The organism is Micromonospora sp. NPDC005257 (assembly GCF_042872445.1).
Lineage (GTDB): Bacteria > Actinomycetota > Actinomycetes > Mycobacteriales > Micromonosporaceae > Micromonospora.
This window is the reverse complement of sequence record NZ_JBIAKL010000014.1, coordinates 113,152-167,837: the sequence shown is the minus strand read 5'-3', so window position 1 is coordinate 167,837 and position 54,686 is coordinate 113,152. Positions and strand designations below refer to the sequence as shown.

Genomic DNA, 54,686 nt, shown 5'->3' with positions numbered 1-54,686 from the left:
CCGCTGCTGCCCCCGCCGTGCCACCCCGATCGTGCAGGCCATCCTCGTCCTCCAAGCCGCCGAGGAGGCCCGCTACCCACGATGAAAATGGCTCACTGGAACAGGGGGCGGGACGGCAAGCTTCGCTACTCCGCGTACAAAATCATGATTGTCTACATGTCGAACTGGCGCCTGCCGGTGTACGAGTGCGTGCTCGACATCGCCACCGGGGCCACGATCCGCGACTCCACGAAGGAGTACGCGCTCGGCAACGTGGACGGGATGGAGACGTCCGCGGACCGGGTGAGCGTGTTCAACGAGCAGTGGAAACCCGGCTCCGACGGCAACAGCGGTGGGGTCTTCACAGGAGCCATCGGCAACGGGCCGAACATGGGTGCACAGTTCGGGCACTACACGCAGCGCCAGATCATCAAACTGCTCGTCTCCGGCCGGGTGGCTGTCGACCTCTGGCTGGGGATCGCGCCCAACGAGGCGATGGTCATCCAGGGTGTGACCGAGCCGTCGTCGGTGGACGCCATGATCTCCCAGCTTCGCGAGCACTTGCGGGAGCACAGCGGCGCCGCCTATCCCGACGGGAACGCGGCGTTGAGTGGACCCGCTGTCCCGTCGGGTGCGGACCCGACCGCTCTCCTGATGCCACCGCCGTCCGAAGGTCACACGACCGAGCCGATCCGGCAGCGTCCCCCGGGCGAGGAGAACGAACAACGCCGCCACTCGTGAGTTGAGCGCTCCGTCCGTCCTGTGATGCCAGGCAGCGGACGGAGCCGGCGATCAGCCCGTGCGGTTCGCGGCCATCCAGGCGGTCGCGAAATCGACCAGCGCGCGTTGGGACATCAGGCGGGCGGTCGCGCTTCCGATGCGGCCGACCGTCGCGCCGCCGGTGGCCTCGAAGTCGGCGCCCAGCCGGTCGAAGTCGTCCTCGTCGGTGACGACGTCGGTCCACGTGGTCCACCGGCTCGATCCGTCCGGCAGCCGTACCGCCGAGCCCGTCACCGCCCGCGGCGGCGACGCCTGCCGCCATTCCGCCAGGTGCAGCGACGTGTTGGAGCTGTGTTCGCAGCCGAGCAGCAGCACCTTGCCGTCGAGCCGGTAGACCGCGCCCAGCGGTGAGTGCTCGCCCAGCGCGTCGTCGAGGCGGTGTCCGTCCACGACGTCGGCGGCGTGCGCGCCGAGCGCGGCGAAGGACACCTGCGGATGATTGCTGCGGCGGGCGCCCGGCCAGGTGCGTACCGTCTCGGCGACGGCGCCCATCCACCGGCTCGGCGTGCGCGCCGGGTCGAAGCCGGGCGTCTGCTCGCGGATGACGGGCCACCACGCCTCCGGTACGGGCGGATGCCGCCACCCGGCCGGATCCGTGTTGTCCGGCGTGTGCGTCGGCACGACGAGCGTGCCCTCCGGACCGAGCGCCTCCAGCAGCGCCAGCACCACCGCCTCGGTGCCTCCGGCGACGAACCCGAGACTCCGGTACGACGAGTGCAGCAGCAGGACGTCACCGGAGGTGACGCCGAGCGCGCGCAGGTCGTACGCGAGCGAGCTGACGGTGTGCGGTGCGGCCTGGTCCACGCGACGCAGTGTAGGCGGAACCCTCGAGCAGGATGCTCGCCAATTTCGGGATAGCGGCGGCGTCTCCGCGCGTCTGTCACTGGTGAACGAGGAGACGAGGGTGGTGCGGTGGAAGAGGACGAGCGGGCAGTGCTGGCCGAGTTCGTGGCGAGCCGGGCGCCGGCGCTGATACGGGTCGCCTACCTGCTCACCGGTGACCGCAGCAGCGCCGAGGACCTGTTCCAGTCGGCGCTGTCGAAGATCATTCCGAAGTGGCGGACCATCCGGCACGCCGACCCGGAGGGCTACCTCCGCGCCGTCATGTACCGGGAGCAGGTGAGCTGGTGGCGACGGTTGCGCCGCCGCCGGGAGTCGCCGGTCGGCGGGCACGAGCCGGTGGTGGCCGACCCCGCCGGAGGTACGGACCTCCGGCTGGCGCTGCGAGCGGCGCTGTGGCAACTGCCACCGGCGCAGCGCACCGTCGTGGTCCTGCGCTACTACGAGGATCTGCCGGAGGCCCAGGTCGCCGAACTGCTGGGCTGTTCGGTCGGGACGGTGCGCAGCCGGACCCACCGCGCGGTCACCCGACTGCGTCAGATCCTGCCGGACAGCGAGCTTCTGGAGATGCAGCGATGAGTGATCCGTTCGAAGGTCTGCTCCGCTCCACCCTCACCGACATCGCCGAGGAGGCACCGACTGTGCGGGACTCATTGACCAGGGCGGAACGACGCGCGCGTGGCCGTCGACGCAACACGGTGGCGGCAGGCGCGGCGGGCGTCCTCGCGGTGCTCGTGATCAGCGCGCCGTTCGCGTACGCCGGCCGGGGTGACGACGCCGTGATCTCGCCGCAGCCGGGAACGAGCGTCCCGCAGCCGAGCCGGAGCGAGCCCGTCGATCCGCCGCCGGGCGTGCCGTCGCCGGTCCCGGTCGGCCCGGAGGACCCGAGCAATCCGGCCGCGCCGTCGCCCGTCCCGGTCAGCCCGGAGGACCCGACCAGGCCGGACAGCGCGCTTCCGGCTCCGCCGGGCGTGCCGTCGCCGGTTCCGATCGGTCCGCGGGACCCGCGCAATCCGGGGGTACGGCCCGACGACGCCGTCCTCCCGTCGCCGAGCCCGACCCGGCGCTGATCGACGCGCACCGGCGTCCCTCCCAGCCGGTGCGAGGCTGGGCCCGCCCCGACGACGGCGGGCCCAGCCCGTCCGCGCGCGCCGCGGGCAGCCGGCCACATCCGGTACGCGATGGCCGCGCCGGCCGGCCCGGGGCCGACCGGATCCCGGACGATGTCACGCCCACGGCGGGGGATGCCGGTTGACGTAGTCGCGGGCGCGGGGGAGTGGGTCACCGAAGTACTGGTGCGGCGTGCGGTGATGCTGGGCCTGGCAGAACGTGGCGAGGTCGACCGTGATCGCGTTCCGGTCCAGTGGGCGCCGCTCGAACTCCCGGTTGGCGGCGAGCAGGTCCGCCTCCGGATTCCATCCGGCGTGGTCGAACGCCCAGTCCGCCCAGGTCGCGTACACGTGGAAGACCTGGCGCTCGCCCGCGAACCGCAACCCCGCGAGGCCGATCGGGCGGTCCGGATAGGTGTCCCGGCACACCCAGGCCAGGATGTGGCAGGCCCCGGCGGCGAAGAACGGCTGGTCCGCGCGATTCCAGGCGAGTCGCTGGTCGGCCCGTTCCCCTGGCGTACGCCGGAAGGCGCCCGCTGCCGTCACTGCCACCGGCGCACCCTAGCCGGGCGGCTGGCCCCTCGCGACACCCGCTACGGAGGGCTGCTGACGATCTGAACCGGATTGACACGCGGGGTGGTCCGCGGGGGAGAGTCGGGCATGCGCTTTCCGGTGTCCACACCGCCCGCCGTTCCCGCCGGTACGTTGGCCACCGGCCCGCAGCCGACGTTGCCCGCCGAGGGCGGCCTGATCCTGCGCCCCTGGGAGGACGGGGACGCGCCCGCGGTCCTGGCCGCGTACCAGGATCCGGAGATCCGCCGCTGGCAGACCCGCCGGCCCACGTCGCCGGAGCAGGTCCTGCAGTGGTTCGCCCACCTCCGTCGTTCCTGGCGGGAGGAGACGGGCGCGAGCTGGGCGGTGACGCGCGACGGCGCGGTGGTGGGCCGCATGGCGTTGGGCGGCATCAGCCTCGACGACGGCGAGGCCGGGTGCGCGTACTGGGTGGTTCCGGCCGCCCGTGGCGCGGGCGTGGCCTCCGGCGCGTTGCGGGCGGTGAGCGCGTGGGCGCTCGGCGACGGCCGGCTGCACCGGCTCTGGCTGGACCACTCGACCGGCAACGTCGCGTCGTGCCGGGTGGCGGTCAAGGCCGGGTTCCGGCTGGAGGGCACCAAGCGCAGCGCGGCGGTGCACGACGACGGGCGGCACGACATGCACCTGCACGCCCGCGTCCGCGGGGACGCCTGACCGCCCTCAGCGTGTGCCGGGACGAGGAGAGCGCGCCGAGCAGCACCGCCGCGCTCCTCCCGCTGCCCGGTCACCGCCGGCGGCTACCCGCAAAAGCCGCCGCCAATCCCGGCGTCCGCCGAGGTCAGCCGCCCGGTTCGAGGTACGCGGCCAGGTGCGCCAGCGAGGACGCGATGCCCTCCTGGTGTGCCGCCTGGTCGATGCCCGGCGGTACGCCGGTGGCGGTGACTGTCACCTCGGTGCCGTCGCCGGCCGCGGTGAGGTGCCAGGTCATGGTCATGGTGCCCGCGTACGCCGGGTCGTCGGCCTGGAACACGGCCGTCTGCGTCACCCGGCGCGCCGGTACGAGTTCGGCGAACCCGACGTCCACCACGTCGGTGGCGTCCGACGTCTTGCCCGGGCTGCCCGCCGGGTCGAGGTAGGTGAGCACCATCCGGAACCCGCCACCGGGCCGGGGATCCCACCGCTCGATCCGCCCGCGCATCCCGTCCGGCGGCAGCCACGCCTCCAGGGCCGCCCGGTCCACGAGTGCGCCGTAGACGGCCGCCGGTGTGGCGCCGATCGTCCTGCTGCCCCGATCGATCCTGCTCACCCCCCAACCCTAGGCCCCGCACCCCTCGCCGGTCCTCGTCGATCTTGGAGTTGTGGCGGTTCACAAATGTCACCGAGGAGGGCGATTCAGGCGCCACAACTCCAAGATCGGCGGGAAGCGGGCCCGGGGCGCGCCCGGTACGCTGCCGCGAATGCCGGTACGACCGCACCCCGATGCCCCTGACGACTCGCTGCTGTTCGGTGCCGACGACGCGCCGCTGGCCCGGATGCGGCTTCGGGACGACGGCGGCACGCGGGTCGCGGCCGACGTCCGGCCGCTACCCGAGGCGCCGCTCACCCGGCTCGTCGCGCAGGTACGGCATGACCTCGCCGGGCATCGGCTGGAGACGCCGGACGAGGCGCTGGCGGCGGCGCTGGTGGCCGACGGGCTGGAGCTGAGACGGGCCGCCACTGACATGCGGCACGACCTGACCGACGTGCCCGAGCCGGTGGCGCTGCCGGACGGCTGGTCGCTCGGCGCCCCCGGCTGGGACGACGACCTCGCCGCAGGGCTGGACGCGGCGTACGGCCCGGACCACCCGGACGGCCGTTGGCAGCCCAGCGACACCGAACAGGTGCGGGCGATGTTCGACACCGGTGAGCCGGTGCCGCCCCTGGTGCCCGCCTCGGCCCGGCTGATCGACCCGGACGGCCGCAGCGCCGGGCACGTGCTGTGCGCCGGACCGGTGCCGTGGACCGACGACGACTGCGTCTGGATCCTCAACCTCGGCGTCGCGCCCCGCGCGCAGCGTCGCGGGTTCGGCCGGGCGCTGCTCGTCCAGGCGTTGCGTGGCGCGCGGGAGGCGGGACTGCCGTCCGTCGGCCTGTCGGTTGTCGACGGCAACCCGGCCCGCCGCATGTACGACGCCGCCGGCTTCCGGACTCTCACCCGGGTGCTCACGGTCCGGATTCCCGACGCGTAGCCCGCCGACCGGGCGGTAAACGTTCAGGCGCCGGTGAGCAGAGGGTGGTGCTCGGACCAGAGCCAGCGTAGATAGTCGCGTAGCCGTTCCGGGGTGGCGATCCAACCCTGGCCGGGATAGCGGAGCAGCCGGCTGACCTCGCCGGCCACCAGGTCGTACCCGGCCGCGCCGGTCTCCGGCACCGGGGCGTCCGGCGCGACGGCCACGGGCAGCGGAACCATCGGGATCCGCAGGCCGGCGTCGTCGCAGGCCCGCAGCACTGTGAGATAGACCCGGACCAGGTGGTACGGCGAGACGACGAGCGCGACGCTGCCGATGCCCAGCGTCCGCACCTGCTCCACGATCCACGCGGCCTGCCGGCCGGTGCCGGTGACCGGCTCGGCCTGGAGCACGACCCCGTCGACCCGGCGCAGGCCGAGCCCGCGCAGCCGGTCCAGTGTGAGCGGGCGGTAGGTCCGCTCGGCCGAGTCGGTGTTCGCCACCAGCAGGTGCCGCAGGGCGGGGCCGGTCTCCCAGGAGCGGATCGCGTCGGTGAGACGCCAGTCCTCGCCCTGGCCGGTGGCCACCACCAGCGCGTCCACCCGCTCGGCGGCGCGGTGGGGGAGCGTGAGGACCATCGTGACCGCCTCCAGCACCGCCAGGAGGCGGTCGGCCGGGACGTCCGCGAACGCCTCGGCCGGCACGAGCCGCGGCAGCGGGCGGGACACACTCGTCACGCCCGCGATCTTGCCACCATCGGTTCGACGGCGGATGAGACAGTGGCATGGTGCGGGTGGGGATCCTCGGGCCGCTTGAGGTCCGCGACGGCGATCGGCCGGTCGACGTCGCCGGGGCGCGGCTGCGGGCGCTGCTGATCCGCCTCGCTCTGGACCCGGGCCGGCCGGTGAGCGTGCCCGCGCTGGCCGAGGCGCTCTGGGGTGACGAGCCGCCGACCGACACCGCGAACGCGGTGCAGACGCTCGTGTCCCGGCTGCGCCGGGCTGCGCCCGGCCTCGGCGTTCGCAGCAGCCCGGCCGGCTACCGGCTCGACCTGGCGCCGGACGACGTGGACGCCGGGCGGTTCGAGCGGCTGACCCGGCAGGGGAGGGCGGCGCTTCGCGACGGGGACGCGGCGACGGCGCGGACGACGTTGCGCGACGCGCTCGCGCTGTGGCGCGGGCCGGCGCTGGCCGAGGTCACCGACGCGCCGTACGCGGGGGCAGCGGTGGCGCGGCTGGCGGAGCTGCGGCTCACCGCGCAGGAGGACCGGATCGAGGCGGAGCTGCGCACCGGGCGACCGGAGCTGATCGTCGCCGAGCTGGAGGAGCTGACCGCCGCGCATCCGCTGCGGGAGCGGCTGGCCGAACTGCATCTGCGCACGCTCGCCGCCGCCGGGCGGCCCGCCGAGGCGCTCGCGGCGTACGAGCGGATCCGGCAGCGGCTCGCCGACGAGCTGGGCGTCGACCCGTCGCCGCAGTTGCGGGCCGCGCATCTGGAACTGCTGCGCGGCGAGACGGCACCGCAGCAGCCTGCGGCGCGGCGGGGCAACCTGCGGACCGCGCTCACCACGTTCGTCGGGCGCGACGAGGACCTGCGCCGGCTCAGCGGGCTGCTCGCCGGCAACCGGCTCGTCACCCTGCTCGGGCCGGGCGGAGCGGGCAAGACCCGGCTGGCGAGCGTGGCGGCGGGCCGGCTCGCCGACGGCGTACCCGGCGGGGCCTGGCTGGTCGAGCTGGCGCCGATCACCGATCCGGCGGACGTGCCCCGGGCCGTGCTCGACACGCTCGGCCGGCGGGACCTGACGCTGGAACCGGCACGCCCGCCGGCCCGCGACACGCTCGGCCGCCTGGTCGAGACGATCGCCGCCGACGAGACGCTGATCGTGCTGGACAACTGCGAACACGTCGTCGAGGCCGCCGCCCGGCTCGCCGAGGAACTGCTCGGGCACTGCCCGGGACTGCGCGTGCTGGCCACCTCGCGGGAGCCGCTGGGCATCGTCGGTGAGGCGCTGGAGCCCGTACCCCCGTTGCGGCTGCCACCGGCGGACGCGGCGCCGGGCGACGCGCTCGCGTACCCGTCGGTGCAGTTGCTGCGCGACCGGGCCGCGGCCGTGCGGGCCGGGTTCGCGGTGACCGGCGACAACGTGGCGGACGTGGTGGAGATCTGCCGCCGGCTCGACGGCCTGCCGCTGGCCATCGAACTCGCCGCGGCGCGGCTGCGGACGCTGTCGCCGCGGCAGGTCGCGGCCGGCCTGGACGACCGGTTCCGGCTGCTGACCGGCGGCAGCCGCACCGCGCTGCCCCGGCACCGCACGCTCCGGGCGGTGGTGGACTGGAGCTGGGGGCTGCTCACCGACGACGAGCGCCGGCTCGCCGAACGGCTCGCGGTCTTCCCGGCGTCGGTCACCGCCGAATCGGCGGCCGGCGTCGACGGCCCGGCCGCCGCCGCGCTGCTGGACGCGCTCGTCGACAAGTCGCTGCTCCAGGTGGTCGGCGACGGGCGGTTCCGGATGCTGGAGACCATCCGGGAGTACGGGCTGGAACGGCTCGCCGCCGCCGGGGCGACGGCCGGGGCGCGGGCCGCCCACGCGGCGTACTTCCGGGACCTGGTCCGGACCGCGGAGCCGCACCTGCGGACCGCCGGTCAACTGCCATGGCTGCGCCTGCTGGAGGCGGAACGGGAGAACATCGTCGGCGCGCTGCACCACGCCTGCGATGCCGGTGACGCCGACACCGCGCTGCGGATCGGCGCGGGGCTCGCGTTGCCGCTGGTGATCTGGGGCGACACCGGCGGCATCGGCGGTGACGTGCTGGCCCGTGCGCTGGCGCTGCCCGGCCCCGCTCCGGCGGAGGAGCGCGCGGTGGTGCTCGCCATCCGCATCGGCGCGGGCCTGGCACGCGGCGAGCACGGGCCGGCACCGGAGCAGATGGCCGAGCTGACCGCGGCCCTGCGGGCGGCGGAGGGGACCAAACACCCGCTCGTGGGGCTGCTGGCGCCGATGCTGTCGATCTTCGACCAGGACACTGCGGCCGGGATCGCGGCGATCGGCCGGGCGCGCGGTCACCCCGATCCGTGGACCGACGGCACGCTGCTGGCGATACGCGGCAAGTTCAAGGAGAACGACGGCGACGCCGAGGGCATGCTGCGCGACCTGACCGACGCCGCCGCGGAGCTGCGCGCGGTCGGCGAGCGGATGAGCCTGTCGCACGTGCTCAGCGAGTATGCCGACGCGCTCACCAAACGCGGCGACTTCGACGCGGCGACCGCGGCTCTGGAGGAGTCGGTGCGGCTGGCCCGGGAACTCAACCCGGCCTCGGAGCCGGGCTTCCAGTTGATCTGGCTCGCGGCCATCCGGGCCCGCTCCGGCGACGTGGCCGGCGCCAAGGCCGAACTGCGCCGGTTCGTGACCGACCGGGACGGCCGGGACGGGACGTTCGGGCTGATGATGCTCGGCAGCATCGCCCGCTCCGACGGCTCGTTCGACGAAGCCGAGGAGTGCCTGGCCGAGGCGATGCGCCGCCAGGCCGAGACGCCGCTGGTCGCCCTGCAGTTCCGCGGCCTGATGCTGGCCGAGATGGGCCACCTGGCCCTGGCCCGCGGCGACCTGCCGGGTGCGCGCCGGTACCTCGACGAGGCGACCACGCGCAGCCTCACCGCCCGGGACATGCCGGTGGTCGCGATCATCACGGTCGGCTGGGTGGCGCTGGCCGTGGCCGAGGGCCGGTACGAGCAGGCCGCCGAACTGCTCGGCGTCTCCGACTCGCTGCGCGGCCGGCCGGACCGGTCCAACCCCGATGCGCGGCTGCTCGCCGAGCGGCTGCGCGCCGAGCTGGGCGAGGACGGCTACGCCGCCGCGTACGCCCGGGGTCACGGCCTGAGCCGGGCCGACGCCCTCGCGTTCGTGGGCGGCGACCCGGCTCGGTGATCGTCGCGCCGCCCGTCCGGGGCGGCGCGGCCGGCTCAGGCGCGGCGGCGGTAGGCGCGCACGGCGAGCGGCGCGAACACCGCGATGATCGCCACGGTCCAGAGCAGCGTCCGGGTCACCGGCCCGGCCACCGGGCCGCCGATCATCAGGCCCCGGGCCGCCTCCATCACGTCGGCCACCGGGTTGACCCCGACCCACCACTGCAGCCAGCCGGGCAGCGTGTCCGTCGGCACCATCATGTTGGTGCCGAAGGTCAGCGGGAACAGCAGCAGGAACGCGGTGCCCTGCACGGCGCCCGGGCTGCGCATCACCACGCCGAGCAGCACACCGATCCAACTGACCGCGAACGCGAACCCGATGGTCAGCAGGCAGGCGGCGAGCGCGGACAGCGGATCGGTGCCGACCCGGAAGCCGAGCGCGTACCCGAAGCCCAGCAGCACCACGATGGAGACCACGAACCGGACCAGGTCGCCGACCACGGAGCCGACGAGCGGCGCGGACCGGGCGATGGGCAGGCTGCGGAACCTGTCGAACACGCCCTTCTCGACGTCGGTGTTGAGGCTGACGCCGGTGGCGATGGATGCGAACAGCACGGTCTGCACCATGATCGCGGGAAGCAGGAACTGGAGGTAGTCGTGCGGCGAGCCGGCGACCGCGCCGCCGAGCAGGTAGACGAAGATCAGCACGAAGATGATCGGCTGGAGCGTGACGTCGAGCAGTTGCTCCGGGGTGCGGACCGTCTTGACCAGGCTGCGGCCGGCCAGCGCGAGGCTGTGCCGGAACAGCCCGAACGGGCGGCCGGCGACGTGGGACGGGCCGGTCCGGGACGGCGTCGCCGCCGCGCGGGTCGTCGTGGTCATGCCGCCACCTCCGTGGACTCCTCGGCGCCGTGGCCGGTCAACGTGAAGAACACCTCGTCGAGGCTGGGCAGCCGCAGCGCCAGCTCCGCCACCCCGATGCCGGACTCGTCGAGCCGGCGGACCACAGTGGGGAACGTGGCGTCGCTGTCCACCGGCACGGTGAGCAGGCCCGGCCGGGGCAGCTCGGGATCGGCGCCGGTGCTGACGCGCAGGATCTCGGCGACAGCGCCGATCCGGCCCGGATCGGTCGGCCGGACCACGATCGTCTGACTGCCGGCGATCCGCTTCAGCTCGGCCGGCGTACCGTGCGCGATCACCCGGCCGTGGTCGATCACCGAGATCTCGTCGGCGAGCGCGTCGGCCTCGTCCAGGTACTGCGTGGTGAGCAGCACCGTCGACCCGTCGTCGACCAGCGAGCGGACCACGCCCCACATCTCCTCCCGCTTGGCCGGGTCCAGGCCGGTCGTCGGCTCGTCCAGGTAGATCACCTCCGGCCGGCCGACCAGGCTCGCGGCCAGGTCCAGGCGGCGGCGCATGCCACCGGAGTACGTCTTGGCCGGGCGCCCGGCCGCGTCGGTCAGGCCGAACCAGGCGAGCAGTTCCGCCGCCCGCGCCCGCGCCTCGCGGCGGTCCAGGTCGAGCAGCCGGCCGATCAGCACCAGGTTCTGGGTGCCGGTCAGGTCCTCGTCGACCGAGGCGTACTGGCCGGTCAGCCCGATCAGCCGGCGTACCCGGGCGGCGTCGGTGACCACGTCGTGGCCGCCGACGGTGGCGCGTCCCCCGTCCGGGCGCAACAGTGTGGCGAGGATCCGTACCGCTGTGGTCTTGCCGGCGCCGTTGGGCCCCAGCACCCCCAGCACGGTCCCCCGGCGTGCGGCGAGGTCGATCCCGGCCAGTGCGGTCGTCGTACCGAACCGCTTGACCAGGCCCTCCGCTTCGAATGCGTAACTCATGACGCCGACGATGACCGGGGCCGCTGGCACCTGGCGCACACGCCGCGCACACCGTCGTGTGCGGGACCGGAATCGAGTACGCGTGCTCATTCGCCCGGGTCGCCGACCGGGCAGGATCGGAGGCGTGACAAGGAGACGTACGCTGCTCGGCGGTCTGTTCCTGGCGCTGGCCACGGCCGGTGCCTGGGCGGCCTGGCTGAGCTGGGAATCAGGCTGGACCGTGGACCCGCAGACCGGCGACATGAGTGGGCCGTACGCGGTCTGGCAGGTCGCCGCCGCGGTGCTGACGCTGGGCGCGCTGGCCGCGGTCGGCGGCTGGTGGCTGAACATCTGGCTGGTGGCGACAGTGATGACAGTGGCGTTCACCGTCCCGTGGGCGGTGCACGCCGCCTCGACCGACGACACCGGCCTGTGGGCGGTCGGTGCGGCGCTGGTGGCCATCGGCACCGCCATCGGGACGATGCTGGTCGGCGGCGCCGCCGGTTGGTTGCGCCGCCGGACCGGGTGACGGCCCGCGTCAGCCGCGGTTCAGGCGCTCGGCGTACGCGTCGCGCAGTTCCGCCCAGCCGAAGTCCTTCGCCTCCGCGCCCCGGATCGGGCCGACCGGGTCGCCGTCGAGCAGATGGGCGGCGACGTCGAGGCAGAGGTGCCAGCCGGCGGCCGTCATCGGGGCGAGGTCGGGCCGGCCGACCCGGTGGCGCAGCGTGAGCGTGGTGCCGTCGCCGGTCGCGGCCAGCTCCCAGCGGAGCCTGTCGTCGCCCCAGGTGTACTCCAGCAGGTGCGGCCGGTCCGCGCGCAGCACCCGGGCCGGCGCCGGGTAACTCTGGTCGCCGTCGACGGTGCTGAGCACGGCGTCGCCGGGACGGCCCAGGTCGCGGTCGGTCAGGAACGGCGCCCATCCGGCGAGCTGATCCGGGTCGGTGAGCGCGGCCCACACCTTCTCCGGCGGGTGCCGCAGCTCGCGGACGAAGACCAGTTCGTTTTCGGGTGCCAGCTCCACTCGGGCGAGCGGGCCGGGACGGAACGTGTCGCGGTCCATCTGTCATTCCTGACTGTCGAGATGGCGTTCCAGGGCGTCGAGGTGCGCGTTCCACATCGACCGGTACGGCCCGAGCCAGTCGTCCACTGCTCGTAGCGGCGCCACGTCGACGCGGTAGATCCGCCGCTGCGCCGCCGTGCGGCAGGTGACCAGGCCGGCGTCGCGGAGCACGCGCAGGTGCTTGGAGACCGCCGGCTGGCTCATGCCCAGCGCGTCCACCAGCTCGCCCACGCTGCTCTCCGCCCGGCGCAGCCGGTCGAGGATGCGGCGCCGGGAGGGCTCGGCCAGCACGGTGAAGGCGTCGACGGTCACCCCCGCAATATGCCTCACCAGTTATATGCCTGGCAAGGAATGACAGGTCGCGCTGCCGGGGCCCGGCGGGCTCCATATGCTCGGGGGATGGAATTGCGGATCTTCACTGAACCCCAGCAGGGGGCCACCTACGACCAGCTTCTCGCGGTGGCCCGCCGCGCGGAGGAGACCGGCTTCGCCGCGTTCTTCCGCTCCGACCACTACCTGAAGATGGGTTCGGTGAGCGGTGATCCCGGCCCGACCGACGCCTGGACCACGCTCGCCGGGCTGGCCCGCGACACCACCCGGATCCGGCTCGGCACGCTGATGACCGCCGCCACGTTCCGGCTGCCAGGTCCGCTGGCGATCACCGTGGCGCAGGTCGACCAGATGAGCGGCGGCCGGGTCGAGCTGGGCATCGGCACCGCCTGGTACGCCGAGGAGCACGCCGCGTACGGCATCCCGTTCCCGCCGCTGGGGGAGCGGTTCGACCGGCTGGAGGAACAGCTCGCCGTCATCACCGGGCTCTGGTCCACCCCGGCGGGCTCCACGTTCGACTTCCCCGGCACGTACTACCCGGTCAGCGACTCGCCCGCCCTGCCCAAGCCGGTGCAGCGCCCCCGCCCGCCGATCCTGCTCGGCGGCATGGGACCGAAGCGCACGCCCCGCCTGGCCGCCCGGTACGCCGACGAGTTCAACCTGCCGTTCGCCTCGGTCGAGGACACCGTGGCGCAGTTCCAGCGGGTACGCGACGCCTGCGCCGAGATCGACCGCGACCCGTCCACGATGGCCTGGTCCAACGCGCTCGTGCTCTGCTGTGGCCGCGACGAGGCCGAGGTGAGGCGCCGCGCCGAGGCGATCGGCCGTGACCCCGACGAGCTGCGCGCCAACGGCGCCGCCGGCACGCCCGCCGAGGTGGTCGACGCGATCGGCCGGTACGCCGAGGCGGGCAGCTCGCGCGTCTACCTCCAGGTGCTCGACCTGACCGACCTGGACCACCTGGAGTTGGTGGCCGCCGAGGTGATGCCGCAGCTCTGACCCTTCCGCCCCGCAGCCAGGGTGGGTCAGCGTGGGGTTGCGCGGCGGACGGTGTCGAGGCGGCCGTCGCGGTCGCTGTCCAGGTACGTCACGTCGGGCACGCCGTCGCCGTCCAGGTCGACCTGCACCACGTCCGCCACACCGTCGCCGTCGAGGTCCGTCACCACCTCGACGGAACCGTCCAGGTGCCGGGTCACGATCGACCGGCCCGACGCCTGGCGCGGCGGCGGCCCCGGGTGGGGCACCGGGGCGGGCTCGGGCTCGGGCGTGGGCCCCGGCACCGGCGCGGTCGCGGCGGGCGTCATCCTCACAGCGGCAGGCGGCATCTCCGCAGCGTCGGGGTCCACGCCGGTCGGGTCGATCTCCTCCTCCGACGGGTACACGTCGCCACGGAGGCTCGGGTCGCGGTAGCTGCTCATCCCGCCAGGATTCCCGCCGAGTGGCCGGGGCAACCCTGCCGGCGCATGATGGCGCATGATGCAGCGCATGACGGACACCAACTGGGCCGGAAACGTCAGCTGGTCGGCGCGTACCCGATCGCGGCCGACCTCGACCGACGAGCTGCGCCGGCTGGTCGCGGAGGCCGACCTGGTCCGGGCCGTCGGCAGCGGCCACTCGTTCAACCGGCTCGGCGACACCACCGGCACGCAGGTCGCGCTGGACGGCCTGCCACCCACCGTCGCGCTGGACCCCGACCGCAACACCGTCACCGTCGCCGCCGGACTGCGCTACGGCGATCTCGCCACCGCGCTCCAGGCCCAGGGGTACGCGCTGGCGAACCTCGCGTCGCTGCCGCACATCTCGGTGGCCGGCTCGGTGGCCACCGCCACCCACGGCTCCGGCGCGCGGAACCGCAACCTGGCCGCCGCCGTCGCCGCGCTGGAACTGGTCACCGCCGACGGCGACCTGATCACCGTCGACCGGACCGATCCGCGGTTCGCCGGGCTGGTGGTCAACCTGGGCGCGCTGGGCGTGGTCACCCGGCTCACGCTCGACGTGGTGCCCACGTACGCGGTGCGCCAGCACGTGCGCCTCGGCCTGCCCCGCGCCGCGCTGGACGAGGCGCTCGACGCCGCGTACAGCGTCAGCGTCTTCACCTCGTGGCGCTCGGAGCGCCTCGACCAGGTCTGGATCAAGCAGCACGCCGACCAGGCGCCGCCGCCCGCCGACTGGCTGGACACGGTGGCCGCCGACTCGCCCCGGCACCCGGTGCCCGGCATGTCGCCGGAGCACTGCACCGCGCAGCTCGGCGAGCCGGGGCCGTGGCACGAGCGGCTGCCGCACTTCCGGCTCGGCTTCACGCCCAGCAGCGGCGACGAGTTGCAGTCCGAGTGGCACGTGGCCCGCGGTGACGCGACGGCGGCGCTCGCCGCGCTCGACCCGGTCGCCGACCGCATCGCCGCCGCGCTCCAGATCTGCGAGCTGCGGACGATCGCCGCCGACGAGCTGTGGCTGAGCCCGAACTTCCGGCGCGACTCGCTGGCGCTGCACTTCACCTGGATCGGTGACCCGGTGGCGGTGGCGCCGGTGCTGGCCGAGGTGGAGGAGCGGCTCGCCCCGTTCGCGCCGCGCCCGCACTGGGGCAAGCTGTTCGACCGCGATCCGGCCGCCGCGTACCCCCGGCACGCCGACTTCGCCGCGCTGCTGCGCGAGTTCGACCCGAAGGGCAAGTTCCGCACCGCCGAGATGGACCGTTACTTCCCCCGGGACTGATTTACCGCCCGGCGGGCGTCTGCTGGCGCAGGCTGCCGCGCTGGACCGCCCGGCTGATGTCGCTGGGCGAGACGATGCCGACAAGTTGGTCGTCGACCACCACGAGCGCCCGGCCGTCGGTGCACTCGTTGAGCCGGGGGAGCAGGTCGGTGAGCTGCTCCTCCGGGCGGGCGAGCACCAGTTCGTCGGCCCGGCAGGACACCTCGGCCAGGGTGGTCGACGCGCGGCGGTCCGCCGGGATGCCGCGTACCCGAGCGAGGGTGACCAGACCGACCGGCCTGCCGTTGACGGTCAGTGGCAGCGCCGAGTGCCGGTACGCGAACAGGTAGTGGTCGACGAAGTCGGCCACCGTGAGGTCGCCGGACGCGGTCTGCGGCTGCGGCGTCATCACGTCGCCCACCCGGATGCCGCGCAGCGCGTCGCCCATCCGGGCGGCGCGTTCCTCCTGGCCTGCGGCGCCGAGCAGGAACCAGCCGATCAGCGCCAGCCAGAGCCCGCCGAACCCGGCGCCGGTGAAGAACCGCCACAACCCGAGCCCGATCAGCACGACGCCGAGCACCCAGCCCGCCCGGGCCGCCACCACCGACGCCTTGGTCCGGTCGCCGGTGAACTTCCAGACCGCCGCGCGCAGCAGCCGTCCGCCGTCCAGCGGGGCGGCGGGCAGCACGTTGAAGATCGCCAGCAGCACGTTGATGCCCGCCAGCCAGGACAGCGCGCCGAGCAGCAGCCCGTGCCCGCCCGCTGCGGCGACGGCCAGCGCGATCGCCGCGAAGAACACGCCGAGGAGCAGGCTGACCAGCGGCCCGACCCCGGCGATCCGCAGCTCGGCGCCCGGGTCCTTCGCCTCGCCCTTCAGCTCGGCGACACCGCCGAACAGCCACAGGGTGATCCCCTCGACCTCGATGCCGTTGCGCTTGGCGACCACGGCGTGCGCGACCTCGTGGGCGAGCAGGCCGACGAAGAAGACCACGGCGGCGGCCAGGCCGGCCGCGAAGTAGGCGACGGGGGAGTGACCGGGGTACGAGGCGGGGAACAGGCTCGCCGACAGCGCCCACGCGATCAGCACGAAGATGACCAGGACACTCCAGTTGACGCCGACCGGTACGCCAGCGATCCGACCCAGACGGAAACTCGCCCTCATGTTTCCGTCATACCCGGCACAGGCACCCCCACACCAGCACCCCGGGCGCACACCTGCCCTGGAAGGTGCGAGAGCTGGGACGTTCCCAAGATCAAGGTAGCTTGGTCGGATGACCCGACGAGCTTTTACCGCTGCGGCGGGCCTCTATGCGGTGGCGGTGGTGTGCTGCGCGTTGTTCTGGCCCGAGCGGGTTCCGCTGCATTTCGGCTTCGGGCTGGGCGCTGACTCGTACGGGTCGAAGTGGGCCGGCGTAGCTCTGGCCACGGCGATCGGGTGCTCCATGGTCGCGCTGTTCGCCGGATGCGCCTGGATCGCCGGGCGGATCAACCTGGACCTCGTCAACATACGGCACGCGGAGTTCTGGAAGGCGCCCGAGAACGAGCAGCGGCTACGGCGCATGCTGGCCGACGACATGTACCACGTGGGCGCGGCAACACTCGTGCTGCTCGCCGGGGTTTTCGGGCTCGTCACCGAGGCCGCCGTCACTGGGCGAGACGAGTTGTCCTGGTGGGCCGTCGTACTGTTGGCCGGCTATCTGGCCTACATCGCGGGCTGGACCGGTTGGCTGCTCACCGGCCGTTACCGCATTGACCGTCCTTAGCGCTTCCGGACGAGGCGGGGTCTGGCTCCAATGCCCGTCGCGGCAATCTCTCAGCGGCTCAGCGTCTCGTTCTTGACGGCCCGGATGAAGGCGGCCCAACTGCTCGGCGGGAAGGCGAGGGCCGGGCCGGCGGGGTCCTTGCTGTCGCGTAGCCCGACCACGCCGGGCAGGCCGTCGGCGACCTCGACGCAGTTTCCGGAGCCGTTGCTGCGGGTGCTCTTGCGCCAGGTCACCGTCGCCTGGTTGGCCTCGTCCACCCGCGCCGTCCTCTCATAGCTCGTCGATCGCCCCCAGGATGAGGTCGCGCGACTCCCGGGCGCCGGCCGCCGTGGCGACCAGGTGCTCGAAGACGCGGCTGTACTCCCTGACCTGTTGGCCTTCGAGATAGAGGCTACCCGCGCGGGTCTCGACGTAGACGACCCCCGGATCGGCCGGCTCGGGGAAGGCCAGCACGCTGAAGGCGCTGCCCATCGACCCGTACTCGCCGGCGCCGAAGGTCAGGATCTGGATGATGCGGCCGGGCCGGTCCGCCTCCTCGGCCAGCCGCCGCAACTGTGCCGCGAACAGCTCCGCGCCGCCGACCGGTCGCCGTAGAGCTGCCTCGTCCAGCACCACCCAGAGCTTCGGCGGAGTCTCGGTGCCCTGGCGGCGCATGCGCAACTCCACCCGCCGGTCCACCTCGTCGGTCGGGGCGTCCGGGTGCTCGGCGCGGATGACCGCGCGGGCGTAGTCGGCCGTCTGGAGTAGACCCGGAATCAGTTGCGGCTCGAACGCGCGGATTTCGGACGCCTGGGTGTTCTGCGACCGGTTGCTGCCCGGTGGACAGCGGTGTCTGCTCCGGCCCGGGCACGACGGTGAGTGCTCCCGGCGGTTCCGGCCGCGATGAGCACGCGCCGGAGCAGGGTGGGACGCCCGCGTGCCGGACCGGAAGCGGAGCATGCACGAGCCGGGGCCGAGAACGTCGGTTACGCGGTGACCGACGAGGACGTCGAGCGGGCCCGCCGGAGGCTGGCACAACAGCCGCCGATCATCGACGAGCAGCACGACCGGAACATGGCGTGGCTGCGCCAGTTCGGGCGACGGGGCGGCCGGCGCGTGAACGGGCTCGTCCTGGACACCTCGGCGCTGCTCGCGGCGGCCCCGCCGGTTCTGGAGGGCCGGAGCCGGTCAGTCGGCTTTTCCGGCCGGGACGACCCACGTCGTCGGCTGGCCGGTGATCGCGGTGATCAGGTCGAAGTCACCGTCGTAGTGCAGAACGGTCACGCCATGCCGTTCGGCCGTCGCGGCGATCAGCAGATCGGCCATCGAGAGCGCTCGGTGGTTGCCCTTGTGCAGCGCCTGCACCTGGACGTCGATCGCACGATCCCAGATGTCGTCGGGCATGGCGAGCCAGTCGAAACCGCGGAGCAGCCATCGAGCGCGCTTCGCGTCCTTGGCCGAGCGGGCGCTGTGTACGACCTCGATCTCGATGGCGCCGCAGACCGCCAGCAGACCGCGATCGGACAACTCGTCCAGGACCGGTGCCACGGCGGGCTTCGGCCATCGGGCCAGCGCCGACTTGTCGAGGAGGTAGGGCTCCCGCGTCATGCCGCTTCGGGCTTCGACGCCTGCCCCGGGTCGGTGAGGTCCGGCAGGCCGCCGCTCTTGAGCCAGTCGGCGAACTCCCGGCGCTTCTCCCGGTTGACCACTTCCTGCAGCGCGGCGTTGACAGTGGCCTTCTTGGTGCCCGTGCCGAGGATCTCGGCGGCCTCGGCCAGGAGGTCGTCGTCGACGTCGAGAATGGTGCGGGACATGGCATGCCTCCTCGTCCAGCAGGCGAACGAGGCGATGATATCAATTTCTCGGCTTCTTGATATACGCGCGGCGGTGTTCGGCGGGTCAGCGTCGTCGCGGGGCCTCGGCGACCACTGTCGGGGAGAACTCGTTCGCCGCCTCGACCGCCCACTCCAGCGCGAAGTCCGCCTCCTCCTCCCAGCCCGGTTCGCCGCCGACGAAGTGCGACCGGCCGGGGAACTTCCGGTAGCCGGTGAGCGCCGTCGAACTCCGGTAGAGGTTGGCGATGCTGGTGGCCAGCGACGCGGGCACCACGTGGTCCTCGCCGCCCGCGGTGATCAGCAGTGGCGCGCGGTCACTGCGCTTCTTGTCGATCTCGGTGGCCGAGTTCGGGTCCAGGTTGGCGAACGCCGCCTCGAACAGCACGTGCCCGGCGCCCGGTACGGCGTACCGCTCCCAGGCGGCGTCGGACTCCTGCTGGCTGATGGTGTTGCCGAAGGCGTACCGGAAGTCCTCCGGGGTGAACGGCACGGCGCGGTGCCGGTTGGCCGGGTTGTGCAGGATCGAATACCCGGAGCGCAGCGTGCTGGGCGGCAGCTTCAGCACGCCCCGTACCGGCGCGGGGTGCACGGCGACCACGGCGGCGCCGAGGCGCCGGTCCGCCAGCAACTGGGCGATCAGGCCGCCGAACGAGTGGCCCATGATGATCGGCGGGCGCGGCAGGCCCCGGACGATCGCGGTGTAGTGGTCGGCGATGTCGGCGATCCGCTGGGCGGCGATCGGCGCCGGGTCGGCGCGCAGCTCCTCGACCTCGCGGTCCATCCCGGGCCAGGCGGGCGTGAGCACCTGGAAGCCGCGTGCGGCGTACCGCTGCGCCCAGTGCTCCCAGCTCCGCGAGGTCATCCAGAGCCCGTGGATGAGCACGATCGTGTCGACCCGTCCCGTCGGTGCGCTCATGCCGCGGCATACCCGGCGCGGCGCGGTCCTCACTCCGCCCTGACAAATGTCACGGCCGGAAGGTGACTGCCGCTCCGGGGAACCGGACAACCAGCACCGGAACATCGTGGACATGACCGAACCCGCACCGGCCGTCGACCTGGCCGGACTCACCAAGACCTTCGGCCCGGTGACCGCCGTCGACGGGCTCGACCTGCGGATCGCGCCCGGTGAGGTGGTGGCGTTCCTCGGCCCCAACGGCGCCGGCAAGACCACCACCGTCGACATGCTGCTCGGGCTGGCCCGCCCGGACGCCGGCACGGTCCGCCTGTTCGGCGGCGAACCGGCCGACGCCGTCCGGCTCGGCCGGGTCGCCGCCGTGATGCAGACCGGCGGCCTGCTCAAGGACCTCACCGTCGCCGAGACGGTACGCATGACCGCGCACTTCTACGGCCACACCCGGCCGGTGGCGGAGGTGCTGGAGCGGGCCGGCATCGCCGGGATCGCCGACCGTGCCGTGGGTAAGTGCTCGGGCGGTCAGCAGCAGCGCCTGCGGTTCGCGCTCGCGTTGCTGCCCGACCCGGACCTGATGGTGCTGGACGAGCCGACCACCGGGATGGACGTCGAGGGCCGGCGCGACTTCTGGCAGGCGATCCGGGCCGACGCCAGCTCCGGCCGGACCGTCCTGTTCGCCACCCACTACCTGGATGAGGCCGACGCGTACGCGGACCGGATCGTGCTGATCCGCCAGGGACGCGTGGTCGCCGACGGCACCACCGCCGAGATCAAGAACCTGGCCGCCGGCCGGGTCGTGCGGGCCACGCTGCCCGGCGCCGACCAGGCCGCGCTCGCCGCGCTGCCGGGCGTCCGGTCGGTCGAGGTACGCGGCGACGTGGTGCTGGTGCACAGCGAGGACTCCGACGTGGTGGCCCGGCACCTGCTGACCCGCACCGGCGCCCGGGACCTGGAGATCACCTCACGCAACCTCGAGGACGCGTTCCTCACCCTGACCGCCGCCTGAACCGATTGCCGGGAGTCCTGCCATGACCGCCGCGACCTCGCCCACCGCCACCGACACCCGCCGGGCCGACCGCCGGCCACCCGCGCTCGGCGGCTTCTGCGCTCCGGTGCTCGCCATCGAGATCCGCCGGGTGCTGCGCAACCGCCGCACGCTGCTGTTCATCCTGGTCATGCCGGCGGTGTTCTTCCTCCTGTTCGGACTGCCCTCGCGGGGCGAGAAGCTGGACAACGGCCTGCCGGTCACCGGCTGGATCATGATCAGTCTGGCCGTGTACGCGGCGATGGTCGCCACCACCAGCGCCGGTGCGGCGGTGGCCACCGAACGCGCGCTGGGCTGGAGCCGGCAACTGCGGCTGACCCCGCTGCGCCCCGCCGCGTACGTGGCGACGAAGGTCGCCACCGCGATGGTGCTCGGCCTGGCCGGCGTGCTCGTGGAGTTCGCGGTCGGCGTCGTCTCCGGGGTCCGGCTGCCGGCGCACGTGTGGATCGTGTCCGGCCTGACCGCCTGGATCGGCTCGCTGGTCTTCGCCGCGTTCGGGCTGTTCGTCGGCTACCTGGCCCCGGCCGAGAACGTCATGCAGTTCATGGGCCCGGTGCTGGCCATCCTGGCCATGCTGGGTGGCCTGTTCCTCCCGCTGGAGCTGCTGCCCGACGTGATGCAGCAGATCGCCAAGTTCACCCCGGTGTACGGGGTCGGTCAGCTCGCCCGCGCGCCGCTGACCGGCACCGGGGTGGACTGGGCGGCGGTCGCCAACGTGGCCGCCTGGACCGCGTTCTTCGGCCTCGGTGCGGCCCGGCTGTTCCGCCGGGACACCACCCGGGTCTGAGCGGGGTCTAGCGTGGTCGGCGTGACGTCGCCGCCCGGTCCGGCCCGGCCGGTGAACCGCCACTGGCGGATCACCGGCTGGCTGCTGGCGGGGGTCTGGCTGTTCTTCCTCAACATCCCGCTCGGCACCGCACTGCACCAGCCGCACCTGTGGCGGCGGCTGGTCGGGATCGGCACGCTCGTCGCGTTCGGTGTGGCGTACGTGCTGATCTTCGAATGGGCCCGGGCCCGGCGGCAGCGCAACCTGTCGGTCCCGCCCGGCCGGGCCCGGCTGCTCGTCGCCGTGCTGCTCGCGCTCGGGCTGGCCGGCATCCCGGGCACCGGCGGCGACTGGTTGACCACGCTCGTGTTCGTGGCCGCCGCCGCGGTGTTCCTGCTGCCCTCGGTGGAGGCGCTGGTCGTGGTGGTGCCGGCCGCGGCGGCCGGGCCGGTGACCGCCCGCCTGGTGCCCGGCTGGGAGTCGGAGAGCACTGTGGTGTTCGCGGTGCTGCTCGCCTCGTTCGCGATGTTCGGGGTGAGCCGGCTGGCGCAGCGCAACGGCGAACTCCAGGCCGCCCAGCAGGAGATCCGCCGGTTGGCGGTGGCCGAGGAACGCGCCCGGGCCGCCCGGGACCTGCACGACATCCTCGGGCACTCGCTCACTGTGGTGGCGGTCAAGGCGGAGCTGGCCGGCCGGCTGCTGGAACTGGATCCGGCCCGCGCCGCCACCGAGATCGCCGACATCGAGCGGCTGGCCCGGGAGGCGCTGGCCGACGTGCGGGGCACCGTCGGGGCGTACCGCGGGGTGGATCTGGCCTCCGAACTGGCCGGCGCGCGGTCGGCGCTGACGGCCGCGGGCGTCGTCGCGGAGCTGCCGGAGTCGGTGCCGCCGCTGCCGGCGGACCGGGACGAGTTGTTCGGCTGGACGGTCCGCGAGGGGGTGACCAACGTGGTGCGGCACAGCGGTGCCCACCGGTGCGTCATCCGGGTGGAGCCGTCGGCGGTGGAGGTACGCGACGACGGCCGGGGCCCGGCGGATCAGCGGGGTACGGGCGGGCACGGGCTGGCCGGGCTGCGCGAGCGGGCCCGGCGGCTGGACGCGACGGTGACCGTGGCGCGGCCGGAGGACGGGCGTGGTCTTCTGCTCCGGGTGGCGGTGCCCGCAGCGGTTCCGGACGGAGGGGCGCACCGGTGACCGAGCCGATCAGACTGCTGCTCGCCGACGACCAGGCGCTGGTCCGGGGCGCGCTGGCCGCGCTGCTGTCGCTGGAGCCGGACCTGACCGTGGTGGCCGAGGTGAGCCGGGGCGACGAGGTGGTGCCGGAGGCGCTGCGCATCGGCCCGGACGTGGCGCTGCTCGACGTGGAGATGCCGGGCCTGGACGGAGTGGCCGCGACCGCCGCGCTGCGGGCCGCGCTGCCGTCCTGCCGGGTGCTGGTGGTGACCACGTTCGGCCGCCCCGGCTACCTGCGCCGGGCGATGGAGGCGGGCGCGAACGGCTTCGTGGTGAAGGACACCCCGGCCCGGCAGCTCGCCGACGCGGTCCGCCGGGTGCACGCCGGGCTGCGGGTGGTCGACCCGGCGCTCGCCGCCGAGACGCTCGCCACCGGGCCGAGCCCGCTCACCGGGCGGGAGACCGAGGTGTTGCGTACGGCGCGCGGCGGCGGCACGGTGGCCGAGCTGGCGGCCACGTTGCACCTGTCCGAGGGGACCGTTCGCAATCATCTCTCCGCCGCGATCGGCAAGACCGGCGCCCGTAACCGGGCCGACGCGGTGCGGGTGGCGGAGGCGAACGGCTGGCTGCTGGGCTGAGCCCGGTCAGGGAAGCCCCCGTACCCGGTACCACGGGTGCGAGGGCTTCCTGGCCCGGGTGGCTCAGCTCAGCTTCGCGCCGATGTGGATGGCGATCGCGTCGTGCGCGGGGACGTTCGCGGCGAACCAGCCGGCCGAGTCCACGGTGATCACCGGGCCGCTGCACGAGCCGTTGCTGAACGTGCCGTGGACGACGTCGCAGTAGCGGCCCGCCGGCAGCCCGGTCTGGTACGACCGGCCGTTCACCGCGGTGTCCTCGTCGTTGATCGTCAGGTAACCCTTGCCGGTACGGCTGAACGCGATGTGCTGGTAGCCGTTGTCGTACCAGTTGGAGACCCCGGCGCCCTCGGTGGCGTTGCGGAAGCCGACCATGTTCGCGACGACCGGCCAGCGGTGCTCGCACTCCCAGCCCGAATAGCAGGTGACGTTGGTGATCCGGTTGCTGCCGTCGGAGGGCGGGCCCTGGTCCCGGCCGCTGTAGGTGAAGCTCGACATCACCGCCGGGGTGCCGTACGGCCAGGCCAGCATGAACGCGTTCGCGAGCGCGTACGTGCCACGGTTGCGGTAGGTGAGCACGCCGCCTTCGCGCTGGGTGTCGTGGTTGTCGGTGAAGACCACCGCCTTCGCGCTCGACAGGTAGCCCCAGGACTCGCCGAAGTTCCTCAGGTACGCCAGCCGCTCGTTGTTGAACATCCGGGCCAGGTCCTTGCCGTACCGGAACTCGTGCACGTCGCCGTTGCCGGTGTACTCGGTCGGCTGGATCGGCTCACCCGCGCCGTAGATGACCTCCTGCACCAGATACGCGCTGCGGTTCAGCTTCGCCTTGATCGCGGCGATGTCGGCGGCCGGCATGTGCTTGCTGCCGTCGAGGCGGAAGCCGTCGACGCCGAGCGAGAGCAGGTCGTTGAGGTACGCGGCCAGCCGGCTACGGACGTACTCCGACTCGGTCTTGAGGTCGGCGAGGTTGACCAGCTCGCAGTTCTGCACCTCGTACCGGTCGTTGTAGTTGGCGATGTCGTTGTTGCCGTTGCGGCCGCAGTAGTGGAAGTCCTGCGCCGAGTAGACGCCCGGGTAGTTGTAGTGGCCGTACGACGAGGCGGCCCAGCCGGTGCCGCCGTTCTCCTGGCCGGACATGTGGTTGACCACGGCGTCGACGATCACCTTGACGCCCGCGGCATGGCAGGTGTTCACCATGGACTGGAACTGCGCGCGGGTGCCCTTGCGGGACTCGATCCGGTAGCTGACCGGCTGGTACGACACCCACCAGGGGCTGCTGTTGACGTGCTCCTGCGGTGGGGACACCTGCACGTAGCCGTAGCCCTTCGGGCCCAGCGTGCTGGTGCACTCGGCGGCCACCGAGGTCCAGTTCCACTCGAAGAGCTGGACGATGACCTTCTTGGTGCCCGGGGTTGCGGCGGCGGCCGGGGGCGCCGCCGCGGTGAGGGGAACGAGCAGGCTCGCGGCCAGGCCCAGGGCGAGCGCCGCGGCGCGGCATCGGCGTCGATGCATCAGGACTCCTGCGGGGTGCGGGGATGCGGGGGAGTGGAGCCTGTATCAGTGCCGGATTCTTGCAGCCGGCCTGAAATTTTGCGGCAAGGTTACGAGAATGTTGCAAGGACTGTCAACGTATGGGCATCCGTCGTTGCGCTGGGCGCTACACGCGCGTCCGGTGCGGACGGTTCGAGAATCCGGCCGAGAAATTCGCCACCGGAGGTGATCCGTGCGCGCCGTCCCTCCGTACCTGAGGTGGGAGCAGGGTCGGCCGGTGGGGCGCCGCCGCGAGACGATCGAGGAGCAGATGGTCCGGGCACAGCAGAACGAGAAGGCGACGACCGTCCGGACCACCACCACCAGCCGTGGTGCCCGGACGATGTCGAAGTCCGCGATGGTGGCGCTGACCGCCTCCGCCCTCGGCCTCGCATGGGCCGGTGTGGAGCTGGCCGGCGCCGGCGGCGTCATGTACTCGTACGGATTCTTCTTCACCGAGTTCTTCGCCGGGGTGGTCGCCCTGGTCTCGCTCAGCATCACAGTGATGCTGGGCCTGCTCGCCACCGACCGCTTGGTGCTGCTCATCCGGCACCGCGTGCTGCTCCAGTCGGCGCACCGCGCCACCGGCGTGCTCGGCGTGGCCGGGCTGGTCTTCCACGTCATCACCAAGGTCGCGATCGGCCGGGCCGGGCCGACCGACGCGGTGGTGCCGTTCCTCAGCGGCAGCGGCCTCTACATCGGGCTCGGCACCGTCGCCGCGCTGCTGATGGTGGGCGTGCTCTGGACCGGCCTGATCCGGGCCCGGTTCGCCGGGGTCGGTCCGAAGTGGTTCTGGCGCGCGCTGCACTCGATGGCGTACGTGTCCTGGCCGTTCGCGCTGGTGCACGGGCTCAACGCCGGCCGGCCGGCCGCCGCCTGGGTGGTGGTGAGCTACCTCGGCTGCGTGTTGCTGGTGGTGATGGCGCTCCTGGTGCGCGTCTCGGTCCACCTCGGCAAGCGCAGCCGCGAGCAGCACCAGGCCGTCGCGTTGAACAAGGCGATGGCCGGCAGGGCCGAGGAGCGTACCGGCGTGTTCGCCGCGCTCACCCGCAAGAAGGCAGCCGACAAGGGGGACAGCGGCGCCGGCCGGGGCCGCTGGGCCGAGGCGACCGCCACCTGGACCGCGCCGGCCGGCACCGCCCGGCGGCGCGATCCGGAGCGGTTCGCCGTACCCGTGGTGCCGGAACCCGGATCACTGCGCGAGCCGGTCCGCGCGGCCGCCGCCTGGCGGCGCGAGGCCGAACCGGACGCGCCCACCCGGCGCGCCCGCACCCAGGAGGCGCCCGCTCGCCGCCGGGACGACGGGGAACGCGTGACCCGCCGCTCTCGGACCGAGGAGCGGGTGAGTCGCCGGTCCCGGGACGACGAGGACCTGGTCGCCCGGTACTCGGCGCCACCGGAGAGCGGCGGCCGGCACTCGGCGCCGCCAGACACCGGTGGCCGCCACTCCGCGCCCCCGGACAGCGGCCGGTTCGCCACGGCGTCCGAGGTGGCCCGCTACTCCGCGCCGCCGCGCGCCACCGGGGAGCCGGAGGAGCCGTGGGACAGCCCGCTCCGCTGGGAGAGCCGCCCGGTGTCCGGTGAGCCGATCTCGGCCGGCCCGATCTCCGGCACCCCGCTCTCGGCCGAGCCGCTCAGCGGATCCGGCCGGCGCTACCGGGACGAGGAGGACGTGCCGGAGGAGCCGGACTACTGGCGTCCACCAGCCCGCTACGCCGCCGACGAGGCGTTCGTCGACGACACCCCGACGCTCGTCGACCTGGCCTCCCGCCGCGCCATGCGCGCGGGCAAGGAGAGCCGGTCCGGCCGCCGGAAGCGGGCCGACGCGGACGCGGTCGACGGCGCGTACTGGGCCGGACTGCGGGGTGAGGCCCGGTGAAGCGCGCGACCATCCCGCCGGTCGCCTGTGTCGGCGAGCCCCGCCTGACCGCCGGGTTCGCCGAGTTCGGCCGGCTCGACCTGCTGGCCCACGAAGAGGTGCACGGCCCGATCGGCCCGATGGAACCGGCGGCGCTGCTGCGGCTCGCCGAGGCGATCGACCTCAAGGGCAAGGGCGGCGCGGGCTTCCCGTTCGCCCGCAAACTGCGCGCCGTGCTGGAGTCCTGCGAGCGGCAGGACCTCGGTGCCGTGGTGGTGGTGAACGCCACCGAGGGGGAGCCGGCGAGCTGGAAGGACAAGGTGCTGCTCACCCGCGCCCCGCACCTCATCCTCGACGGCGCCGCGCTCGCCGCGTTCGCGCTCGGCGCCGAGGAGATCGTGATCGGGGTGGCCGACGACGACGTGGGCCGCCCGTCGCTGGCCGAGGCGTTGCAGGAACGGCGCATGCCGGTGCCGACCACGATCGTCACGGTGCCGCACCGGTTCATCTCCGGTGAGGGCGGCGCGCTCGTCAACGGCATCAACGGGCTGCCGCACATCCCGCCCGGCACGAAGAAGCGCTCCAGCGACTCCGGCGTCGGCGGGCTGCCCACGCTGCTGTCGAACGCCGAGACGTACTCCCAGCTCGCCGTCGCCGCCCGGATCGGCCCGTACGAGTACGCCGCGCTCGGCACCGACGACGAGCCGGGCACCGTGCTGCTCACCGTCACCGGGTCCGCGAAGCGCCCCGCCGTGGTGGAGTGCGCCGCGGGCACCCCGCTGCGCGAGATCCTCGACCTGTGCGAGGTGCCGCCCGGGCCGGGCATCCTGATGGGCGGCTACCACGGCAAGTGGATCACCGCGGCGGCGGCGGACCGGGCCGAGGTGTCCCGCAAGGGGCTCACCGCCGTGGGCGGCACGCTCGGCGCCGGCATCATCGTGCCGCTGGGCGCGGACACCTGCCCGCTGGGCGAGGCGGCGCAGGTGGTGCGGTACCTCGCGGGCGAGTCCGCCGGGCAGTGCGGCCCGTGCAAGATGGGCCTGCCCGACCTGGCCCGCTCGGTCGACCTCGCGGTCTCCGGCAGCGCCCCGGTCGAGCTGGTCCGGGCCGCGGCCGGCGACGTCAAGGGACGCGGCGCGTGCAGCCACCCGGACGGCACCGCCCGGTTCGCGCTGTCCGCCATGGAGGTGTTCGCCGACGACCTGCGGCTGCACGCCACCGGCGAGGGCTGCGGCAAGCGGGTCAAGGGCATGATGGGGCTGCCCGGCGCACCGGACGCCAACCCGCAGAAGCTCACCCTGGACTGGTCGCGCTGCGACGGGCACGGGCTGTGCGCGCACGTGGTGCCGGACTTCATCCGGCTCGACGGCAACGGTTACCCCGCGTTCCCGCCCACCCCGGTGCCGACGTGGCTGCGCGAGGGCGCGCTCAAGGCGGTAAAGGTCTGTCCCGAACTCGCGCTCCGGCTCGTCCGGGCCGAATAGCCAGGAGCCGCCGATGCGCACCGCCGCTCGTCTGACCGCCGCCGCCGTACTGGCCGCCGTGTTCGCCGCCGCGACCGGCTGCGCCGCCGGACCCGGGCCCGAGGCCAGGGCAGGAGCGGTCGCCCCGGCACCCTCGACCGCGTCCCCGGCCACCGCGACGCCGTCCGGGCCGTCCGCGTCACCGGCCCCGGTGCCGGCCGCGCTGTCGTTCACCGGCAAGACCCTCGACGGTACGGCGTTCGACGCCGCCGCCCTGGCCGGGCGGCCGGTGGTGCTCTGGTTCTGGGCGCCCTGGTGCGCCACCTGCGCCAGCCAGGCGTGGACGGTGGCCGAGATCGCCCCTTCCTACCGGGACACGGTCCCCATCGTCGGCGTCGCCGGGCTCGGCGAGCAGAAGGCCATGAAGTCGTTCGTCACCGAGTTCGACCTGGGCGGCACGACGCAGATCGACGACCGGGCGGGCGCGCTGTGGCGCCGGTTCAAGGTGGCCGAGCAGAGCACCTTCGTCGTCCTGGACCGCACCGGCCGGGTCGTCCACAAGGGATTCCTCGACGGCGAGGCGCTGACCCGGCAGGTCGAGACGCTGGCCCGGGGATGACCGGCGCGCTGCTGCTCGCGCTCACCGCCGGCATGCTCGGCGCGGTCAACCCGTGCGGCTTCGCGATGCTGCCCGCGTACCTGTCGCTGCTCGTCGCCGGCCCCGACGGCGGGCGCGGCGCGGTCGGCCGCGCGCTCACCGCGACGGCCGGGCTGACCCTCGGGTACGTGCTGGTGTTCGGCGCGTTCGGGCTGGCCCTGGCGCCGGCCGCGGACTGGCTGCGGCCCCGGCTGCCGTGGCTCACGGTGATGCTCGGCGTGCTGCTGGCGCTGGCCGGGTGCTGGCTGCTCGCCGGCCGGCGGCTGCCCGCGCCGCGCCCGCCGCGCGTCGCGCCCCGGCTCACCCGCACCTGGCCGTCCATGGCGCTGTTCGGCGCGGCGTACGCGCTCACGTCGCTGACCTGCGCCATCGCGCCGTTCCTGGCGATCGTGGTGACCAGCCTGCCGGCCGGATCGCCGCTGCGCGGGCTGGCGTTGTTCGGGGCGTACGCGCTGGGGATGGCGCTCGTGGTCGGGGTGGCCGCACTCGCCGTGGCGCTGCTGCGCGGCCGGGTGGTGGCGCGGCTGCGCGGCGCGGGCGCGTGGGCGCCGCGGCTGAGCGGCCTGGTGCTGTCAGCGCCCTCACCGCCGCAGGTCCCGCCATCCTGGCCATGCTGCTGCTCCTCCTCGCCGCCCTGGCCCTCACCCGCCCTCGCCCCCGCGATCTTGCACTTGGGGCCCGGGCGGAAGGGGTGAAACGGACTTCTCGCGGGCCGGAAGTGCAAGATCGCGGGGGCGAGGCGGGGACGTCGGCGGCGGGGGAGCGGGTCAGCGCGGGGTGAGGCGGTCGGTGCCGAGCTTGTCGCGGAGGACCTCCGGGACCACCACCGAGCCGTCGGGCTGCTGGCACTGCTCCAGGATGGCCGGGAACAGGCGGCTGGTGGCCAGCGCCGAACCGTTGAGCGTGTGCACGAAGCGGGTCTGCTTCGCGCCCGGCTCGCGGTAGCGGATCGCCGCCCGCCGCGCCTGGTAGTCGCCCGCCCAGGAGACCGACGACACCTCCTTGTACTTGCCGGTGCTCGGCATCCACACCTCGACGTCGAGCGTCTTCTTCATCGACGCGCTCGCGTCACCGGCGGCGAGCAGGCTGGTCTGGAAGTGCAGGCCGAGCTTGCCGACCAGGCCCTCGACGTGCCCGACCATCGCCTCCAGCGCCGCGCCCGCCTGCTCCGGCAGCGTGAACTGGAAGATCTCCACCTTGTTGAACTGGTGGCCGCGTACGGTGCCGCGCTCGTCGGAGTGCGAGCCGGCCGCCTCACGCCGGTAGCACGGTGTGTACGCGAACGCCTTCACCGGCAGCTTCGGCGTCTCCAGGATCTCGTCCTGGTATGCGCCGAGGATCGCCGTCTCCGCCGTGGGCAGCAGGAACTGGCCGCGCGAGGACGACTGCTTGTCGATGTGGTAGACGTCGTCGTGGAACTTCGGGAACTGCCCGGCGGCGAAACCGGCGCTGTCCAGCAGCAGGTGCGGCGGGAGCAGGAACTCGTACCCGGCCTGGATGTTCTGCTCGATCAGCCAGTTCACCAGCGCCCACTCCAGCCGGGCGCCCAGACCGGTGTACATCCAGAAGCCCGAGCCGCCGAGCTTCACGCCCCGCTCGTGGTCGACCAGGCCGAGCGCGCGGCTCAGCTCCACGTGGTCGCGTACCTTCTCGATGGCCGGCGCCTCGCCGAACGTGCGCACCACCCGGTTGGCCTCCTTGCCGCCGGGGACCACGTCGTCGGCGGGCAGGTTCGGCAGCTCACTCATCGCCGAGCGGAGCCGGGACTGCACCTCGTCGAGCTGGGACTCCAGCTCCGCGAGCTGCTTGCGCTCGGCCTCCGGGGCGACCGGCTGCGGCGTGCCGCCGGACCGTTTCGCCTCCGCGTACGCGCGCGCCTCGGCCTTGCGGCGCTGCCGCTCGGCGTCGATCTCCGTGATCAGGGCGCGTCGTTCCTGGTCGAGCCGCTGGATGTCGTCCAGCGCCCGGGTGACCTCGGCGGGATCCAGACGCTTCGCCAGCGCGGTCGCCACCGCCTCGCGATCCTTCCGGATCAACTCCATGTCGAGCATGCTGCTCGTACGCCTCCGTCCAGGCAGTCAGGTGGGACCTCCAGATGCTACCGTCGCGCCCCCGCCGCCCCGGCCCGGCCCGCGCAGCCCGCCGCCGCGACGCCCTCTCCGGTGACGGCGTGTAGTGGTGGTGCGGTCGGTCGGTCGCGCTCACAGTCCGTGATGGTGCTCCGGTGCCCGTGCCGCACAGTTGCCGCTCGCCATGCCGTTGACCTGGTCAATCTCGCGGATCCGCCCTCCGGCCTACATGCCCCTCTGGCGACTTTGCTCTGCAGCCACCGAGGCAGCGTTCGACGGAGCGTCAAGGTTGCGCGGATGGCTGCAGAGCAAAGTCGGCAAGGTGTGAAGGGTTGGGGACGACGGCGGCATCACGCATGGTCACTGATTCCTGCCGTGGTGCGGTGCCGGGACCGGCGAGCGGCCTGAAGCCGGAGCGTCAGAGGCGTACCGGCATCAGGACCGAGAAGGCGTGCGCGTCGTCGGCCCGCCGCACGGCCAGCGGGGCGATCGGGCCGTCCAGTTCCAGCACGAGCTGGCCGTCGCCGGACCCCAGCGCGTCCAGCAGGTACTCCCGGTTCACCGCCACCCGAAGCGCATCCGGGCCGCCCGCGCCGCCCGCGCCCGCCACGCCGCCCGCGCCCGCCACGCCGCCCGCGCCGACCACAGCGTTCGGGTCGACCAGGCGCAGCTCACCCCGGCCGTCCAGGCCGAGCGCCACCACCTCGTGCTCCACGCCCTCGTGCGCGCGGTGGCAGACCGGCACGCCGTCGGCCGTGAGCGCCGCGCGCAGTGCCGCGGCGTCGAACGGGATCCGGTACGTGGGCACGTCACCGAGCTGCGCCCGCAGCAACCTCCGGTAGTCCGGGAAGTCGTACGGCAGCGGCACGGCGGTCACCGGCCGGCCCGCCACCGTGACCGTCACGCGGTCGGTGGCCACGACGACCTCGGTGACGTCGGCGCCGTCGAGGTCCAGCAGCGCGCGGAGTTCGTCCACCGATGCCACCGGCAGCAGCGCGCTCACCGGCGGGCCGTCGACAGTGCCGTCGACAGTGCCGCCTACCCGGGCCACGGCGAGCCGGTGCCGGTCGGTGGCGACCAGCCGGACCCCGTCCGGCTCGACCTCCACCAGCACGGCGGACAGGACCGGCAGGCCGGGGTCGGCGCCGACGGCGAAACGTACGGCGTCCACGGCGGCGGCGAGGTCGGTGCGGGACAGCACGAGGCGGGTGGTCACGATGATCTCCTCCGGGTCGATCAGGCTGCGGATCCGGGAGAGTTCGCGGCGCGCGTCGGCCAGGCCGTCCTCCAGGCGGCGCAGGTGCGCGTCCAGCAGCCGGTGCACCTCGGCCGGCCGGTGCCGGTGCCGGAGCGCCTCGGCGATGCCGGCCAGCGGCATGCCCACCCGGCGCAGCCCGGCCACCAGGCGGGCCGGTCCCACCTGCTCCTCGGTGTACCAGCGGTAGCCGGTCACCGGGTCCACCCGGGCCGGGGCCAGCACGCCGGAACGGTCGTAGAACCGCAGCGCGCTGACCGTCAACCCGCTGGCCCGGGCCAGTTCGCCGATGCTGCGAAGCTCGCTCTCCACGGCCGTCATCCTGTGACCTCAACCGGGTCGAGGGTCAACCTCACGCAGACAGCGTGCGGAACGTGATGCCGGCGCGTACCAGCCGATCGAGCAGCGCGTCGCCCATCGCCGCGACCGGCGTGACCTGCCCGGCGGTCTCCGGCAGGTCGTCGAAGGCCAGGCACAGCGCCGACTCGGCGAGCATCTTGGCCGTCTCGTCGTAACCCGGGTCGCCGCCGGCCACCTCGGTCACCACCCGCCGGCCGCCGCCGGCGCCCACGAACCGGACCTGGAACCACGACCTGGCCCGCTGCTCGGCGGTCGGCCCCTGCCCGGAGGCGAGCCGCCCGAGCAGCCAGCGCCGCGTCGGCGCCACCTTCACCAGCCCCACCACACCGGCCAGCCCGACACCCGCCGCGAGCACAGTGGGTAGCCGCTTCATCGCCGCGAAGTGCCGGTAGCGGAAGTCCGGGCCGTACTCCGGGCGGGCCGCCGCGGACCGGCGGACCACCTGCGGGTCGATGGTGGGCAGCGGCACCGCCCACTGACCGAACTCGCGTACCCGGCCGACCTTGCCCGGCACCGCGCGGACCCGGCGTCCGTCCGGGCCGGGCTCCATCGCCCGGCGGGCCCGCGCCGCCCGGCTCATCTCACCGGTACGGGAGAACGCGGTGAGCGCCGAGTGGTACGTCCCGGCGGAGAACCGGCCACCGGCCCGGACGTAGCCGTCCACGGCGACCGGCCCGTCGGCCGGCAGTTGCTTGACCGTGTACCAGACGCCCAGGTCGTGCGGGATCGAGTCGAAGCCGCACGCGTGCACCAGGCGTGCCCCGGTGCGCACCGCCTCGGCGTGGTGCCGCACGTACATCCGGTCCACGAACTCCGGCTCGCCGGTGATGTCGAGGTAGTCGGTGCCGGCCGCGGCGCAGGCGGCCACCAGCGGCTCGCCGTGGTGCACGTACGGGCCGACGGTGGTGGCCACCACCCGGGCGCACTCCGCCACCGCGCGCAGCGACGCCGTGTCGGTCACGTCGGCGGTCAGCAGCGGCAGCTCGGCCAGGGCCGGGTCGATCGCGGCCAGCCGGTCCCGCACCGCGGCGAGCTTGCCCGGATTGCGTCCGGCCAGCGCCCAGCGCAGCCGGTCCGGGGCGTGCCGGGCCAGGTACTCGGCGGTCAACCCGCCGGTGAAGCCGGTGGCGCCGAACAGGACGAGGTCGTACGGACGGTCTGCGCGCATCAGGCGAGTGTGCCCCCGATCATGGGGTGAAGACCACCCGGACGCAGCCGTCGGCCCGGTCCCGGAACAACGCGTACCCCTCGGCGCCGCGCTCCAGCGGCATCCGGTGCGTGGCCAGGTGCTCGGTGACCAGCTCGTCGCGGGCCATCCGCTCCAGCAGCGCCGGGATCGCGGCCCCGCCCCGGCGGCGGGCGGCGCGGACGGCGAGCCCCTTGTCCGCGAGCGCGCCGAGCGGGAACCGGTCCACGAATCCGGGTCGGGCGTCGAGCACCACCACCACGCCGCCCTTGCGGCAGGCGTGCACCGCCTCGCGCAGCGCCGCACCGCCGTCCGGCTCGGCCACCGGCCACCGGCCCGGCGCGGCCGGCACGCCGGAGGCGTCGACGCACACGTCCGGGCCCCGGCCGCCGCTGCGCTCGCGCAGTTCGGCGAGCACGTCCACGTACCTGTGGTTGAGCGCCTCCACGCCGTCGCGCCCGGCGACCATCCGCAGCCGGTCGTCCCGGTCGTCGACCACCACCACCCGGTCCGCGCCCCGGGCCACCGCCGCGTCGGCGGTGAGCTGGCCGACCGCGCCCGCGCCCCACACCGCCACCACGTCGCCGGAGGCGACCTCGCCCAGCTCGGCGCCGTACCAGCCGGCCGGCGCGGCATCGGCGGCGAACACCGCCCGGTCGTCGCTCACCGACTCCGGCACGGCGAAGGCGCCCATGTCGGCGTACGGCACCCGCACGTACTCGGCGTGGCCACCGGCGAAGCCACCGAGCCGGGCCGGCCGTCCGTAGCCGCCGGCGGACGGCTGCCCCCACTCCGGCTCGGCCGTCACGCCGCTCGTGCCGTTGTCGCAGCAGGCGAGCAGCCCCCGCCGGCAGAACCAGCACGCCCCGCACGCCACCGCCGCGCTCACCACCACCCGGTCGGCGACCCGGTGCCGGCGTACCTCCGGGCCGACCTCGACCACGTCACCGAGGAACTCGCGTCCGAGCACCTCACCGGCGGACGCCTCGGGCACCCGCCCGGCCAGAAGCGGCAGGTCCGCGCCGCAGGTGGTGCTCCGCCGGACCCGCACGATCATGTCCTGGGCGTTGCGCAGCTCCGGATCCGGGACGCGGCACACCTCCAGCAGGTCGGCTCCGGCCCAGCACAGCGCCCTCATGTCACGGTCCCCGGCCGGTCCGGCGGCGAAGGGTCCGCCCGCAGCACCTCGCCGGTCTCCAGGAGCTGCTTGGTCTGCCGCAGCACGTGGCGCAGGAACCGGCCCGGGTCGTCGCCGACCAGGTGCGCGGCGAACCCCGGGAGCGTGCACTCCCCGCCCAGCGGGCGTACCGCCAGCTCGGTGCCGCGCCCGCCGGGAGCCGGGCGGGCCCACACCTCGACCGCACCGTCGAGGCGGCGCAGCGGCTCGGGCCACCGTCCGGCCGGGAGTGCCTGTTCGGGCGGCGCGGCCACCGTCACCACCTGCCACCGGCCCGGCCGTGGATCGACGCCGGCCCGCCGCGCCCGGCGGCGTGCCAGCATCCGCGCTCCCGCCGGTGCCAGCACCCGCGCTCCCGCGAGCGCCAGCGCGCCGACCGCCAGCCGTCCGCTCCGCGCCACCCGACCTCCCGCCGTCCCCGGGCGGCCGGCGCCGTCCGGCCGGCCGCCCCGCGTGCCTACAGGGTGCGGGGCGGCCGGGTGAGCCGGGTTCGCCCGGAAGGGGTGAACCGGCCCGGTCCGGGTAACCGCTGCCCGCACCGACGGGGGAGGGACGCATGCCGGAGGAGGCAGGCCAGGTCGTCGCGCCGAGCGACACGAGCGACATCACCGGTACGCCCCATCTGCTCACCGCCGGCGTCGACTCACCCGGTATCGCCGGTGCCACGCTGCCGGGTGGCCCGCCGTTGCTGTCGTCCCGGTTGGCGCCGCCCGCGTCGCCCGCCCCGGTCCTGCTGCGTCCCCGGCTGCTCGACCAGCTGGAACAGGGCGCTTCCGGGCCGGTGACGCTCGTCTGCGCGCCGGCCGGCTGGGGCAAGACCACGGCGCTGTCGACCTGGGCGCAGGGAGAACGGGACGGGCCGTCGCCGGCCTGGGTGACGGTGGCCGACGGCGAGACCACCGGGCGACTCTGGGGCTACCTCGCGGCGGCCCTGCGCACCGCCGCCGCCGACGACCCGGACGGACCGCCACCGGTGCCGGACGGCCCGCCCCGGCCCGAGCAGCTCGAAGCGCTCGCCGCCGCGCTCGCCGCCCGGGAACGGCATGTGCTGCTGGTCCTGGACGACCTGCACCGGGTCACCGACCCGGACGCGTTGGCCGGGCTGGAGTTCCTGCTCCGGCACGCCGACGGCCGGCTGCGGCTGGTGGCCGGGGCGCGCAGCGAACCACCGCTGGCCCTGCACCACTGGCGGCTGTCCGGCGAGCTGACCGTGATCGGCCCCGACGACCTGGCGTTCACCGCCGACGAGGTGGCCGACCTGCTCGTCGCGCACGGCGTGTCGGTGCCCGCGCCGGCCGTGACCCGCCTGGCCGAGCGCACCACCGGCTGGCCGGCCGGGCTGCGCCTCGCCGCGCTCGTGCTCGGCGACGACGCCGATCCGGCGCGCGCGGTGGACCGGTTCGCCGGTGACCAGCCGGACGTCGCCGCGTACCTGCGCGACGAGGTGCTCGCCCCGCTGCAACCGGCGACCCGCGACGTCCTGCGCCGGGTGGTGGTGGCCGGCGCGGTCCACGCCGACCTGGCCGTCGCGCTGACCGGGCGGTCCGACGCCGGTCACCTGCTCGCCGAGGCGGCCCGGGAGGGCGGCTTCCTCCACCGGGACGGCGGCGACCCGCAGTGGTTCCGGCCGCACCCGCTGCTGGCCGACGTGCTGCGCGACGAGCTGGACCGGCTGCCCGCCGACGAGGTGCGTGAGCTGCACCGGCGGGCGGCCGGCTGGTACGGCGCCCACGACCGCCCGGCCGAGGCGCTGCGGCACGCGCTCCTGGCCGGCGAATGGACCGACGCCACCGAACTGTTCGTCACCCGCTGGCCCGAGCTGGCGCCGGACGAACCGGCCGCCGTGCCGGCCCCACCCGAGCCGCCCGCCGAGGCGGTCCGCCGGGATCCGGAGCTGGCGCTGGCCGCGGCGGCCGAGCGCGCGTACGCCGGGGACCGGGTCGCCGCCGACGCGCAGTTACGGCGGGCGCTCGCCCAGGCCGACGACCTGCCCGCGCCGCGCCGCGACCGGTTCGGCCGGCTGGCCGCCGCCGTGGAGCTCAGCCTGGCCCGGATCGGCGGCGACCACGAGGAGGTACGCCGGGCCGCCGACCGCCTGCTGTCCACCGGCCCGGCGCAGGCGTCCCCGACCGGCCCGGACGCGGGCGCCGGTGACCCGCGCGCCGGGACGGCCGAGCGGTACGACGTGCGCGCGGTGGCCGGCGCCGCGGACGGGCTGGCCGCGCTGGCCGAGGGGGAGCTGTCCACCGCCCGGGACCGGTTCGCCGCGGCGCGGGAGGCGGCGCGGCGGGCCGGGCGACCGCGTACCGAACTGCTCTGCGTCAGCCGCTCGGCGCTGCTGGAGGCGGCCCGGGGCGCGCTGCGCAGCGCCGAGGACCTGGCCCGGGAGGCGCTGGTGATGCCGCAGTGCCAGGGCTGGTCGTCACGGTCCGACTGCGGCTACGCGTACCTGGCGCTGGCGTTCGTGGACTGGCAGCGGGACCGGCCGGCGGAGGCCACCGCCCACCTGGCGCTCGCCGGGCCGGCGGGCGCGGAGCCGGGCGGCGCCGCCCTCACCGCGCTCTGCCGCGCCGGGCTGCTGGCCGACGGCGGCGATCCGGGCGGCGCATTGCGCACGCTCACCGAGGCGCGGACGGCCGCGCCCGGCCCGGAGCTGGCCGGACGGCTCGCCGCCGACGAGGCACAGGTACGCGCCGCCGTCGGCGACCTCGACGGTGCCCGGGCGTTGCTCGACGCGGCGGGCCACGGGCCGGCGCCGGCGCTCGCGTCGGCGCGGCTGCGGCTGCGCGCCGGTGACGCCCAGGCGGCCGAGCGGACGTTGCCCGACTGGACCGCGCCCGGGGCGGCGGACTGGCCGCTGCCGGTGCGGTTGGGCGCCGGGCTGCTCGACGCGGCGCTGGCCGACGCCGGCGGTGGCGCCCGGCGGGCCGGCCGGTTGCTGGAGGAGGTGCTGGCGCTCGCCGAGCCGGACGGCCTCCGGCGCGTCTTCACCCGGGCCGACCCGGGGGTACGCGATCTGCTCGCCGCGCGCCTGGACTCCGGCACCGCGTACTGGGCCACGGTGAGCGAGCTGGTCCGGGGCGTGGACGCGCGACCGGCCACCGCGACGCCGGCCGCTCCGGCCCGCACGCTCGACGAGCCGCTCACCGAGCGGGAGCTGACCGTCCTGCGTTACCTGCAGAGCATCCTGTCCAACGTGGAGATCGCCGCCGAGCTGTCACTGTCGGTGAACACCGTGAAGACGCACGTGCGCAACATCTATCGCAAGCTCGACGCGACCCGCCGGCGGGACGCCGTCCGGCGGGCGCGCGAGCTGCGGCTGATCTGACCGGCGCTCAGGCGTCGGCGGCGGCGTCCACCATCGCGAGCAACTCGGCCAGGTCGTAGCCGCCGTCGTGGCGCACGTCGTTGACGAACAGCGTCGGCGTGCCGCTGACGCCGCTGCGGATGCCGCCGACGAAGTCCTGCCGGACCCGGTCGGCGTGCTCCTGGCGGCCGACCTCCGCGACGACCTCCTCCGGCGGCAGGCCGACCTGCTCGACGCCGAGCGACAGGTGTACCGGGTCGAGCTGGTCCTGGTGCTGGTAGAGCCAGTCGTACATCTCCCAGAACCGGCCCCGCGCGGCGGCGGCCTCGGCGGTCTCCGCGGCGTTCTCCGCGTACGGGTGGACGTTCGTGATCGGGAAGTGCCGGTACACCAGCCGCACCACGTCGGCCCGCTGACGCAGCACCTCGGTCAGGTTCGGGTACGCGACGCCGCAGAACCGGCACTGGAAGTCGCCGTACTCGACGACAGTGACCGGCGCGTCCACCGGCCCGCGGACGTGGTCGCGTTCGGTCACCGGGACCCGTAGCCGCGCGGTGGTGACCTGAAGTGGCGTGGTCATCCGGCACTCACCCGCCCGCTCGTGGTCAGCCGGTTCGGATCACTCATGCCTCCCACGGTGGCCGGGGCCCGGGTGAGCCGGGCTCACCCGGGCCGGGTGGTTCCGTCTCACCGCACGGCGAGGTGGTTGCGTACCTCCCGGATGCCGGGGGCGTTCCACACCACCCGCTCGATCTCCTCGCGTTCGCCGGTCGAGTGGACCTGCCCGTCCAGCAGCACCGTGTCGCCGTGCACCCGCACGTCGATCTCCTCGCCCCCGGTGGCGCGGTTGCGGGCCAGCGCGTCCACGATCCGCTCGGCCAGGTCGTGTCCGTCCGGGTGGACGGTGGGACGCACCGCGATGCCGTTGCTCACCCCGCGTACGCCGGTGAGCCGGGCGACAGCGCGTTCGGCGGCCCGCCGCTGGTACTCCCACTCGACCTCGCCGTGCAGTGTGACCCAGCCGTCGGCCACCGTCACCTGCAACGCCTCGATCGGCACGAACGCGTCCCACTCCAGCGCCCGGACGGCGGCGACGGCGATCTCCGGATCCTCCCGTCCGGCAGCGGTGTCGATCCGGACGGCGAGGTCGTTGGCGACCGCGCGGACCCGGGTGACCCGGTGCGCGGCCCGCTCGGCGGCCCACTTCTTGGCGTAGCTGTCCACCCGGCCGGTGAGCGTCACCACGCCCTCGGTGACCGTCACCCCGATCTCGTCCGGGCCGACCCGGGGCTCCCAGGTCAGCTCGTCGAGCACGGCGGACTGGATGTCCCGGTCGGTACGCGTGATCGTGTCGGTGGCCATCCGGCTCTCCCTCCCGTCGATCGCGGCGCGGGCACGTGGTCCCGCACCCGCGATCCTGCGCGTGTCCCGGGTGAGCCGCCCTCACCCGGTCCGGGTGAGGCAGCACGACGGCCGCCCCGGGAGTCCCGGGGCGGCCGTCGTCGTGTCGTACGGGTGGGTCAGCCGTCCAGGCCGGCCGGGGAGTTCGGCCGGTCCACGTCCACGAACTCGATCTCGTCCGCGGCGCGGTCCCGGCTGCCGGCGGCGCGTGCCGCGGTGCCGGCGGCCCAGCCGATCGCCGCGCCGGCGAGCGCCGCCGCGATCAGCAGCGTCCAGGGCAACGCGGGACGGCGGCCGGCGAGCGCGTCGAACGCGCGACCGGCCCGGCGGCGTGCCTCCTCGGCGGCGGAACCGACCAGGCCGGTGGCGTCGTCGGCCAGGCCGGACGAGCTGCGGCGGGCGGTCCGGGTGGCGTCGCGCACGCTGTCACCGGCGGAACCGGCGGCGGAGAGCAGGTGCTGCCACGCCTGGTCGGCGACCCGCTCGGCCTTGCCCCGGCGGTCCAGCAGGTTGGATCCGAACATCGTTCTACCTCCTCGGGTGCCGAAGGCCGGCGGCCACTTCGGACTCCGGTGTCCATCCGGCGGGTTCACTGTCTCGGGCAGTGCCCCGCCGGACGCCGCGGCAAACCACGCCCGGGTGACGGCGGTGAGCGGTGAACGGGACGAACCTCTCGAACGCGCCGGGGCGGGTGCGGACGGGACGGGCGGGCGCCAGCTACCCTGGTCGGCGGATCGGCGGGCCCGCCCGGTCGCACGGTTGGCCGGGGCCCGCCGAAGAGGAGAAACTGGAACCCGGTGTTCCGGATTGGGTAGGCCCAGGTGTGCCCAGTTCGTGAATTGCTCATCCCGGGGGGTGGCGACCGGGGCGTGGGAGGAATACGCTCGGTCGCGGCCCGCGTACTGATGAGGCGCCCGTCATGGGCGAGTGGAGGTGCTCGCGTGAGCCTGTCGATCGTGAAGTCTGTGCGGCCGGGTGGTGTCGTCGAGATCGCGCCCCGTGGGGAGATCGACGTCGACACCGCGTACGAGGTGCGGGAAGCGATCGCCGAGGTGCTCGCGAAGGCCCGCCCCGCCCGGATCGAGCTGAACATGCGGCTTGTCACGTTCATCGACTCGGTCGGCATCAGCGCCATGGTGGCCGGCTTCCAGACCTGCGAGGTCAGTGGCGTCAAGCTCGTGGTCACCGAGCCGAGCCGGTTCGTGCACCGGCAGCTCTGGGTGACCGGCCTGCTCGGCCTCTTCGGCGCGCCTGAGCCGTGGTTCGCCGACGACACCCCCGAGGTGCTGCCCGGCGCCTGAGCGTCGCTCGCACCCCCTGCGGCCAGGGGACCTTCTACCCGTTGCCAGTCCGGCGTCGGTACGGGACGATCGTCGCGACGCACGACGGCGAGGGGGCCCGCTTGCAGAGCAGCGACAGCTTCAGCTACACCGTTCAGGCCCGGTGCAGCCGGGCCGGAGCGGTCGCCCTGCTAGGCGACCTGAGTCGCCAGGGTGAGCTGCATCCGCTGATCGTCCGGGTCCGGAGGCTGCCGGCCCGGCCCGGCGCGCTGTCCAGCTACGCGATCACCGACCGGCTGCAACTCGGCCCGCTGCACTTCCCGGTGACCTACCAGGCGGACGTGCTGATCGCGAGCGAGGACGAGGTGGTCACCGTCGCGCGGCAGCAGCCCGCGACGACCGTACGCAACTACACCCGGCTGTGCGACGAGCCCGACGGCACGGTACGCATCGAGGTGGAGATCACGCTCACCGCGCCGGCGCCGCTCTTCGGGTACGCGTTCCGCCAGGCCCGGGCGGCTCACCTGGGCCTGGCGGCGCGTCTCGGACCGACCCTGGAGGGCCGGCCGGCCTGACCCGGCCGACCCCTTGCGGGCGCTCAGTACACCGACAGGTGCACGTGGTTGGTGTGGTCGCTGGACGGGTCGCCGTTGCCGCCGCTGTACGACTTCCACCCGCTGCTGGGCAGCCAGATCTGCTTGAACCAGATCACGTAGAGCACGGCGAGCGGGTCGGCGTTGCGCACGAAGTACGCGGCCAGGTTGTTGCCGTACGTCCGGTCGCCGCCGGAGGCCACGCCGCCGAAGCCGTTCTTCTGCGCGGCGAAGTCGCAGGCCCGCCCCTTCGGGTGCTCGCCCGAGCCGCTGGGCCGGTGGCACGAGACGTACCTGGTGAACCCGGCCGCCTTCGCCTGTTGCAGCGCGTGCAGCGTGCGCGGGGTGATGCAGCCGTCGGCCGGGGTGGGGTCGTTGACGCTGCACGACTCCGACGGCCAGGAGCCGTCCGAGTTGCGCGGCGCCGGCTTCGCGTTCTTGTTGGAGGTGCCCTGGACGCTGCCACCGCCGCTGCTGCTGCTGCGCGAGGCGCGGTCGTTGGCCACCTCCAGGGCGCGCTCGGCCTGCTCCTTGCGCTTGGCCATCACCGTCACCTGCTTGCGCTGCTCGCGGATCTCGCCGTCGAGCTGGGCGCGGGTGCGGGTGGCCTCGTCCCGGGTGGTGATCAGGTCGCGCAGCGTACGGTCCTCGTGCGCGGCGACCTGCTCCAGCGCGGCGGCCCGGTCCATGAGGCCCTCCGGGCTGCTGCTGCCGAGCAGCGCCCCGGCGGTGCCCAGGCGGCCGTTGCGGTACGCCACCACGGCGATCTCGCCGACCTTCGCGTCGCGTACGGCCAGCTCGGCGCCGACCGTCTTGAGCTGTTCGTTCAGTTGCTTCTGGCGCTTCTCCGACCGGTTCAGCGCGGCTTTCGCCTCCAGCCAGCCCTTGCTGGCGGCGTCGAGCTGGGCACGCAGTTCGGGCGTGCCGCCCTCGTCGTCGCCGGGCGCGGCGGCGAGCAGGCCGGTCGCCGGCGCCGCCGAGGCGGGGGAGACCGGAACGGTCGCGACGCCGAGGGTCAGCGTCGCGACGAGCAGGGCCGCCAACCGGGCGGCCGTCCGTCGTACAGGTGCCACGTCGGGCATTCACACGTCCTTCCGTCAACGCCGACCGGGTTAGCTGACGGGTTCGGGACGGAAGATCCCTACCGCTGACGCGGATGCACCCCACGTACGTGGTTCCCCGGCTCGTCCCTGCGGACGATTAGGCGACGGCCGCCCCACCGGGGCCGGTGGCGCCCGCGGGTGCGGCCGCGACCGAGACTACCGGCGCTGCCCGGGTACGGCTCCGTGGAGCAATACCACTAGGCGGGGCAAAACCGGCATAAGACTACAACAGCCACAGTGATTTAAGTCTGCCCTAATCACCACTCGGTCTTGCCGCACACTCCGGCCGACGCTCCGGGTTCGACCTGCAACGTGGCGTGATCGATGGAGAAGTCCTCGTGCAGGGCGGCCCGCGCGGCGGCCAGCACTGCGCCCGGGTCCACGCCCGGGTCGGTGGTCAGGTGCGCCGAGGCCACCTCCATGCCCGAGGTGAGCGTCCAGACGTGCAGGTCGTGCACCTCGGCCACGCCGGGCACCGCGGCCAGCCGGTCGTGCACGGCGGTCACCTGGAGGTGCTCCGGCGCGGCCTGCACCAGGATGCGCAGCGCGGCGCGGCCGAGCCGCCAGGTGCGCGGCAGGATGAACAGGCCGATCCCGACGGCGACCAGCGGGTCGGCCCACCACCAGTCGGTCACGGCGATGACCAGCGCGGCGGCGATCACGCCGAGCGAGCCGAGTAGATCGCCGAGCACCTCCAGGTAGGCCCCGCGCAGGTTGATGCTCTCCTTCGCCCCGGCGCGCAGCAGCGCGAACGCGACGATGTTGGCGAGCAGGCCGAGCACCGCCACCACGAGCATCGGACCGGCCAGCACCTCGGGCGGCTCGTCGAACCGGCGTACCGCCTCGACCAGGACGTAGAGCGCGACGGCGCCGAGCAGCACGGCGTTGGCCAGGGCGGCGAGCACCTCCAGCCGGTAGAGCCCGAACGTGCGCTGCGGGTCGGTGCCGGCGCGGCGGGCAGCGGTGATCGCGGCCAGGGCCATGCCGATGCCGAGGACGTCGGTGAACATGTGTCCGGCGTCGGAGAGCAGGGCGAGCGAGCCGGTGGTGAAGGCGGCCACCGTCTCGACCACCATCAGGACGGCGAGCAGCGCGAAGGCGGCCCAGAGGCGGCCCCGGTGGCGGTGTGCCGCGTTGGCCACCGCGCCGCTGTGGTCATGACCTGCGCCCACGCCAACACCCTCCCTGCCCCGTACCGGCCAGGCTCAATGTATGTTCACATCGCTATGTATGCAACTAAACAATGGGTGGCGGCGGGGCCACGGACGGGTGTCCTCAGAGCGGGTCGAGCGTGGTGAGGCGCTGGGTCGCCCGGGACAAGGCCACGTAGAGCGTGCGTACGCCCGAACCGGGGTCGGCCCGGATCTCACTCGGCGCCACCAGCACCACGCCGTCGTACTCCATGCCCTTCGCCTGCAGGCTGGTGACCACCTGGAGCCGGCCCGCGCCGAGCGCGCCCAGCCAGCCGGCCACCTCCTCGCGGCGCGGCACCGGAGTGATCACACCGACAGTGCCCTCCACCTGCGCGAGGAGCGCCTCGGCCGCCTCGACGGTGGCCGCCGGCAGGTCGGCGGCGGGCACCGTGCGCTCGACCGGCGGCACGCCGGTGGACCGGACCGCGTCGGGCAGCGGCAGGTCCGGGTAGAGCCGGCGGATCTCCGCCGCCGCCACCGCGAAGATCTCCGCCGAGTTGCGGTAGTTGGTGGTCAGCTCGTAGCGGTGCCGCTCGCGCCGGCCCAGCGCCTGGTCCCGGGCCCGGTCCAGCTCCTGCGGGTCGCCGGTCCAGGCCGTCTGCGCCGGGTCGCCGACCACGGTCCAGGAGGCCAGCCGTCCGCGCCGGCCGACCATCCGCCACTGCATCGGCGAGACGTCCTGCGCCTCGTCCACCACCACGTGCGCGTAGTCGCGGTAGTCGTCCGGACGCTCCCGCGCCGCCGCGCGGGCGGCGCGCTGCCGGTCGGCGTACGTGCTCAGCTCGCGCACGCCACCGGCGAGCTGGTACGGGTCCCGCTTGGGCCGGGCCCGCCGCACCGGCTTGCCGAGCAGCGCGTCCAGCTCGTCGAGCAGCGCGATGTCGGCCACCGTCAGCCCCTCGGTCGCGAGCGACCGGTACGCGTCGCCGAGCAGCCGGATCTCGGCCGAGGAGAGGATCCCCCCGGCGTAGCGGCGCAGCCGGTCCGGGCGGGCCAGCCAGTCCAGCACGTGCCGCGGGTGCAGCCGGGGCCACCACGCCTTGAGGAACTCGCGGAACTCCGGCCGTTCGATGATCTCGTCCTCGAACGCCGGCTGCTCCGGCAGCCGGCCCACCCGCAGCGTGCGCGCCTGCGCGTAGAGCGCGGCGAGCACCGCGTCGAACGCCGCCCGGCGCACCTCGTTGCGGCGCGCGCCCCGGGCCAGCGTCCGGTCCCGGATCGCGTCCAGTGCGGCGCGTTCCAGGCGCAGCAGCTCGCCCCGGTAGAGCAGGCGCAACTCGCCCGGGGAGTCCGGCACCGCGTCGCGTACCGCGCGTTCCAGCACCCGGCGCATCCGCAGCGACCCCTTCACCGCCGCCACGTCCGGCGGGTCGGTACGGGACGCGGACAGGCCGGGGAAAAGCGAGCCGAGCGAGTGCAGCGTGGCCGTCTCCTCGCCCAGCGAGGGCAGCACGGAGGCGATGTACTCGACGAACACGCCGGACGGGCCGACCACCAGGATCCCGCCGCCCGCGTACCGGGCCCGCTCGGAGTAGAGCAGGTACGCGGCCCGGTGCAGCGCCACCGCCGTCTTGCCGGTGCCCGGACCGCCGGAGACGATCGTGACGCCGTTGCCGGGGGAGCGGATCGCCTCGTCCTGCTCGCGCTGGATGGTGGCCACGATGTCCCGCATGCCCCGGCCGGTGGCCCGGGACAGCGTGGCCAGCAGCGCCCCGTCACCGACCACCGCCATGTCCGGCGGCGCGGCCTCCGGGTCCAGTAGGTCGTCCTCGATCCGGGTGACCTTCTCCGCCGCCGACTGGATCGTGCGCCGGCGCACCACGCCGCGCGGCTCGGCGGGGGTGGCCTGGTAGAACGCGGCCGCGGCGGGCGCCCGCCAGTCCACCACAAGCGTCTCCGCGTCCACGCCCCGCACGCCCAGGCGGCCGACGTGCAGCACCTGCCCGGTCCGCAGGTCCAGCCGGCCGAACACCAGACCCTCGTGCTCGGCGTCCAGCACGTGCCGGCGCTGGGCGGCGTGGAAGACCATCGCGTCCCGCTCGACCAGCGCGCCGAAGTTGCCGACCCGGGCCAGCTGGTAGCCCTCCCGCTCGGCGTCGGCCGCCGACCGGCGCAGTTCGGCCAGCCGGGCGTACACCCGGTCGAGGTGACGCTGCTCGGCGGCGATCTCCCGGTCCAGCGTGGTCTGGTCGGTCAACGCGGATGCTCCTGTGTTCGGAGGGCACGACGGGCTGAATGAGGGTACGGGCCGTCGGCAACCGGCACACCGGGGCATGCCGCGCACGTGGCGTACGTCAGGTGCCGCCCGCGGGCGGGGACGCTCAGCGGCGGGCCGCGGGGCGGCCGGCCAGTACCCGGTCCAGCACGCCGGCCAGGGCGGCGTTGACCTCGTCGGGGCGCTCCATCATCAGCATGTGCCCGGCACCCGGGCAGACGGTCAGCTCGGTGCTGGGCAGCGTCGCCGCGATGGACTCGGCGCAGGGCGGCGGGGTGAGCCGGTCCCGGTCCCCGACCAGCGCGGCGGCCGGCAGCCCGCCGAGCGCGGCGAGCGTCTCCAGCCGGTGCTGGGCCCCGATCGAGGCGCGGAAACCGCCGATCGAGCGCAGCGTGGCCCGGGCCACCGCCGAGGTGACCAGCCGGATGTCCGCCGGGTCGCAGCGGTCGCCGAACAGCATCCAGCGGATGCTCGGGCGCAGCGCGCGCAGCAGCGCGTGCGGGGGTCGCCAGCCGCCGCAACGGGCCAGCACCCCGGCGCCGGTGGTCTCGGCCAGGCGGATCAGCCGGGTGATCCGGGGGGAGAGGCCGTACGCGGTGTGCGTGTGCCCCTCGGCGGTGGTCGAGACGAAGACCAGCCCGGCGGTACGCGCGGCGAACCGGTCGGGGTGGCGGTGGGCGTACTCCATCACCGTCATCCCGCCCATCGAGTGCCCGACCAGGACGATCGGCCCGGACGGGACGATCTCGTCGACCACCGCGGCGAGGTCGTCGCCGAGCTGGGCGAGGGTGGCGTCGCGCAGCGCCCGGCAGCTCGACCGGCCGTGGCCGCGCGCGTCGTAGGTGACCACGCGGACCCGGCCCGCGTAGCGTTCCCGCAGCTCGGCGACCTGGCGGTGCCAGCTGCGCCCGTCCAGCGTCCAGCCGTGCAGCAGGACGGCGGTGACCTCGGCGTCCACCGGCCCGGTGACGGACACGTGCAGCCGCACGTCGTCGGGGAGCCGCAGTTCCAGGTCCGGCATCGTCCACCTCCCGGGCCCGCCGATATGTGTCCACCGGACGACCCGGCGGTGACACCGGCGTTACCCGCCATGAGACCACGGCAACCGGCCCGAAGAGAAGATTCCCGTCCGGCCCCACGGCGTCGGATCGGTGACCAGGCTGGAGGCATGCCATCCACTGTCCGCGGTCCTCGGGCCGCGCTGGCCGAGCTGCTCGCCGGAAACCGCCGCTTCGTCAGCGGGCAGCCGGTGCACGGGCACGACGTCACCGCCGCGGCGGCGGTGGCCTCCGGTGACCAGCAGCCGTACGCGGTGGTGCTGGGCTGTATCGACTCCCGGGTCCCGTTGGAGGCGATCTTCGACCAGACGTTCGGTTCGATCTGCGTGATCCGTACCGGCGGGCACGTGCTGGACCGGGCCGTACGCGGCTCGATCGAGTACGTGGTGGAGCAGCTCGGCGTACGCCTGGTGATGGTGCTGGGCCACGAGCGCTGCGGCGCGGTCGGCTCGACGGTCGAGGTGCTGCGCACCGGGCGGCGACCCGGCGGCGACCTGGCGTACGTGGTCGACCGGATCGCCCCGGCGGTGACCGACGTCGGGGTGGACGACCCGCAGGCGCACCCGCTGGCAATCCGCCGCCACGTCCGGCGCACGGTGGCCGCGTTGCGCTGCGACGACCGGCTGGCCGGTCCGGTGGACGCCGGTGAGCTGGCAGTGGAGGGCGCGCTCTACGACCTGGCCACGGGCGAGGTGACGCTGCTGCCGCAGGAGCAGACGCGAGACCGCCCGCCGGGATGATCCCGGCGGGCGGTCTCGGTGGTGCGGGTGAGGGCGCTCAGCCCTCGAAGACGCCGGCCTCGACCAGGCGCTTCTCGGTGGCCTCCCAGCCGTGGCCCGGGTAGGAGGCGGCCAAGCCGTTGATCTCGGTGCGGATCTTGGCGGCGTGGCCGGCGGCGGCCAGCACGCGGATCTCCTCGACGAAGGCGTCGGAGTCGGTGCGCAGGTGCACGGTCTTGCCGTTGGTCAGGTTGCGCACGTAGGCGTGCTTGCCGCCGTTGAGCGGGATCAGGTACTTGAACTCGCCCAGCACGCTGAGGGCGCCACCCTGGCCAGCCTGGCCGGCCCGGACGGACGCGCGCGCGGTCTTAGAGGTGTTGCTCGCCACGGAGGTACTCCTTGCAGACGTACGGTGGGGACGGAAGGCCGTCCGGGGGCTGTGCGAGTGACGCCCGGGGTGAGCGCCGGCCCGCGAAGATGTACGGCGGCACAGAGAACCGCCCAGAGAACTGTACACGACCACGACACCTGGCTGGTCATCGCGGCGTCAGAGGGCACAACCAGGTCCGCCGCCCGGGTATTTCCCGCCCCCGGGGTCCGGCGAATTTTCCGATTCGCTGGCGCACCACCAGTCACAAGAGTCATCATGTGTGCCAGGGACCACTCGGCAGGACGAGGTCGTAGGGGAAGACGCACCTCGGCTCACCGGGAGGTCACCGTGCCAACGCGTGGCGTCGTATACGTCCACTCGACCCCGCTCGCCGTGTGCTCGCACGTCGAGTGGGCGATCGCGCGCGTCCTCGACGCGCCGGTCAACCTGCACTGGACGGCGCAGCCCGTCGATCCGGCCGCCCGCCGCGCCGAGTGCGGCTGGACCGGCAGTCCGGGAACCGGCGCGGAGCTGGCCGCTGCCCTCCGGCAGTGGCCCATGATCCGTTTCGAGGTCACCGAGGAACCCGGTCCCGGCGTCGACGGCGAGCGCTTCATGTACGTACCGGGCCGTGGCCTGTTCCGGGCCACTGTCGGCGCGGCCGGCGACATCCAGCTCGGCGAGGACCGGCTGCGCAGCCTGATGGCCGCCGCGCGTGGACCGGAGGCGCTGGCCCACGCCCTGGACAAGGCGCTCGGCACCACCTGGGACGCCGAGCTGGAGCCCTACCGGTACGCCGGGGACGGGGCGCCGGTGACGCTGCTCACCCGGGTCGGGTGACGAAGGTCGAGTTGCCCCGATACGGTGGGCCGCGTGTCGATTTCCCCGCGGCGCTCTGCCGTCGCGCTCGCCGCACTGACCGCGCTGCTCGTCTCCGGGTGCTCGGACGGGCCGGACCGGCCCCGGCCCGCCCCGTCGAGCCCGGCGCCGTCGTCGGCCGCGCCGGCGCCGAGTGAGCCGCCGGCCGCCGATCCGGCCGCCCGGGCCGCCGCGCTCGTCCGCACGCTGAGCGACGAGGACCTGGTCGGGCAGGTGCTGATGCCGTACGCGTACGGCAGCTCCGCCACCCGGGTCTCGCCCGCCTCGGCGGCCGGGAACCGGGCGCTCGCCGGGGTCGACACCCCCGCCGAGATGGTGGCCAGGTACCGGCTCGGCGGGGTGATCCTGGTCGGCTTCAGCGCCGACGACCCGACCTCGGGCAACCAGGCCACCACGAACGTCGACAACCCCAGGCAGGTCCGGGCGCTCACCGACGGGCTGCGCGCCGCCGCCGGCAAGCTGCCCGCCGGCGCCGCGCCCTTCCTGATCGGCACCGACCAGGAGTACGGCGTGGTCACCCGGATCACCGACGGGGTGACGCTGCTGCCCAGCCCGCTCGCCGCCGGCGCCGCCGGTAACCCGGCCCTGACCGAGGCCGCCTGGCGAGCCGCCGGGGCCGAGCTGGCCGCGATGGGCGTCAACCTCGACTTCGCCCCGGTCGCCGACGTGCTGGCGACCCGCAGCACGGTGATCGGCTCCCGCTCCTTCGGCGCCGACCCGGCGACCGCCTCCCCTCAGGTGGCGGGCGCGGTACGCGGCCTGCAGGCCGAGGGCGTCGGCGCGGTCGTCAAGCACTTCCCCGGGCACGGCCTGAGCGCCGAGGACTCGCACACCGAACTGCCCGTGATCAAGCAGTCCCGCGCCGAGCTGGACCGCCTCGCGTTCCCGCCGTTCCGGGCCGGGATCGGCGCCGGCGCCATGGCGGTGATGTCGGCCCACCTGGATGTCAGGGCCGTCGACCCGGGCACCGCTGCCACGTTCTCCCACAAGCTGCTCACCGACGTGCTGCGCGGCCGGCTCGGCTTCCAGGGGGTGGTGATCACCGACGGGATGAACATGGAACCGGCGAAGAAGTGGTCCCCGGGCGAGGCCGCCGTACGCGCGCTCAACGCCGGCAACGACCTCATCCTGATGACCCCGAACGTCACGAAGGCGTACGACGGCCTGCGCGCCGCGCTCAAGGACGGCTCGCTGCCCCGGGCCCGCCTGATCGAGGCGGTCACCCGGGTGCTGACCATGAAGTTCCGGCTGGCCGGGCGCGATACGCCCCCGCTGTCCACGCTCAACGGCGCCGCCCACCGCAAGGCCGCCGACGCCCTGGCCACCGCCGCGGTGACGGTGCTGCGCGGAAAGTGCGGCGGCGCGGTGAACGGACCGGTGAGCGTGACCTCCTCCGGGGGCCGGGAACGCACCCGCAAGCTGCTGACCGAGGCGCTCACCGCGGCCGGGGTCAAGGTGGTGCCCTCCGGCGGCACCGTGGTGCACCTGGTCGGGTACGGCGACGGCGCGAAGGACCTGCGCGGGGACGCCGCCGTGACGGTGGCGATGGACACGCCGTACGTGCTGTCCGGGGCGAAGTCGCCGACGCTGATGGCGACCTACTCGTCCACCCGGGCCTCGATGAACGGGCTCGCCGCGGTGCTCGCCGGCAAGGCCCGCCCGGCAGGCCGCTCCCCGGTGCCGGTCTCCGGCCTGCCGGCCACCACCTGCCGCACCTGACGCAACCGCCCGCCCGGTCGCGCCGAAACGCGGATGCGACCGGGCGGCCGGGATGACAGGGTGGCGGCCATGGGCGAGGCAGCACAGGGATTCCGGTACGTCGAGCGCGCCGACGGCACGGTGGTCATCACGCATCACGGCCGGGTCGCCGGCACGTTGCGCGGCGGCCGGGCGGCGCAGTTCCTGGCCGAGGTCGACGACGACCCGCAGTTGACCATGGCCCGGTGGACCGGCAACTACCGGCACGGCAACGAGCGGACCGCCAAGCAGCACCCCCGCAACCGCGGCTGAGGTGCGCGGAAGGGCCCCTTGTCAACAGCCGACTGTCGACAAGGGGCCCTTCCTCGCATCCGCTCAGGGTTGGGTGAAGACCAGCGCCACGTTGTGCCCGCCGAAGCCGAACGCGTTGTTCAGCGCCGCCGGGATCTCCATGTGACGCGGCTTGTGCGCGGCCACGTCCAGCGTCAGGCCCTCGTCCGGGTCGTCCAGATTGATCGTCGGCGGGATGACGCCGTCCCGGATGGCCAGGATGGTGGCGATCGACTCCAGCGCGCCGGCCGCGCCGAGCAGATGCCCGGTCATCGACTTGGTTGCGGTGAGCACCGGGTGGTCACCGATCGCCTGGCGCAGCGCGCCGATCTCCAGCATGTCGCCGACCGGGGTGGAGGTGGCGTGCGCGTTGACGTGCACGATGTCGGTGCGGGCCACATCCGCGTCGGCGACCGCCCGGGCGATGGCCCGGATGGCGCCCTCGCCCTCGGCGTGCGGCTGCACGATGTCGTACGCGTCCGAGGTGATCCCCGCGCCGGCCAGGCGCGCGTACACCCGGGCGCCCCGGGCGGCGGCGTGCTCGGCCCGTTCCAGGATCACCACGCCCGCGCCCTCGCCGAGCACGAAGCCGTCGCGGCCCGAGTCCCACGGCCGGGAGGCCCGCTCCGGGTCGTCGTTGCGGGTCGACATGGCCCGCATCGAGCTGAAGCCGGCGATCGGCAGCGGGTGGATGACCGCCTCGGTGCCGCCGGCCACCACCACGTCGGCCCGGCCGGCGCGGATGATGTCCAGCCCCAGCGCGATCGCCTCCGCGCCGGTGGCGCAGGCGCTGGCCACCGTGTGCACGCCGGCCTTGGCACCCAGCTCCAGACCGACCCAGGCGGCCGGGCCGTTGGGCATCAGCATCGGGATGGTGTGCGGGGAGACCCGCCGCGGCCCGGACGCCTCCAGGATGTCGTCCTGGGCGAGCAGGGTGGTGGCGCCGCCGATGCCGGAGCCCACGCTGACCGCCAGCCGCTCCGGGTCCGGCGCGGCGTCGGTCAGGCCGGCGTCGGCCCACGCCTGCCTGGCGGCGATGATGGCGATCGCCTCCGAGCGGTCCAGCCGGCGCAGCTTCACCCGGTCGAGCACCTCGGACGGGTCGACCGCCAGCTCGGCGGCGATCCGGACGGGCAGTTGCGCCGCCCACTCCTGGGTGAGCGCACTCACCCCGGAGCGGCCGGCGAGCATGGCGTCCCAGGTCGACGCGACGTCCCCGCCGAGCGGGGTCGTCGCGCCGAGCCCGGTGACGACGACGTCGGGGCGACTCATGGTCAGGACTGCGCCTCGATGTAGCTGACCGCGTCCCCGACGGTCTTGAGGTTCTGCACCTCGTTGTCCGGGATCTTGACGCCGAACTTCTCCTCGGCCGCCACCACGACCTCGACCATGGAGAGCGAGTCGACGTCGAGGTCGTCGGTGAAGGACTTCCCCTCGGCCACGTCGTCCGGGTTCACCCCGGCAACCTCTTCGAGAATCTCGGCGAGGCCGGCGGTGATCTCGTCACGGGTCATTACGGTTGGTTCCTCTCATCGGGGGTTACCGGTGGCCGGCGTCGCCGGCCACACGCCTCGGCGCGTTCGCGCCCGAGGGGGTCTCAGGGGCAGCGCACGACCTGACCGGCGTAGGTCAGACCGCCGCCGAAGCCGAACAGCAGCACCGGAGCGCCCGAGGGCACCTCGCGCCGCTCGACCAGCTTCGACAGGGCGAGCGGGATGCTCGCCGCCGACGTGTTGCCGGACTCGACGATGTCCTTGGCGACGATCGCGTTCGGGATGTTCAGCCGCTTGGTGATGCCGTCGATGATCCGGGCATTGGCCTGGTGCGGTACGAACGCGGCCAGCTCCGACGGGTCCACCCCGGCGCGCTCGCACGCCTGCAGCGCGAGCGGGGCCAGCGCGGTGGTGGCCCAGCGGAACACCGACTGCCCCTCCTGGGCGATGTACGGCTGCCAGCCCTCGATCCGTACCGCGTCGCTCTTCTCCGGCGCGGAACCCCAGACCACCGGCCCGATACCGGCCGGCTCGTCGTCGGCGGTCGCGGTGACCACCGCGGCCCCGGCGCCGTCAGCGAAGATGATGCAGGTCGAGCGGTCGGTCCAGTCGGTGATGTCGGAGAGCTTCTCCGCGCCGACCACGATCGCGTTGCGCGCCGCGCCGGCCCGGATCGCGTGGTCCACCGTGCCCAGCGCGTACGCGAAGCCGGAGCAGGCGGTGTTGAGGTCGTACGCCGCGGGCGCGGTGATGCCCAGCTTGACCGCGACCCGGCAGGCCACGTTGGGGCTGCGGTCCGCGGACGAGCAGGTGGCCACCACGACCAGGTCGATGTCGGCGGCGGTCAGGCCGGCGTTGGCGAGCGCCTTGCCGGCGGCGGCGGCAGCCATGTCGGCCACCGTCTCGTCGCCCGCGACCCGCCGGGTGGCGATGCCGACCCGGTCCCGGATCCACTCGTCGCTGGTGTCGACCATCTGCGCGATCTCGTCGTTCGTGACGACGCGGGAGGGCTGGTAGTGCCCCATCGCGACGATCCGGCTGCCGGCCATTTAGTGCGTTCCTCCGATGCGGACGAGGGGCTGGCCCGGGGCGACCGGGTCCTCGTGGTGCGCGAGCCACTCGGTGAGCAGCCCGTTGTCGTGCGCGGTCACCTCGGCCGGCCCGTGCGGTCCGACGACGTGGCCGAGGAGCTGACCGGCGCGCACCTCGGCGCCCTCGGCGGGCCCGGCCGACCGGTCGAGGCGGCCGGCGGCGGGGGAGACCACCACCCGGAACCACGGCGCGGGCGGGCGGGCGGCGGGGCCGGCGTGCCGGGCGATCAGCCGCCGTGCGGCGGGCAGGTCGGCCGGGGTGTTGAGGGTGACGATCTCCGGTGCGCCCTCGCCCTTGAGTTCCCGCTTGACCAGCCCGGCCAGCGTGCCGGCCGGCGGCAGCTCGATCACGCCGGTGACGCCGAGGCCGGCAAGCGTACGCATGCACAGGTCCCACCGGACCGGGGCGGTGACCTGCCGGACCAGCCGCCGCATCGTCTCCGGGCCGTGCCCGACCGCTGCGCCGTCGAGGTTGGACAGCAGGATCCGGGTCGGGGCGGTGGCCGGGACACCGGCGGCCACCGCGGCGAGGGCGGTCTCGGCCGGGGCCATGTACGGCGTGTGGAACGCGCCCGCCACCTGAAGCCGGATGATGCGGGCCCGGGCCGGCGGCTCGGCGGCCAGCTTGTCCAGGCCGTCGAGCGCGCCGGCGGCCACGATCTGACCGGCGCTGTTGCGGTTGGCCGGGTGCAGCCCGTGCGCGGTCAGCGCGGCGAGCACCTCCTCCGGGTCGCCGCCGAGCACGGCGGCCATCCCGGTCGGCTCCAGCGCGCAGGCGGCGGCCATCTCCCGTCCGCGTATGCCGGCGAGCGTCACGGCGGCCTCGGCCGGCAGCACCCCGGCCAGCGCGGCGGCGCCCAGCTCACCGACGCTGTGCCCGGCGACCAGCCCGGCTTCGTGCATCGGCAGGTGCTCGGCGGCGAGCAGCGCGGCGGCGACCAGCAGCGGCTGCGTGCGGGCGGTGTCCTTGATCTCGTCCGCGTCCGCCTGGGTGCCCAGGTGGATCAGATCCACCCCGGCCAGCGCCGACCACCAGCGCAGACGCGCCTC

At 74.3% G+C, this 54,686-nt stretch carries 57 protein-coding genes, 1 pseudogene and 1 riboswitch (1 of these 59 running past the window's edge); of the genes and pseudogenes, 25 read left to right on the top strand and 33 right to left on the bottom strand.

Annotated elements, in window-relative coordinates; genetic code table 11:
* Window positions 1–156: 156 nt before the first annotated feature.
* The gene (locus ACFYO8_RS26275; protein WP_387257683.1) at window positions 157–720 is read left to right on the top strand and encodes a hypothetical protein; all 564 of its coding nucleotides are present in this window, start codon (window positions 157–159) and stop codon (window positions 718–720) included.
* A 51-nt stretch (window positions 721–771) separates the two neighbouring features.
* Here the strand turns inward: ACFYO8_RS26275 and ACFYO8_RS26270 are convergent, their stop codons facing one another.
* Complete coding sequence (locus tag ACFYO8_RS26270) at window positions 772–1,563, bottom strand: AAC(3) family N-acetyltransferase (RefSeq protein ID WP_355094690.1); 792 nt, start codon at window positions 1,561–1,563, stop codon at window positions 772–774.
* A 108-nt stretch (window positions 1,564–1,671) separates the two neighbouring features.
* Here ACFYO8_RS26270 and ACFYO8_RS26265 point away from each other — a divergent pair, with 108 nt between their 5' ends.
* Window positions 1,672–2,178, top strand: a complete 507-nt coding sequence (locus ACFYO8_RS26265) for a SigE family RNA polymerase sigma factor (RefSeq protein ID WP_030503591.1) — start codon at window positions 1,672–1,674, stop codon at window positions 2,176–2,178.
* Entirely contained in the window at window positions 2,175–2,669 is a 495-nt protein-coding gene (locus ACFYO8_RS26260; RefSeq protein WP_387257682.1) for a hypothetical protein, read from the top strand. Before ACFYO8_RS26265 ends, ACFYO8_RS26260 begins: the two co-directional genes overlap by 4 nt.
* Before the next feature lie 156 nt (window positions 2,670–2,825).
* On the opposite strand, the gene ACFYO8_RS26255 is transcribed toward ACFYO8_RS26260, so the two are convergent.
* The gene (locus tag ACFYO8_RS26255) at window positions 2,826–3,260 is read right to left on the bottom strand and encodes a hypothetical protein (protein ID WP_387257680.1); all 435 of its coding nucleotides are present in this window, start codon (window positions 3,258–3,260) and stop codon (window positions 2,826–2,828) included.
* 108 nt (window positions 3,261–3,368) lie between these two features.
* On the opposite strand from ACFYO8_RS26255, the gene ACFYO8_RS26250 reads away from it, so the two are divergent.
* Window positions 3,369–3,953, top strand: a complete 585-nt coding sequence (locus ACFYO8_RS26250; RefSeq protein ID WP_355094694.1) for a GNAT family N-acetyltransferase — start codon at window positions 3,369–3,371, stop codon at window positions 3,951–3,953.
* Window positions 3,954–4,077: 124 nt separating this feature from the next.
* On the opposite strand, the gene ACFYO8_RS26245 is transcribed toward ACFYO8_RS26250, so the two are convergent.
* Window positions 4,078–4,545 carry an SRPBCC family protein gene (locus tag ACFYO8_RS26245; protein ID WP_387257678.1) on the bottom strand — a complete coding sequence of 156 codons (468 nt, stop codon included), beginning with the start codon at window positions 4,543–4,545 and terminating at the stop codon, window positions 4,078–4,080.
* Window positions 4,546–4,696: 151 nt separating this feature from the next.
* On the opposite strand from ACFYO8_RS26245, the gene ACFYO8_RS26240 reads away from it, so the two are divergent.
* Window positions 4,697–5,467, top strand: a complete 771-nt coding sequence (locus ACFYO8_RS26240) for a GNAT family N-acetyltransferase (protein WP_387257677.1) — start codon at window positions 4,697–4,699, stop codon at window positions 5,465–5,467.
* Window positions 5,468–5,490: 23 nt separating this feature from the next.
* Here the strand turns inward: ACFYO8_RS26240 and ACFYO8_RS26235 are convergent, their stop codons facing one another.
* The gene (locus tag ACFYO8_RS26235; protein ID WP_387257676.1) at window positions 5,491–6,183 is read right to left on the bottom strand and encodes a hypothetical protein; all 693 of its coding nucleotides are present in this window, start codon (window positions 6,181–6,183) and stop codon (window positions 5,491–5,493) included.
* A 47-nt stretch (window positions 6,184–6,230) separates the two neighbouring features.
* Between ACFYO8_RS26235 and ACFYO8_RS26230 the strand changes: the two genes are divergently transcribed.
* Window positions 6,231–9,371 carry a BTAD domain-containing putative transcriptional regulator gene (locus ACFYO8_RS26230; RefSeq protein ID WP_387257674.1) on the top strand — a complete coding sequence of 1,047 codons (3,141 nt, stop codon included), beginning with the start codon at window positions 6,231–6,233 and terminating at the stop codon, window positions 9,369–9,371.
* Between the two features lie 35 nt (window positions 9,372–9,406).
* Here ACFYO8_RS26230 and ACFYO8_RS26225 read toward each other — a convergent pair whose 3' ends face one another.
* Together ACFYO8_RS26225 and ACFYO8_RS26220 are read right to left on the bottom strand one after the other, a co-directional pair.
* Entirely contained in the window at window positions 9,407–10,231 is an 825-nt protein-coding gene (locus ACFYO8_RS26225) for an ABC transporter permease (protein WP_354872393.1), read from the bottom strand.
* Complete coding sequence (locus ACFYO8_RS26220; protein WP_355015160.1) at window positions 10,228–11,184, bottom strand: ATP-binding cassette domain-containing protein; 957 nt, start codon at window positions 11,182–11,184, stop codon at window positions 10,228–10,230. The genes ACFYO8_RS26225 and ACFYO8_RS26220 overlap by 4 nt, the downstream gene beginning before the upstream one ends.
* A 124-nt stretch (window positions 11,185–11,308) precedes the next feature.
* On the opposite strand from ACFYO8_RS26220, the gene ACFYO8_RS26215 reads away from it, so the two are divergent.
* On the top strand, window positions 11,309–11,692 hold the full coding sequence (locus ACFYO8_RS26215; RefSeq protein WP_354872389.1) for a hypothetical protein: 384 nt from the start codon (window positions 11,309–11,311) through the stop codon (window positions 11,690–11,692).
* A gap of 9 nt (window positions 11,693–11,701) precedes the next feature.
* On the opposite strand, the gene ACFYO8_RS26210 is transcribed toward ACFYO8_RS26215, so the two are convergent.
* Entirely contained in the window at window positions 11,702–12,223 is a 522-nt protein-coding gene (locus tag ACFYO8_RS26210) for an SRPBCC family protein (RefSeq protein ID WP_354872386.1), read from the bottom strand.
* Window positions 12,224–12,226: 3 nt separating this feature from the next.
* Window positions 12,227–12,535, bottom strand: a complete 309-nt coding sequence (locus ACFYO8_RS26205; protein WP_354872383.1) for a metalloregulator ArsR/SmtB family transcription factor — start codon at window positions 12,533–12,535, stop codon at window positions 12,227–12,229.
* Window positions 12,536–12,622: 87 nt separating this feature from the next.
* Here ACFYO8_RS26205 and ACFYO8_RS26200 point away from each other — a divergent pair, with 87 nt between their 5' ends.
* On the top strand, window positions 12,623–13,552 hold the full coding sequence (locus tag ACFYO8_RS26200; protein WP_354872380.1) for an LLM class F420-dependent oxidoreductase: 930 nt from the start codon (window positions 12,623–12,625) through the stop codon (window positions 13,550–13,552).
* A 26-nt stretch (window positions 13,553–13,578) separates the two neighbouring features.
* Here the strand turns inward: ACFYO8_RS26200 and ACFYO8_RS26195 are convergent, their stop codons facing one another.
* Window positions 13,579–13,971 carry a hypothetical protein gene (locus ACFYO8_RS26195; protein ID WP_355015161.1) on the bottom strand — a complete coding sequence of 131 codons (393 nt, stop codon included), beginning with the start codon at window positions 13,969–13,971 and terminating at the stop codon, window positions 13,579–13,581.
* Window positions 13,972–14,038: 67 nt separating this feature from the next.
* Here ACFYO8_RS26195 and ACFYO8_RS26190 point away from each other — a divergent pair, with 67 nt between their 5' ends.
* Window positions 14,039–15,265, top strand: coding sequence for an FAD-binding protein (locus ACFYO8_RS26190; protein ID WP_355015162.1), 1,227 nt, complete (start codon window positions 14,039–14,041; stop codon window positions 15,263–15,265).
* A gap of 1 nt (window position 15,266) precedes the next feature.
* Here ACFYO8_RS26190 and ACFYO8_RS26185 read toward each other — a convergent pair whose 3' ends face one another.
* Window positions 15,267–16,406 (bottom strand): site-2 protease family protein, encoded by a 1,140-nt coding sequence (locus ACFYO8_RS26185; protein ID WP_355015163.1) that lies wholly within the window; start codon window positions 16,404–16,406, stop codon window positions 15,267–15,269.
* A 109-nt stretch (window positions 16,407–16,515) separates the two neighbouring features.
* Here ACFYO8_RS26185 and ACFYO8_RS26180 point away from each other — a divergent pair, with 109 nt between their 5' ends.
* Window positions 16,516–17,007 carry a DUF1648 domain-containing protein gene (locus ACFYO8_RS26180; protein ID WP_354872370.1) on the top strand — a complete coding sequence of 164 codons (492 nt, stop codon included), beginning with the start codon at window positions 16,516–16,518 and terminating at the stop codon, window positions 17,005–17,007.
* Between the two features lie 50 nt (window positions 17,008–17,057).
* Here the strand turns inward: ACFYO8_RS26180 and ACFYO8_RS26175 are convergent, their stop codons facing one another.
* The 5 genes and pseudogenes from ACFYO8_RS26175 to ACFYO8_RS26155 form a co-directional block, all read right to left on the bottom strand.
* Window positions 17,058–17,264 carry a DUF397 domain-containing protein gene (locus tag ACFYO8_RS26175; protein WP_387257672.1) on the bottom strand — a complete coding sequence of 69 codons (207 nt, stop codon included), beginning with the start codon at window positions 17,262–17,264 and terminating at the stop codon, window positions 17,058–17,060.
* A gap of 13 nt (window positions 17,265–17,277) precedes the next feature.
* A pseudogene (locus tag ACFYO8_RS26170) lies at window positions 17,278–17,799 on the bottom strand (DUF5753 domain-containing protein); the annotation flags it as partial.
* 375 nt (window positions 17,800–18,174) lie between these two features.
* Window positions 18,175–18,594 carry a PIN domain nuclease gene (locus ACFYO8_RS26165; RefSeq protein WP_357710749.1) on the bottom strand — a complete coding sequence of 140 codons (420 nt, stop codon included), beginning with the start codon at window positions 18,592–18,594 and terminating at the stop codon, window positions 18,175–18,177.
* On the bottom strand, window positions 18,591–18,800 hold the full coding sequence (locus ACFYO8_RS26160) for a type II toxin-antitoxin system VapB family antitoxin (protein ID WP_013475596.1): 210 nt from the start codon (window positions 18,798–18,800) through the stop codon (window positions 18,591–18,593). Before ACFYO8_RS26160 ends, ACFYO8_RS26165 begins: the two co-directional genes overlap by 4 nt.
* An 85-nt stretch (window positions 18,801–18,885) precedes the next feature.
* A complete protein-coding gene (locus ACFYO8_RS26155; RefSeq protein WP_354872362.1) occupies window positions 18,886–19,737 on the bottom strand; it encodes an alpha/beta fold hydrolase in 852 nt (283 codons plus the stop codon).
* A gap of 112 nt (window positions 19,738–19,849) precedes the next feature.
* Here ACFYO8_RS26155 and ACFYO8_RS26150 point away from each other — a divergent pair, with 112 nt between their 5' ends.
* Genes ACFYO8_RS26150 through ACFYO8_RS26135 form a run of 4 tightly spaced genes read left to right on the top strand, consistent with a single transcriptional unit; the run spans window position 19,850 to window position 23,353 of the window.
* Window positions 19,850–20,737: an ABC transporter ATP-binding protein gene (locus tag ACFYO8_RS26150; protein WP_354872359.1), complete on the top strand. Its 888-nt coding sequence runs from the start codon at window positions 19,850–19,852 to the stop codon at window positions 20,735–20,737.
* Window positions 20,738–20,759: 22 nt separating this feature from the next.
* A complete protein-coding gene (locus ACFYO8_RS26145; protein WP_354872357.1) occupies window positions 20,760–21,563 on the top strand; it encodes an ABC transporter permease in 804 nt (267 codons plus the stop codon).
* Between the two features lie 21 nt (window positions 21,564–21,584).
* Window positions 21,585–22,736, top strand: a complete 1,152-nt coding sequence (locus ACFYO8_RS26140) for a histidine kinase (RefSeq protein ID WP_354872354.1) — start codon at window positions 21,585–21,587, stop codon at window positions 22,734–22,736.
* On the top strand, window positions 22,733–23,353 hold the full coding sequence (locus tag ACFYO8_RS26135; RefSeq protein WP_354872351.1) for a response regulator transcription factor: 621 nt from the start codon (window positions 22,733–22,735) through the stop codon (window positions 23,351–23,353). The genes ACFYO8_RS26140 and ACFYO8_RS26135 overlap by 4 nt, the downstream gene beginning before the upstream one ends.
* Window positions 23,354–23,416: 63 nt before the next feature.
* Here the strand turns inward: ACFYO8_RS26135 and ACFYO8_RS26130 are convergent, their stop codons facing one another.
* A complete protein-coding gene (locus tag ACFYO8_RS26130) occupies window positions 23,417–24,862 on the bottom strand; it encodes an alpha-amylase family protein (protein ID WP_354872349.1) in 1,446 nt (481 codons plus the stop codon).
* Between the two features lie 211 nt (window positions 24,863–25,073).
* Between ACFYO8_RS26130 and ACFYO8_RS26125 the strand changes: the two genes are divergently transcribed.
* The 4 genes from ACFYO8_RS26125 to ACFYO8_RS26110 are packed head-to-tail and all read left to right on the top strand — an operon-like array spanning window position 25,074 to window position 29,554.
* Window positions 25,074–26,759, top strand: a complete 1,686-nt coding sequence (locus tag ACFYO8_RS26125; RefSeq protein ID WP_387257670.1) for a hypothetical protein — start codon at window positions 25,074–25,076, stop codon at window positions 26,757–26,759.
* Window positions 26,756–28,222, top strand: a complete 1,467-nt coding sequence (locus ACFYO8_RS26120) for an NADH-ubiquinone oxidoreductase-F iron-sulfur binding region domain-containing protein (protein ID WP_355095729.1) — start codon at window positions 26,756–26,758, stop codon at window positions 28,220–28,222. The genes ACFYO8_RS26125 and ACFYO8_RS26120 overlap by 4 nt, the downstream gene beginning before the upstream one ends.
* A gap of 13 nt (window positions 28,223–28,235) precedes the next feature.
* On the top strand, window positions 28,236–28,820 hold the full coding sequence (locus ACFYO8_RS26115) for a redoxin family protein (protein ID WP_355095727.1): 585 nt from the start codon (window positions 28,236–28,238) through the stop codon (window positions 28,818–28,820).
* Window positions 28,817–29,554: a cytochrome c biogenesis CcdA family protein gene (locus ACFYO8_RS26110; protein ID WP_387188845.1), complete on the top strand. Its 738-nt coding sequence runs from the start codon at window positions 28,817–28,819 to the stop codon at window positions 29,552–29,554. Before ACFYO8_RS26115 ends, ACFYO8_RS26110 begins: the two co-directional genes overlap by 4 nt.
* 72 nt (window positions 29,555–29,626) lie before the next feature.
* Here ACFYO8_RS26110 and serS read toward each other — a convergent pair whose 3' ends face one another.
* The 5 genes from serS to ACFYO8_RS26085 form a co-directional block, all read right to left on the bottom strand.
* The gene (gene serS, locus ACFYO8_RS26105; RefSeq protein WP_387257669.1) at window positions 29,627–30,910 is read right to left on the bottom strand and encodes a serine--tRNA ligase; all 1,284 of its coding nucleotides are present in this window, start codon (window positions 30,908–30,910) and stop codon (window positions 29,627–29,629) included.
* Window positions 30,911–31,346: 436 nt separating this feature from the next.
* A complete protein-coding gene (locus ACFYO8_RS26100) occupies window positions 31,347–32,504 on the bottom strand; it encodes a MerR family transcriptional regulator (protein WP_387257667.1) in 1,158 nt (385 codons plus the stop codon).
* A 31-nt stretch (window positions 32,505–32,535) separates the two neighbouring features.
* A complete protein-coding gene (locus ACFYO8_RS26095) occupies window positions 32,536–33,711 on the bottom strand; it encodes a saccharopine dehydrogenase NADP-binding domain-containing protein (RefSeq protein ID WP_354872331.1) in 1,176 nt (391 codons plus the stop codon).
* Window positions 33,712–33,730: 19 nt separating this feature from the next.
* On the bottom strand, window positions 33,731–34,867 hold the full coding sequence (locus ACFYO8_RS26090; protein ID WP_354872329.1) for an alcohol dehydrogenase catalytic domain-containing protein: 1,137 nt from the start codon (window positions 34,865–34,867) through the stop codon (window positions 33,731–33,733).
* Entirely contained in the window at window positions 34,864–35,307 is a 444-nt protein-coding gene (locus tag ACFYO8_RS26085) for a hypothetical protein (protein ID WP_357710728.1), read from the bottom strand. The genes ACFYO8_RS26090 and ACFYO8_RS26085 overlap by 4 nt, the downstream gene beginning before the upstream one ends.
* A 155-nt stretch (window positions 35,308–35,462) precedes the next feature.
* Between ACFYO8_RS26085 and ACFYO8_RS26080 the strand changes: the two genes are divergently transcribed.
* Window positions 35,463–38,234 (top strand): LuxR C-terminal-related transcriptional regulator, encoded by a 2,772-nt coding sequence (locus ACFYO8_RS26080; protein ID WP_357710725.1) that lies wholly within the window; start codon window positions 35,463–35,465, stop codon window positions 38,232–38,234.
* A gap of 7 nt (window positions 38,235–38,241) precedes the next feature.
* Here the strand turns inward: ACFYO8_RS26080 and ACFYO8_RS26075 are convergent, their stop codons facing one another.
* The 3 genes from ACFYO8_RS26075 to ACFYO8_RS26065 all read right to left on the bottom strand — a co-directional run bounded on the left by ACFYO8_RS26075 (window position 38,242) and on the right by ACFYO8_RS26065 (window position 40,138).
* On the bottom strand, window positions 38,242–38,793 hold the full coding sequence (locus ACFYO8_RS26075; RefSeq protein ID WP_354872320.1) for a DsbA family protein: 552 nt from the start codon (window positions 38,791–38,793) through the stop codon (window positions 38,242–38,244).
* 107 nt (window positions 38,794–38,900) lie between these two features.
* A complete protein-coding gene (locus tag ACFYO8_RS26070) occupies window positions 38,901–39,575 on the bottom strand; it encodes a BON domain-containing protein (protein WP_354872317.1) in 675 nt (224 codons plus the stop codon).
* Between the two features lie 158 nt (window positions 39,576–39,733).
* Window positions 39,734–40,138 (bottom strand): hypothetical protein, encoded by a 405-nt coding sequence (locus ACFYO8_RS26065; RefSeq protein WP_354872314.1) that lies wholly within the window; start codon window positions 40,136–40,138, stop codon window positions 39,734–39,736.
* Window positions 40,139–40,555: 417 nt separating this feature from the next.
* Between ACFYO8_RS26065 and ACFYO8_RS26060 the strand changes: the two genes are divergently transcribed.
* Window positions 40,556–40,915, top strand: coding sequence for an STAS domain-containing protein (locus ACFYO8_RS26060; RefSeq protein WP_354872311.1), 360 nt, complete (start codon window positions 40,556–40,558; stop codon window positions 40,913–40,915).
* 101 nt (window positions 40,916–41,016) lie between these two features.
* Complete coding sequence (locus tag ACFYO8_RS26055) at window positions 41,017–41,469, top strand: SRPBCC family protein (RefSeq protein WP_354872309.1); 453 nt, start codon at window positions 41,017–41,019, stop codon at window positions 41,467–41,469.
* Window positions 41,470–41,492: 23 nt separating this feature from the next.
* On the opposite strand, the gene ACFYO8_RS26050 is transcribed toward ACFYO8_RS26055, so the two are convergent.
* The 4 genes from ACFYO8_RS26050 to ACFYO8_RS26035 all read right to left on the bottom strand — a co-directional run bounded on the left by ACFYO8_RS26050 (window position 41,493) and on the right by ACFYO8_RS26035 (window position 47,019).
* Window positions 41,493–42,569, bottom strand: coding sequence for a hypothetical protein (locus ACFYO8_RS26050; protein WP_354872306.1), 1,077 nt, complete (start codon window positions 42,567–42,569; stop codon window positions 41,493–41,495).
* A gap of 4 nt (window positions 42,570–42,573) precedes the next feature.
* Window positions 42,574–42,704: riboswitch (cyclic di-AMP (ydaO/yuaA leader) on the bottom strand.
* 143 nt (window positions 42,705–42,847) lie between these two features.
* The gene (locus tag ACFYO8_RS26045) at window positions 42,848–43,762 is read right to left on the bottom strand and encodes a cation diffusion facilitator family transporter (RefSeq protein ID WP_355015169.1); all 915 of its coding nucleotides are present in this window, start codon (window positions 43,760–43,762) and stop codon (window positions 42,848–42,850) included.
* A gap of 103 nt (window positions 43,763–43,865) precedes the next feature.
* Window positions 43,866–45,980 (bottom strand): AAA family ATPase, encoded by a 2,115-nt coding sequence (locus ACFYO8_RS26040; protein ID WP_354872301.1) that lies wholly within the window; start codon window positions 45,978–45,980, stop codon window positions 43,866–43,868.
* A 124-nt stretch (window positions 45,981–46,104) separates the two neighbouring features.
* Entirely contained in the window at window positions 46,105–47,019 is a 915-nt protein-coding gene (locus ACFYO8_RS26035; protein WP_354872298.1) for an alpha/beta hydrolase, read from the bottom strand.
* Window positions 47,020–47,166: 147 nt separating this feature from the next.
* Between ACFYO8_RS26035 and ACFYO8_RS26030 the strand changes: the two genes are divergently transcribed.
* Entirely contained in the window at window positions 47,167–47,796 is a 630-nt protein-coding gene (locus tag ACFYO8_RS26030; RefSeq protein WP_354872296.1) for a carbonic anhydrase, read from the top strand.
* A 37-nt stretch (window positions 47,797–47,833) separates the two neighbouring features.
* Here the strand turns inward: ACFYO8_RS26030 and ACFYO8_RS26025 are convergent, their stop codons facing one another.
* The gene (locus ACFYO8_RS26025) at window positions 47,834–48,163 is read right to left on the bottom strand and encodes a hypothetical protein (RefSeq protein WP_354872293.1); all 330 of its coding nucleotides are present in this window, start codon (window positions 48,161–48,163) and stop codon (window positions 47,834–47,836) included.
* A gap of 330 nt (window positions 48,164–48,493) precedes the next feature.
* Between ACFYO8_RS26025 and ACFYO8_RS26020 the strand changes: the two genes are divergently transcribed.
* From ACFYO8_RS26020 to ACFYO8_RS26010, 3 genes are all read left to right on the top strand, one after another.
* Window positions 48,494–48,985 (top strand): DUF3145 domain-containing protein, encoded by a 492-nt coding sequence (locus ACFYO8_RS26020; RefSeq protein ID WP_354872291.1) that lies wholly within the window; start codon window positions 48,494–48,496, stop codon window positions 48,983–48,985.
* Between the two features lie 33 nt (window positions 48,986–49,018).
* Window positions 49,019–50,743, top strand: coding sequence for a glycoside hydrolase family 3 protein (locus tag ACFYO8_RS26015; protein WP_354872289.1), 1,725 nt, complete (start codon window positions 49,019–49,021; stop codon window positions 50,741–50,743).
* Between the two features lie 69 nt (window positions 50,744–50,812).
* Window positions 50,813–51,034 (top strand): hypothetical protein, encoded by a 222-nt coding sequence (locus tag ACFYO8_RS26010; protein WP_354872286.1) that lies wholly within the window; start codon window positions 50,813–50,815, stop codon window positions 51,032–51,034.
* Window positions 51,035–51,097: 63 nt separating this feature from the next.
* On the opposite strand, the gene fabF is transcribed toward ACFYO8_RS26010, so the two are convergent.
* The 4 genes from fabF to ACFYO8_RS25990 form a co-directional block, all read right to left on the bottom strand.
* On the bottom strand, window positions 51,098–52,324 hold the full coding sequence (fabF, locus tag ACFYO8_RS26005) for a beta-ketoacyl-ACP synthase II (RefSeq protein WP_355015170.1): 1,227 nt from the start codon (window positions 52,322–52,324) through the stop codon (window positions 51,098–51,100).
* 2 nt (window positions 52,325–52,326) lie between these two features.
* Window positions 52,327–52,566 carry an acyl carrier protein gene (locus ACFYO8_RS26000; RefSeq protein WP_007072348.1) on the bottom strand — a complete coding sequence of 80 codons (240 nt, stop codon included), beginning with the start codon at window positions 52,564–52,566 and terminating at the stop codon, window positions 52,327–52,329.
* 83 nt (window positions 52,567–52,649) lie between these two features.
* Entirely contained in the window at window positions 52,650–53,594 is a 945-nt protein-coding gene (locus ACFYO8_RS25995; protein ID WP_355094922.1) for a beta-ketoacyl-ACP synthase III, read from the bottom strand.
* On the bottom strand, window positions 53,595–54,686 hold the 3' portion of the coding sequence (locus ACFYO8_RS25990; RefSeq protein ID WP_387257665.1) for an acyltransferase domain-containing protein. Its footprint extends 78 nt past the window's final position; 1,092 of the gene's 1,170 nt are visible here — the last part of the coding sequence; the start codon falls outside the window, past its right edge; its stop codon occupies window positions 53,595–53,597.

Coding starts and splice junctions, on each gene's coding strand:
- ACFYO8_RS26080 (WP_357710725.1), top strand. CDS start 35,463: ATGCCGGAGGAGGCAGGCCAGGTCGTCGCGCCGAGCGACACGAGCGAC.
- ACFYO8_RS26065 (WP_354872314.1), bottom strand. CDS start 40,138: ATGTTCGGATCCAACCTGCTGGACCGCCGGGGCAAGGCCGAGCGGGTC.
- ACFYO8_RS26165 (WP_357710749.1), bottom strand. CDS start 18,594: ATGACGCGGGAGCCCTACCTCCTCGACAAGTCGGCGCTGGCCCGATGG.
- ACFYO8_RS26070 (WP_354872317.1), bottom strand. CDS start 39,575: ATGGCCACCGACACGATCACGCGTACCGACCGGGACATCCAGTCCGCC.
- ACFYO8_RS26180 (WP_354872370.1), top strand. CDS start 16,516: ATGACCCGACGAGCTTTTACCGCTGCGGCGGGCCTCTATGCGGTGGCG.
- ACFYO8_RS26145 (WP_354872357.1), top strand. CDS start 20,760: ATGACCGCCGCGACCTCGCCCACCGCCACCGACACCCGCCGGGCCGAC.
- ACFYO8_RS26230 (WP_387257674.1), top strand. CDS start 6,231: ATGGTGCGGGTGGGGATCCTCGGGCCGCTTGAGGTCCGCGACGGCGAT.
- ACFYO8_RS26095 (WP_354872331.1), bottom strand. CDS start 33,711: ATGCGCGCAGACCGTCCGTACGACCTCGTCCTGTTCGGCGCCACCGGC.
- ACFYO8_RS26100 (WP_387257667.1), bottom strand. CDS start 32,504: ATGACGGCCGTGGAGAGCGAGCTTCGCAGCATCGGCGAACTGGCCCGG.
- ACFYO8_RS26010 (WP_354872286.1), top strand. CDS start 50,813: ATGGGCGAGGCAGCACAGGGATTCCGGTACGTCGAGCGCGCCGACGGC.
- ACFYO8_RS26150 (WP_354872359.1), top strand. CDS start 19,850: ATGACCGAACCCGCACCGGCCGTCGACCTGGCCGGACTCACCAAGACC.
- ACFYO8_RS26195 (WP_355015161.1), bottom strand. CDS start 13,971: ATGAGCAGCTACCGCGACCCGAGCCTCCGTGGCGACGTGTACCCGTCG.
- ACFYO8_RS26210 (WP_354872386.1), bottom strand. CDS start 12,223: ATGGACCGCGACACGTTCCGTCCCGGCCCGCTCGCCCGAGTGGAGCTG.
- ACFYO8_RS26275 (WP_387257683.1), top strand. CDS start 157: ATGTCGAACTGGCGCCTGCCGGTGTACGAGTGCGTGCTCGACATCGCC.
- ACFYO8_RS26240 (WP_387257677.1), top strand. CDS start 4,697: ATGCCGGTACGACCGCACCCCGATGCCCCTGACGACTCGCTGCTGTTC.
- ACFYO8_RS26050 (WP_354872306.1), bottom strand. CDS start 42,569: ATGCCCGACGTGGCACCTGTACGACGGACGGCCGCCCGGTTGGCGGCC.
- ACFYO8_RS26110 (WP_387188845.1), top strand. CDS start 28,817: ATGACCGGCGCGCTGCTGCTCGCGCTCACCGCCGGCATGCTCGGCGCG.
- ACFYO8_RS26190 (WP_355015162.1), top strand. CDS start 14,039: ATGACGGACACCAACTGGGCCGGAAACGTCAGCTGGTCGGCGCGTACC.
- ACFYO8_RS26115 (WP_355095727.1), top strand. CDS start 28,236: ATGCGCACCGCCGCTCGTCTGACCGCCGCCGCCGTACTGGCCGCCGTG.
- ACFYO8_RS26200 (WP_354872380.1), top strand. CDS start 12,623: ATGGAATTGCGGATCTTCACTGAACCCCAGCAGGGGGCCACCTACGAC.
- ACFYO8_RS26090 (WP_354872329.1), bottom strand. CDS start 34,867: ATGAGGGCGCTGTGCTGGGCCGGAGCCGACCTGCTGGAGGTGTGCCGC.
- ACFYO8_RS26075 (WP_354872320.1), bottom strand. CDS start 38,793: ATGACCACGCCACTTCAGGTCACCACCGCGCGGCTACGGGTCCCGGTG.
- ACFYO8_RS26155 (WP_354872362.1), bottom strand. CDS start 19,737: ATGAGCGCACCGACGGGACGGGTCGACACGATCGTGCTCATCCACGGG.
- ACFYO8_RS26250 (WP_355094694.1), top strand. CDS start 3,369: ATGCGCTTTCCGGTGTCCACACCGCCCGCCGTTCCCGCCGGTACGTTG.
- ACFYO8_RS26030 (WP_354872296.1), top strand. CDS start 47,167: ATGCCATCCACTGTCCGCGGTCCTCGGGCCGCGCTGGCCGAGCTGCTC.
- ACFYO8_RS26035 (WP_354872298.1), bottom strand. CDS start 47,019: ATGCCGGACCTGGAACTGCGGCTCCCCGACGACGTGCGGCTGCACGTG.
- fabF (WP_355015170.1), bottom strand. CDS start 52,324: ATGAGTCGCCCCGACGTCGTCGTCACCGGGCTCGGCGCGACGACCCCG.
- ACFYO8_RS26000 (WP_007072348.1), bottom strand. CDS start 52,566: ATGACCCGTGACGAGATCACCGCCGGCCTCGCCGAGATTCTCGAAGAG.
- ACFYO8_RS26130 (WP_354872349.1), bottom strand. CDS start 24,862: ATGCATCGACGCCGATGCCGCGCCGCGGCGCTCGCCCTGGGCCTGGCC.
- serS (WP_387257669.1), bottom strand. CDS start 30,910: ATGCTCGACATGGAGTTGATCCGGAAGGATCGCGAGGCGGTGGCGACC.
- ACFYO8_RS26260 (WP_387257682.1), top strand. CDS start 2,175: ATGAGTGATCCGTTCGAAGGTCTGCTCCGCTCCACCCTCACCGACATC.
- ACFYO8_RS25995 (WP_355094922.1), bottom strand. CDS start 53,594: ATGGCCGGCAGCCGGATCGTCGCGATGGGGCACTACCAGCCCTCCCGC.
- ACFYO8_RS26185 (WP_355015163.1), bottom strand. CDS start 16,406: ATGAGGGCGAGTTTCCGTCTGGGTCGGATCGCTGGCGTACCGGTCGGC.
- ACFYO8_RS26160 (WP_013475596.1), bottom strand. CDS start 18,800: ATGTCCCGCACCATTCTCGACGTCGACGACGACCTCCTGGCCGAGGCC.
- ACFYO8_RS26225 (WP_354872393.1), bottom strand. CDS start 10,231: ATGACCACGACGACCCGCGCGGCGGCGACGCCGTCCCGGACCGGCCCG.
- ACFYO8_RS26220 (WP_355015160.1), bottom strand. CDS start 11,184: ATGAGTTACGCATTCGAAGCGGAGGGCCTGGTCAAGCGGTTCGGTACG.